54 protein-coding genes, 3 pseudogenes and 1 riboswitch (1 of these 58 only partly in view) are annotated in these 56,891 nt (G+C 63.6%); of the genes and pseudogenes, 25 read left to right on the top strand and 32 right to left on the bottom strand.

The genetic code is table 11. The annotated features are described in order from the left end of the window. The 5 genes from B4383_RS05770 to B4383_RS05750 all read right to left on the bottom strand — a co-directional run. Window positions 1-198, bottom strand: the start of a protein-coding gene (locus tag B4383_RS05770) for a YhgE/Pip domain-containing protein (RefSeq protein ID WP_078289894.1). 1,749 nt of this gene lie to the left of the window's left edge; only the first 198 of its 1,947 coding nucleotides appear in the window; its start codon is at window positions 196-198; its stop codon lies off the left edge, out of view. A gap of 2 nt (window positions 199-200) precedes the next feature. Beyond that, window positions 201-941: a hypothetical protein gene (locus B4383_RS05765; protein WP_078289896.1), complete on the bottom strand. Its 741-nt coding sequence runs from the start codon at window positions 939-941 to the stop codon at window positions 201-203. A gap of 91 nt (window positions 942-1,032) precedes the next feature. After that, window positions 1,033-1,707: a nitroreductase family protein gene (locus B4383_RS05760; protein WP_078289898.1), complete on the bottom strand. Its 675-nt coding sequence runs from the start codon at window positions 1,705-1,707 to the stop codon at window positions 1,033-1,035. 13 nt (window positions 1,708-1,720) lie between these two features. Beyond that, entirely contained in the window at window positions 1,721-2,089 is a 369-nt protein-coding gene (locus tag B4383_RS05755; protein WP_286144044.1) for an ATPase, read from the bottom strand. Window positions 2,090-2,115: 26 nt separating this feature from the next. Further along, a complete protein-coding gene (locus B4383_RS05750; RefSeq protein WP_078289901.1) occupies window positions 2,116-2,961 on the bottom strand; it encodes a patatin-like phospholipase family protein in 846 nt (281 codons plus the stop codon). A gap of 155 nt (window positions 2,962-3,116) precedes the next feature. Here B4383_RS05750 and B4383_RS05745 point away from each other — a divergent pair, with 155 nt between their 5' ends. Together B4383_RS05745 and B4383_RS05740 are read left to right on the top strand one after the other, a co-directional pair. Continuing rightward, window positions 3,117-4,172, top strand: coding sequence for an NAD(P)-dependent oxidoreductase (locus B4383_RS05745; RefSeq protein ID WP_286144043.1), 1,056 nt, complete (start codon window positions 3,117-3,119; stop codon window positions 4,170-4,172). Between the two features lie 21 nt (window positions 4,173-4,193). Then, entirely contained in the window at window positions 4,194-4,817 is a 624-nt protein-coding gene (locus B4383_RS05740) for an MBL fold metallo-hydrolase (protein ID WP_078289903.1), read from the top strand. Here the strand turns inward: B4383_RS05740 and B4383_RS05735 are convergent. Beyond that, window positions 4,814-5,773: a DJ-1/PfpI family protein gene (locus tag B4383_RS05735; RefSeq protein WP_078290002.1), complete on the bottom strand. Its 960-nt coding sequence runs from the start codon at window positions 5,771-5,773 to the stop codon at window positions 4,814-4,816. The genes B4383_RS05740 and B4383_RS05735 overlap by 4 nt on opposite strands. Window positions 5,774-5,909: 136 nt before the next feature. Between B4383_RS05735 and B4383_RS05730 the strand changes: the two genes are divergently transcribed. Next, window positions 5,910-6,545: an HD domain-containing protein gene (locus B4383_RS05730; protein WP_078289905.1), complete on the top strand. Its 636-nt coding sequence runs from the start codon at window positions 5,910-5,912 to the stop codon at window positions 6,543-6,545. A gap of 10 nt (window positions 6,546-6,555) precedes the next feature. Here B4383_RS05730 and B4383_RS05725 read toward each other — a convergent pair whose 3' ends face one another. The 7 genes from B4383_RS05725 to B4383_RS05695 form a co-directional block, all read right to left on the bottom strand. Next, entirely contained in the window at window positions 6,556-7,893 is a 1,338-nt protein-coding gene (locus B4383_RS05725) for an HNH endonuclease signature motif containing protein (protein WP_078289908.1), read from the bottom strand. 92 nt (window positions 7,894-7,985) lie between these two features. Continuing rightward, window positions 7,986-9,929, bottom strand: coding sequence for a thiamine pyrophosphate-binding protein (locus B4383_RS05720; RefSeq protein ID WP_078289910.1), 1,944 nt, complete (start codon window positions 9,927-9,929; stop codon window positions 7,986-7,988). Beyond that, window positions 9,926-11,554, bottom strand: coding sequence for a glutamate synthase-related protein (locus B4383_RS05715; protein WP_078290003.1), 1,629 nt, complete (start codon window positions 11,552-11,554; stop codon window positions 9,926-9,928). Before B4383_RS05715 ends, B4383_RS05720 begins: the two co-directional genes overlap by 4 nt. A gap of 68 nt (window positions 11,555-11,622) precedes the next feature. Then, window positions 11,623-14,415: an AAA family ATPase gene (locus B4383_RS05710; RefSeq protein WP_078289912.1), complete on the bottom strand. Its 2,793-nt coding sequence runs from the start codon at window positions 14,413-14,415 to the stop codon at window positions 11,623-11,625. Between the two features lie 49 nt (window positions 14,416-14,464). Continuing rightward, the gene (gene poxB / locus B4383_RS05705) at window positions 14,465-16,204 is read right to left on the bottom strand and encodes a ubiquinone-dependent pyruvate dehydrogenase (protein WP_078289914.1); all 1,740 of its coding nucleotides are present in this window, start codon (window positions 16,202-16,204) and stop codon (window positions 14,465-14,467) included. A 27-nt stretch (window positions 16,205-16,231) separates the two neighbouring features. Then, window positions 16,232-17,167, bottom strand: a complete 936-nt coding sequence (locus tag B4383_RS05700) for a patatin-like phospholipase family protein (protein WP_078289916.1) — start codon at window positions 17,165-17,167, stop codon at window positions 16,232-16,234. Between the two features lie 56 nt (window positions 17,168-17,223). Continuing rightward, complete coding sequence (locus tag B4383_RS05695) at window positions 17,224-17,991, bottom strand: SDR family NAD(P)-dependent oxidoreductase (protein WP_078289918.1); 768 nt, start codon at window positions 17,989-17,991, stop codon at window positions 17,224-17,226. Between the two features lie 88 nt (window positions 17,992-18,079). Between B4383_RS05695 and B4383_RS05690 the strand changes: the two genes are divergently transcribed. Both B4383_RS05690 and B4383_RS05685 read left to right on the top strand, forming a co-directional pair. Further along, on the top strand, window positions 18,080-18,688 hold the full coding sequence (locus tag B4383_RS05690) for a TetR/AcrR family transcriptional regulator (RefSeq protein ID WP_078289920.1): 609 nt from the start codon (window positions 18,080-18,082) through the stop codon (window positions 18,686-18,688). 47 nt (window positions 18,689-18,735) lie between these two features. Next, entirely contained in the window at window positions 18,736-19,167 is a 432-nt protein-coding gene (locus B4383_RS05685; protein WP_078289922.1) for a pyridoxamine 5'-phosphate oxidase family protein, read from the top strand. A 29-nt stretch (window positions 19,168-19,196) separates the two neighbouring features. Here the strand turns inward: B4383_RS05685 and B4383_RS05680 are convergent, their stop codons facing one another. Genes B4383_RS05680 through B4383_RS05670 form a run of 3 tightly spaced genes read right to left on the bottom strand, consistent with a single transcriptional unit; the run spans window position 19,197 to window position 22,710 of the window. Then, complete coding sequence (locus B4383_RS05680) at window positions 19,197-19,466, bottom strand: metal-sensitive transcriptional regulator (protein WP_078289925.1); 270 nt, start codon at window positions 19,464-19,466, stop codon at window positions 19,197-19,199. Window positions 19,467-19,498: 32 nt separating this feature from the next. Then, window positions 19,499-22,282, bottom strand: a complete 2,784-nt coding sequence (locus B4383_RS05675) for an RND family transporter (protein ID WP_176126487.1) — start codon at window positions 22,280-22,282, stop codon at window positions 19,499-19,501. Between the two features lie 29 nt (window positions 22,283-22,311). Further along, on the bottom strand, window positions 22,312-22,710 hold the full coding sequence (locus B4383_RS05670; RefSeq protein WP_286144049.1) for an MmpS family transport accessory protein: 399 nt from the start codon (window positions 22,708-22,710) through the stop codon (window positions 22,312-22,314). Window positions 22,711-23,038: 328 nt separating this feature from the next. On the opposite strand from B4383_RS05670, the gene B4383_RS05665 reads away from it, so the two are divergent. Beyond that, window positions 23,039-23,659: a hypothetical protein gene (locus B4383_RS05665; protein ID WP_078289931.1), complete on the top strand. Its 621-nt coding sequence runs from the start codon at window positions 23,039-23,041 to the stop codon at window positions 23,657-23,659. A gap of 181 nt (window positions 23,660-23,840) precedes the next feature. Further along, the gene (locus B4383_RS05660) at window positions 23,841-25,019 is read left to right on the top strand and encodes an FAD/NAD(P)-binding oxidoreductase (protein ID WP_078289933.1); all 1,179 of its coding nucleotides are present in this window, start codon (window positions 23,841-23,843) and stop codon (window positions 25,017-25,019) included. A 1-nt stretch (window position 25,020) separates the two neighbouring features. Here B4383_RS05660 and B4383_RS05655 read toward each other — a convergent pair whose 3' ends face one another. Together B4383_RS05655 and B4383_RS05650 are read right to left on the bottom strand one after the other, a co-directional pair. Further along, window positions 25,021-25,854 carry a glycoside hydrolase family 16 protein gene (locus B4383_RS05655; RefSeq protein WP_078289935.1) on the bottom strand — a complete coding sequence of 278 codons (834 nt, stop codon included), beginning with the start codon at window positions 25,852-25,854 and terminating at the stop codon, window positions 25,021-25,023. 56 nt (window positions 25,855-25,910) lie between these two features. Then, the gene (locus tag B4383_RS05650) at window positions 25,911-27,071 is read right to left on the bottom strand and encodes an FAD-binding oxidoreductase (protein ID WP_078289936.1); all 1,161 of its coding nucleotides are present in this window, start codon (window positions 27,069-27,071) and stop codon (window positions 25,911-25,913) included. 74 nt (window positions 27,072-27,145) lie between these two features. Here B4383_RS05650 and B4383_RS05645 point away from each other — a divergent pair, with 74 nt between their 5' ends. Beyond that, entirely contained in the window at window positions 27,146-28,396 is a 1,251-nt protein-coding gene (locus B4383_RS05645) for a M20 family metallopeptidase (protein WP_078289937.1), read from the top strand. Here B4383_RS05645 and B4383_RS05640 read toward each other — a convergent pair. The 5 genes from B4383_RS05640 to B4383_RS05620 all read right to left on the bottom strand — a co-directional run bounded on the left by B4383_RS05640 (window position 28,386) and on the right by B4383_RS05620 (window position 33,337). Beyond that, window positions 28,386-29,198, bottom strand: a complete 813-nt coding sequence (locus B4383_RS05640; protein WP_078290004.1) for a CoA ester lyase — start codon at window positions 29,196-29,198, stop codon at window positions 28,386-28,388. The two genes, B4383_RS05645 and B4383_RS05640, sit on opposite strands and share 11 nt — an antisense overlap. Window positions 29,199-29,232: 34 nt before the next feature. Beyond that, on the bottom strand, window positions 29,233-29,883 hold the full coding sequence (locus tag B4383_RS05635; RefSeq protein ID WP_078289938.1) for a thioredoxin domain-containing protein: 651 nt from the start codon (window positions 29,881-29,883) through the stop codon (window positions 29,233-29,235). Between the two features lie 22 nt (window positions 29,884-29,905). After that, entirely contained in the window at window positions 29,906-30,397 is a 492-nt protein-coding gene (locus tag B4383_RS05630; RefSeq protein WP_078289939.1) for a DNA starvation/stationary phase protection protein, read from the bottom strand. Window positions 30,398-30,449: 52 nt separating this feature from the next. Further along, window positions 30,450-32,336, bottom strand: coding sequence for a KUP/HAK/KT family potassium transporter (locus tag B4383_RS05625; protein ID WP_286144048.1), 1,887 nt, complete (start codon window positions 32,334-32,336; stop codon window positions 30,450-30,452). A 125-nt stretch (window positions 32,337-32,461) separates the two neighbouring features. Further along, the gene (locus B4383_RS05620; protein WP_078289941.1) at window positions 32,462-33,337 is read right to left on the bottom strand and encodes a sigma-70 family RNA polymerase sigma factor; all 876 of its coding nucleotides are present in this window, start codon (window positions 33,335-33,337) and stop codon (window positions 32,462-32,464) included. A 75-nt stretch (window positions 33,338-33,412) separates the two neighbouring features. Between B4383_RS05620 and B4383_RS05615 the strand changes: the two genes are divergently transcribed. Beyond that, window positions 33,413-33,784: a DoxX family protein gene (locus tag B4383_RS05615; protein WP_078289942.1), complete on the top strand. Its 372-nt coding sequence runs from the start codon at window positions 33,413-33,415 to the stop codon at window positions 33,782-33,784. 20 nt (window positions 33,785-33,804) lie between these two features. On the opposite strand, the gene B4383_RS05610 is transcribed toward B4383_RS05615, so the two are convergent. Continuing rightward, window positions 33,805-34,659: a LysR substrate-binding domain-containing protein gene (locus tag B4383_RS05610; protein WP_078289943.1), complete on the bottom strand. Its 855-nt coding sequence runs from the start codon at window positions 34,657-34,659 to the stop codon at window positions 33,805-33,807. A gap of 72 nt (window positions 34,660-34,731) precedes the next feature. On the opposite strand from B4383_RS05610, the gene B4383_RS05605 reads away from it, so the two are divergent. From B4383_RS05605 to B4383_RS05595, 3 genes are all read left to right on the top strand, one after another. Next, on the top strand, window positions 34,732-35,739 hold the full coding sequence (locus B4383_RS05605) for a bile acid:sodium symporter family protein (protein WP_078289944.1): 1,008 nt from the start codon (window positions 34,732-34,734) through the stop codon (window positions 35,737-35,739). A gap of 81 nt (window positions 35,740-35,820) precedes the next feature. Continuing rightward, a complete protein-coding gene (nei2, locus tag B4383_RS05600; RefSeq protein WP_078289945.1) occupies window positions 35,821-36,585 on the top strand; it encodes an endonuclease VIII Nei2 in 765 nt (254 codons plus the stop codon). Between the two features lie 66 nt (window positions 36,586-36,651). Then, the gene (locus B4383_RS05595; protein ID WP_078289946.1) at window positions 36,652-37,347 is read left to right on the top strand and encodes a restriction endonuclease; all 696 of its coding nucleotides are present in this window, start codon (window positions 36,652-36,654) and stop codon (window positions 37,345-37,347) included. Here the strand turns inward: B4383_RS05595 and B4383_RS05590 are convergent. From B4383_RS05590 to B4383_RS05580, 3 genes are read right to left on the bottom strand one after another with little or no spacing between them, the layout of a single operon-like run. After that, window positions 37,268-37,924 (bottom strand): DUF3159 domain-containing protein, encoded by a 657-nt coding sequence (locus B4383_RS05590; RefSeq protein ID WP_078289947.1) that lies wholly within the window; start codon window positions 37,922-37,924, stop codon window positions 37,268-37,270. The two genes, B4383_RS05595 and B4383_RS05590, sit on opposite strands and share 80 nt — an antisense overlap. Continuing rightward, window positions 37,921-39,798 (bottom strand): S9 family peptidase, encoded by a 1,878-nt coding sequence (locus B4383_RS05585; RefSeq protein WP_078289948.1) that lies wholly within the window; start codon window positions 39,796-39,798, stop codon window positions 37,921-37,923. The genes B4383_RS05590 and B4383_RS05585 overlap by 4 nt, the downstream gene beginning before the upstream one ends. 47 nt (window positions 39,799-39,845) lie before the next feature. Further along, window positions 39,846-41,099: a sodium:proton exchanger gene (locus tag B4383_RS05580; protein WP_078289949.1), complete on the bottom strand. Its 1,254-nt coding sequence runs from the start codon at window positions 41,097-41,099 to the stop codon at window positions 39,846-39,848. 226 nt (window positions 41,100-41,325) lie between these two features. On the opposite strand from B4383_RS05580, the gene B4383_RS05575 reads away from it, so the two are divergent. Further along, window positions 41,326-42,084, top strand: coding sequence for a MerR family transcriptional regulator (locus tag B4383_RS05575; RefSeq protein WP_078289950.1), 759 nt, complete (start codon window positions 41,326-41,328; stop codon window positions 42,082-42,084). Window positions 42,085-42,100: 16 nt separating this feature from the next. On the opposite strand, the gene B4383_RS05570 is transcribed toward B4383_RS05575, so the two are convergent. From B4383_RS05570 to B4383_RS05565, 3 genes are read right to left on the bottom strand one after another with little or no spacing between them, the layout of a single operon-like run. Further along, window positions 42,101-42,301: a lipase chaperone gene (locus B4383_RS05570; protein ID WP_078289951.1), complete on the bottom strand. Its 201-nt coding sequence runs from the start codon at window positions 42,299-42,301 to the stop codon at window positions 42,101-42,103. Window positions 42,302-42,330: 29 nt separating this feature from the next. Next, a complete protein-coding gene (locus B4383_RS26175; RefSeq protein ID WP_139360557.1) occupies window positions 42,331-42,486 on the bottom strand; it encodes a DUF6131 family protein in 156 nt (51 codons plus the stop codon). A 54-nt stretch (window positions 42,487-42,540) separates the two neighbouring features. After that, window positions 42,541-43,977, bottom strand: coding sequence for an NAD(P)/FAD-dependent oxidoreductase (locus B4383_RS05565; protein WP_078289952.1), 1,437 nt, complete (start codon window positions 43,975-43,977; stop codon window positions 42,541-42,543). A 200-nt stretch (window positions 43,978-44,177) separates the two neighbouring features. Here B4383_RS05565 and B4383_RS05560 point away from each other — a divergent pair, with 200 nt between their 5' ends. Further along, entirely contained in the window at window positions 44,178-44,378 is a 201-nt protein-coding gene (locus tag B4383_RS05560; RefSeq protein WP_078289953.1) for a three-helix bundle dimerization domain-containing protein, read from the top strand. A 5-nt stretch (window positions 44,379-44,383) separates the two neighbouring features. On the opposite strand, the gene B4383_RS05555 is transcribed toward B4383_RS05560, so the two are convergent. Further along, the gene (locus B4383_RS05555) at window positions 44,384-45,061 is read right to left on the bottom strand and encodes a TrkA family potassium uptake protein (protein ID WP_078290006.1); all 678 of its coding nucleotides are present in this window, start codon (window positions 45,059-45,061) and stop codon (window positions 44,384-44,386) included. 60 nt (window positions 45,062-45,121) lie between these two features. Between B4383_RS05555 and B4383_RS05550 the strand changes: the two genes are divergently transcribed. The 6 genes and pseudogenes from B4383_RS05550 (at window position 45,122) to car (ending at window position 53,348) form a co-directional block, all read left to right on the top strand. Next, window positions 45,122-46,618 carry a potassium/proton antiporter gene (locus B4383_RS05550; protein WP_078290005.1) on the top strand — a complete coding sequence of 499 codons (1,497 nt, stop codon included), beginning with the start codon at window positions 45,122-45,124 and terminating at the stop codon, window positions 46,616-46,618. An 81-nt stretch (window positions 46,619-46,699) separates the two neighbouring features. Further along, a riboswitch (M-box (ykoK) riboswitch) is annotated at window positions 46,700-46,868 on the top strand. Between the two features lie 303 nt (window positions 46,869-47,171). Beyond that, a pseudogene (locus tag B4383_RS05545) lies at window positions 47,172-48,337 on the top strand (divalent metal cation transporter). 4 nt (window positions 48,338-48,341) lie between these two features. Then, a complete protein-coding gene (locus B4383_RS05540; protein WP_078289954.1) occupies window positions 48,342-48,614 on the top strand; it encodes a WhiB family transcriptional regulator in 273 nt (90 codons plus the stop codon). A 303-nt stretch (window positions 48,615-48,917) separates the two neighbouring features. Continuing rightward, window positions 48,918-49,313, top strand: a complete 396-nt coding sequence (locus B4383_RS26585; protein ID WP_078290007.1) for a pyridoxamine 5'-phosphate oxidase family protein — start codon at window positions 48,918-48,920, stop codon at window positions 49,311-49,313. Window positions 49,314-49,322: 9 nt separating this feature from the next. Next, window positions 49,323-49,481 (top strand): glutaredoxin domain-containing protein, encoded by a 159-nt coding sequence (locus B4383_RS27020; RefSeq protein WP_286144042.1) that lies wholly within the window; start codon window positions 49,323-49,325, stop codon window positions 49,479-49,481. Window positions 49,482-49,790: 309 nt separating this feature from the next. Further along, entirely contained in the window at window positions 49,791-53,348 is a 3,558-nt protein-coding gene (car, locus tag B4383_RS05520; protein ID WP_078289955.1) for a carboxylic acid reductase, read from the top strand. Here car and B4383_RS27015 read toward each other — a convergent pair. Continuing rightward, the gene (locus B4383_RS27015; protein WP_286144041.1) at window positions 53,345-53,503 is read right to left on the bottom strand and encodes a hypothetical protein; all 159 of its coding nucleotides are present in this window, start codon (window positions 53,501-53,503) and stop codon (window positions 53,345-53,347) included. The genes car and B4383_RS27015 overlap by 4 nt on opposite strands. Between B4383_RS27015 and B4383_RS27010 the strand changes: the two are divergent. The 5 genes and pseudogenes from B4383_RS27010 to B4383_RS26580 all read left to right on the top strand — a co-directional run. Further along, window positions 53,432-53,640 (top strand): annotated as a pseudogene (locus B4383_RS27010) (helix-turn-helix domain-containing protein); the annotation flags it as partial. The gene B4383_RS27015 and the pseudogene B4383_RS27010 sit on opposite strands and share 72 nt — an antisense overlap. Further along, a pseudogene (locus B4383_RS27005) lies at window positions 53,634-53,813 on the top strand (VOC family protein); the annotation flags it as partial. The pseudogenes B4383_RS27010 and B4383_RS27005, both read left to right, overlap by 7 nt. A gap of 84 nt (window positions 53,814-53,897) precedes the next feature. Continuing rightward, on the top strand, window positions 53,898-55,166 hold the full coding sequence (locus tag B4383_RS05510; RefSeq protein WP_078289956.1) for a lipase family protein: 1,269 nt from the start codon (window positions 53,898-53,900) through the stop codon (window positions 55,164-55,166). Window positions 55,167-55,242: 76 nt separating this feature from the next. After that, window positions 55,243-56,580 (top strand): hypothetical protein, encoded by a 1,338-nt coding sequence (locus B4383_RS05505; RefSeq protein WP_078289957.1) that lies wholly within the window; start codon window positions 55,243-55,245, stop codon window positions 56,578-56,580. Between the two features lie 131 nt (window positions 56,581-56,711). Further along, window positions 56,712-56,852, top strand: a complete 141-nt coding sequence (locus B4383_RS26580; protein WP_176126477.1) for a hypothetical protein — start codon at window positions 56,712-56,714, stop codon at window positions 56,850-56,852. The last annotated feature ends 39 nt before the right edge of the window (window positions 56,853-56,891 follow it).

The raw sequence follows: 56,891 nt of genomic DNA, 5'->3' as shown, positions 1-56,891 counted from the left end.
GGAGACGGTGGCGCCCTTGTCGGCGTTGACGAGTGCCACGGGCATCTTGTTGACGTGGCCGAAGGGGTCCCAGTACGCCCACAGATACAGCGCGCCGTACACCAGCGGCAGCAGCATGAGGACGACGATCGCGGCGCGGGTCATTCGGCTGCGGCCGAAACGCTTTATTTCTGAACCGTATGCGAGTCCAGCGAGCATGGTTAGTCCCTCCCGGTGAGGATGCGGTGATCGTGCAAGTCGTGGACGGGTGCATCGTTGCCCAGGGGGTTGGTCACCCCGACAACGACGGTGCGGTTCTCGGCGATCAAACCGAGCCGCTCGACGGCCGTGGCGCGGCGCGAGTTGTCACGGACCTGCTCCAGGTCACCGACAACCAGAATGGGCCGGTCCGAGAGCAGCGCCAGCGTGATGCGTAAGAGGAACAGGTCGAGATCGGACAGTTCGACGATGAACGTGCTCGCGGATGGCGGCGGGAGTTCACCGAACACCTCGGCCAATGTGTCGCGGCCGGTATCGACGGGGACCCGCGAGAACCACGGTGCCAGCCAGCGGACCTGCTCGGCGAGAACGGTCTGGACCGTCACAGTCTCTTCCAGCTCGTCGATATCAGCGAAGGCGGCGATGGCGCAGTGCCGGCGGATCGCACGCGGATCGCTGTCGCCCATCACGGTGACGGTGCCGTGGCTGGGCTTGAGCCGTCCGGCCAGCGCCAGCAGCAGCGTGTGCTGCCCGGGTCCGCCGGGCATCTGGATGGCGTGAAACCCCGAGGTGAGTTCCAGGTCGATGCCGGAGAAAAGCGGTCCGTGTTCGCCGTCCACCCCCAGCCCGGTCGCAGTGATCAGCGCCGGAGCAGTCTCCTGGCGAGCGTCGTCTCCGGGCTCCTCGGGTATGGCGGTATCCGGTTCGTCCGGTGTGGTGTCCGGTTCGTCCTGTGCGTTCACGGGCGGCTCGTTTCAGATCGCAGACTGGCACGTCCATTCGATCAAACGTCGTCGTGAGTGACGCCCACGGGTTCCCCCCGGGGCGCAAACCTCAGTCGGTTCCGGGGAGGTAGGGGTCCCCGTCGAAGCGTTCGCGAGTGACGAACTCGTCGACGGTATTGCGTCGTAGCTTCCTCAACTGCTTTGCGGGCTTGCCGATGGGTAGGACGGCGGCCACCGCATATGTATTGGGAATGCCCAGCAGCTCACGTACTTTCGGCTCCTGCGCCACGGCCATGGTGGTCAGGGTGCCACCGAAGCCCTCCGCTCGGGCAGCCAGCAGGATGTTCCACACCAGCGGATAGATCGACGCTCCGCTGATGACGCCGATGCGATCCAGCCCCTGATCCGTTGCCGCGACCAGTCTCAGGTCCACGCACACGACCAGCACCACCGACGCGGTGCGCAGTGGTGCGAAAACAGACTCGGGAACCGTGGTCGCGGCGATGGTTTCCGGGGCAACGTGGGTGGGGCCGACCGGATTCCACGGTGACTCACCGGCCGCGATTTGTGCGAAGTAGCGGCGCGCACCCGGCGCCGTCGCCTCGATCAGACCCGCACGCGTAGAGGGTTCCCTGATCACGATGATGTGACCGGCCTGCCGATTGCCTCCGCTGGGCGCGAATCGGGCGTTATCGAGAATGCGGTCTAACACGTTGTCAGGCAGCGGTTCCCCGGTGAACTCACGTGCCGCGAACGTGGTGCGCATGACGTCGTAGAGCTCCATGGAGTCACTCTAGTCAGCTCCCGGGGCGAGCCAACCGTCGCTTGATCTCGTTCTGGAAAGACACCAGGACGCTGCGTACCGCTGACTCGGTGACGGTGACCGGTGTGAGTACCGACTCGGCGAGCCCGACGATCCGCTCGATGCGCGTCATGACGTTCTCCATTCGCTCGACGACGATCATCATGCGGGGCGTGAGCTCGCCGATGACGCCAAGCGTGTCGTTCATGTCGATGAGAACAGCGGACATGTCGGTCAGCACGGTGTCGAGTTGCTCGACGGTGACATCCGCGTTGAGCGCGGCGCGGGCCAGCTTCTGAATCCGCTCGCGTCCAGTACGGGAGGCAGCCGGGCTGCCCTTCTCGGGGGTGTCGTCGAGCACCACGCGGCAAGTATTACAGCTTGGTCCGCTTAGTCGTGGTGATGTTCCAGCAGATCCGCCTGATTGATCTTGAACGGCGGCATGAGCAGCCATCTGAGGGTCTGTTGACGTGCGCGGGCGATGAGTTCACCCGAATGCGAGAAGTCGATCGGTGAGATACGGACCGGACAGAGTGGCGGCACCACCCGCAGCGCGACGGTCCGCTCGAAGCGGGCGACGTCTACGGCCAGGCGTTGGTTGATGGCCAGTGTGGTGGCGTGCAGCGCCATGGCCAGCGCCCCTTTCGGAGCTTCGCGAAGAGCGCAGGCGTATCCGGTGGGCAGCACCCAGATCTCGTCAGCACCCAACGAAACGGCATGGGAGAGTGGGGTGTTGTTCACCACGCCACCATCGATGAAGACCCGTCCATCGATGGTTACCGGTGGCAGCACGGCTGGCACCGCGGCGCTGGCAGCGATCGCATCGATCGGATCGCCGCTAGACAGCAGAACGTCCTTGCCGGTGAGCACGTCGGTCGCCACGACGTGCAGCGGAATGGGAGCGTCTTCAAGCTTGCGAAACTCCAAGTGTTCCTTCAAGAGACGACGCAGACCCGAATCAGAAACCAGGCTGCGCCGACGACCGACGAAGCCGAGGAACCCGGTGTACAGATTGGTGGGGAAGACGTCGCTACGGGAGAGCGACCGCCAGAGGTCAGCGAGCGCGTTCATGCCGTCCATGTCGGATCGTGCGGCCAGCCAACCGCCGTTCAGCGCACCTACCGACGTTCCGACGATCAGGTCGGGGACGATGCCCGCCTCGGTCAAGGCCAGCAGCATGCCGACTTGGATCGACCCGAGGCTGGCGCCACCGGACAACACAAACGCCGTTGTCATAGCGCAACACTAGCGATCTGCCGGAGCACGAGGCCGCCACCTAACCATTCTGGACAGGTGTCTGGTTTTCGGTAATAGTGGATGAAGTCCGATCGGTACACGGCCCCGGCTACAGGCAGTTCAGTACCTGGACACTTGTCTATGTGGAGGGTGATGTGACAAGCGATCGTGTTCTGGTGACCGGAGCGTTCGGCCTGGTGGGGGCCGCTGTGGTGGATGCCCTCGCGGCGCGGGGTTGTGCGGTCGTCGCGACGGACCTGCACACCCCGGCGAACCTTCAGAGTGCCCAGCGTGTTCCGGCCGGGGTCGAGGTGCGGTGGGCGGACCTCACGTCCGCCGCCGAGGTCGCCTCGCTGGTCGAGTCCACAGCGCCCGGCGCGATTGTGCACCTGGCGGCGCTGATCCCACCGTTCTGCTACACGAATCGGAGGGTGGCACAGGCGGTCAACGTCGACGCGACGAGTTTCCTGCTGTCGGCGGCCGCGAACCTGGCGTCACCGCCGCGGTTCGTCCTGGCCTCCAGCGTTGCCGTGTATGGGGCCCGGAATCCCCATCGTGACAAGGGATTACTCACAGCGGACACACCGGTCAACCCCAGTGACCTCTACGGCGCCCATAAGGTCGCGGCGGAGAATCTGGTGCGGTCTTCGGGCCTGGACTGGGTGGTTCTCCGTCTTGGCGGGGTACTGACGGCGGCTCCTCGCTGGAGTATCGACCCCAATCTGCTGCGATTCGAGGCGGTGCTTCCCACGGACGGCCGGATCCAGACCGTCGATGTGCGCGACATCGCGCACGCCTTTTGTGCCGCGATATCGACGAGCCACGTGCGCGAGGTCTTCCTGATCGGTGGCGACAGTTCTCATCGCACCACCCAGTCGGCCGTGGCGTCGGAAACGGCCGCCGCCATGGGGCTCGCCGGCGGCATTCCGGCCGGACGTCTGGGCGATCCCGACGAGGATCGCAGCTGGTTCGTCACCGATTGGATGGACACGGAGCGTTCCCAGCAGGTTCTGGGCTTCCAGCGACACTCACTACCTGCGATGCACGCCGAGACCAGTGCCGCGGTGGGGTGGAGGCGTGGGCCGATACGGCTGGCAGCGCCCATCGTGCGTGCCGTACTCAAAACCCAGTCGCCGTACCGCGGGATGGGCGGACAATTCGCCGATCCGTGGCGCGCGATCGAACGGTGCTGGGGTGATCCGCGATACTGAGATGATGCGAAAGGTCGATGGATGAGCGGAATTGAACGGGTCGTCACTCGCGGAACCTTCGAGCTCGACGGCGGAAGCTGGGAAGTCGACAACAACATCTGGATCGTCGGTGACGGCGATGATGTGGTGGTCTTCGACGCCGCTCATTCGGCGGAACGGATCATCGACGCGGTCGCCGGACGCAACGTTGTCGCGGTGGTGTGCACCCACGGCCACAACGACCACATCACCGTCGCCCCGGAGCTGAGCCACGCCCTTGACGCCCCGGTGCTGCTGCATCCGGCCGATGACATGTTATGGCGAATGACGCACCCGGACAAAGAGTTCCGTGACATCGAAGACGATATGGTAGTGCCGGTCGCCGGCCTGGAACTGCACGCTCTGCACACACCGGGCCATTCCCCGGGCTCGGTGTGCTGGTACGCGCCTGAACTGCGAGCGGTGTTCTCGGGAGACACCTTGTTCCAGGGCGGACCGGGTGCCACCGGGCGGTCGTTCTCCGATTTCCCGACAATTCTGCAGTCCATTTCGGGACGACTCGGCCCGCTTCCCGCGGACACAGTGGTTTACACCGGTCACGGCGATACGACCACCATGGGCGATGAGATCGTGCACTACGACGATTGGGTGGCGCGCGGCCACTAGCGCGCCGCGGTATGGAAGCGGTCCCGGTAGGACTTCGGTGAGACTCCCAACTCACTGACGAACACCCGCCGCAGCGTCTCGGCGCTCCCGAAGCCCGCGATTCGAGCCGCCTGCGCAACGGTGTTTCCCGCATCGAGGGCGCCACGGGCCGCATCGATTCGGACGAGTTCCACGTATCTGGCTGGCGTAGTGCCCAATTCGGTATGAAAGAGCCGTGTGAGCTGGCGGGTGCTCAGCGCCGCTCGTGCGGCCAGCTTCTGGACACTGTGATCGTCGGCGGGGTCGGCGGCGATCGCATCGGTTGCCGGACGCAGCGCCGAGCCCGCGGGTGGCGCCGACTCCACGAAGACCGAGAACTGAGACTGTCCGCCCGCGCGCTTGAGATAGACGACCAGCGACCGGGCCACCTCGCGCACAATGTCGGCTCCGTAGTCATCCTCGACGAGCGCCAGCGCCAAGTCGATCCCCGCAGACACCCCGGCCGAGGTGAAAACGTTTGCGTCCCTGACGAAGATCGCATCGGGCTCGACGGTGATGTTCGGGAATGCGCGTTGCAGCAGGCCAGTGTGGCGCCAATGTGTGGTGGCGCGACGATGGTCGAGCACGCCCGCCTGGGCCAGCAGGAAGGCACCTGTACAGATGGATGCGATGCGCCGGCAGCGTGCGGGTATGCGGGCCAGCGCGTCCACAAGTGCTGGGTCCAGCGGGCGCCCGATCAACACGTCGCCGCCCGCCACGAGCACGGTATCCGTGGACTCGATGGAGTCGATCGTCCCGGTCACCGAAAATGGCGAGCCGATGGATGTCGCCACGTCCTTGCCGTCCACCGAAGCCACCATCAACCGGTAGTTTGCACCGAATCGGTTGGCCTCGGCGAACACCTCGGCGGGCCCGGCCAGATCGAGCAGCTTCATACCGTCGAACACGACGATAGTGATGAGCCGTGCGTCGGACATGACCTCAGGATCGCAGATGCGCACCCGCCCACGTGTCCGGATCTGTGGGATCGACGACTGCTCTGCACCTCTCGCCGGCGAGCTATGTGGCCAGAGACTCGTAGCTGACCGAGTTCCACCAGACAAAGGACATGCCATGACCGAGATTGCCGGAGTCGAGATCCCCGACACGCCACTGGCGCGCGAGATCACGGAGTACATCCGCGACACCGAGGACGACCTGTTATTTCACCACTCTCGCCGGGTCTATCTGTTCGGTGCGTTGCAGGGTCAGCGTCTCGGCGTGAAACCCGATCTGGAGCTGCTGTACGCCGGTGCGATGTTCCATGACATCGGCCTCACCGAGGGTTTCCGGGACTCACAGCTGCGATTCGAGGTCGACGGTGCCAATGCCGCCCGCGACTTTCTGACCGAACGCGGAGTAAGCGCGGAGGACGCCCAGAATGTGTGGCTCGCGATCGCGCTGCACACCACGCCCGGGGTCACTGAGTTCCTCAGCCCGGAGGTGGCTTTGGTAACCGCTGGGGTGGAAACCGATGTGGTTGGCATTGAGCGGGATGCGTTGTCTGCCAAAGATTTGGACGCCGTGACGGCGGTGCACCCGCGGCCCGATTTCAAGAACAGGATTCTGAACGCCTTCTTCGAGGGCAATCGGCACCGGCCGCGCAGCACGTTCGGCAACATGAACGCCGACGTGCTCGCGTGTTTCGACCCGTCATTCGTGCGGGACGATCTGGTGGAGTTGATCCGGGCGAACAGCTGGCCGGAGTAGCCCACGGCGCCTAGAAGGGTGGCGGGTCGTGGGCGGCGAGTGCGGCCAGGGCCGCTTCGCGTCGTAATCGTTGTTGGAGGTTGAGGCTTCGTTCCGAATGGCGCCGACGGTCGCGTTCCTGTTTTCGGGTGCGCTGGCGGGTAAGGGTGGGGAAGATGAACCAGCTGGCGGGAGTGGTGACATAGGTGTGCCCCGTCGGCGCCTTCCACAGCACGGTGCCGTCGGGTTCTTGGATCTCGGTCCAGCCGCCGAAGGTCTTCAGCAGATGATGCTTGCGGCACAACGCCTTCAGATTGGCGCCGGTGGTGGGACCACCCGCCGCCCACGGCACGGTGTGGTCGGTATCCGTCCGGTCGGCTGCTGCCTCGCAGCCTGGGAATCGGCACAGCTGGTCGCGGGATCGCACGAACGCCACAAGCCCGCTGGAGGGACGGTATCCGGTGCTGTGGGAGTCAGTGAGCGCGCGAGTGCAGGCGCCGGCGGCCGCGGCGCGGGCCTGCTCGGCGACGAGCACCCCGAAGCCAGGGACATGGGCAGGTACATCGTCCTGACCGTTGAGGGTGGATTGATTGACGACCACGTTGACGACGACCGCGATATCGGGGACATTGCGTCCAGTGCAGTCGGGACGTCCGCAGGTGCAACGCATCTGATCAAGACCGCGTGTCAACGCGCCGACCGCGTCGGCACGGCGCTGGGCCTTGGTGCGTGGATCTGCCGGGCACACGGTGTTGGCCAAGAAATCGAGACGCTTGTCCAGGGCCACGGCGTGCGTGGCCTGCAGGGTGCCCCAGATTTCGGCGACCGGCTCGCCGTTACCTAGCGGGCGGATTTCTATATGGCGGCCCTCGCTCGCGGATCTGTTGCGCCGCACGGCGTCCTGATCGAAGCGAAGCACCAACGCATCGAGTGCAGCGGTGATGCGCTTGTGGGACCAGCGTGCCCAGCGCGGCAGGGCCTCGACGATGGCCGTGTCCACCTGCGTCACCACCGCGTCGTTCTCGACGAGTTCGGTGCGGTTGACGATGAGCGCGACAGTCCGAAAGTCAAGGTCGCCGGCGGCGAAGCGTTCAGCGACTGCTCGGAGACGGTGCCGCAGAACCTGGGCGTAACGCATCTGGCTGGACGCCAAGGCCTGGGTAATGCCCTGAGCCGCCGCAATTTCGGCGGCAACCCTGTCCCAACGATCTAATGGGTGACGATCACGCTCGTCTGGCTTGTCGAGGTCAGCGTGCCGGTCGACAAGCACGCCGATCGCGCCCAGTCGCCGGGCGCACGCCTGCGCCTCGGCGCGCTGTGCCGACGTGATCACATCGATCAGATCTGCGTCGGGCAATGAATCGAACACGTGTTTGAGTCTAGTGGAATCCGCTGTGCCGCACTGTGCACTGGACCGTTGTTGTGGATAAAACAAGGATTGTGGATAACCCAGGAGGGCCTCTAGTGCGACCGTGGGTCCGTCAGGATCTCAACCAGGGCAGGCCCAGGATGGCCGAGCGCCTCGGTGATCGCCGAATTCAGCTCGGCCGCATCGCTAACGCGCCTGCCATACGCTCCACAGTCGCGAGCGAACTCCGCGAAAGACGGATTGTGCAGCGAGGTTTGCCACACGGCGTATTCGGAGCTGCGTTGTTCCTCGCTGATCTTGGCCAGCTCGCCGTTGTTGAGCAGGATATGGGTGATGTTCATGTCGTACTTCACGGCAGTGGTGAAGTCGGCGAGGTATTGGCCGAAGCCGCCGTCACCGGTCACCGCGACGATGGGCCGATCCGGGGCCGCTGCCCAGGCGCCCATGGCGGCGGGAAAACCGAAGCCGATAGAGCCGAGGTATCCCGACATGAGCACCGCCTGTGCGGTGGGCTCGAAGTAGCGGCCGAACGAGTACGCGTGATTGCCCACATCGACTGTCAGTACCGCATTTTCGGGCACCAAACCGTTGAGCGCATGGAAGACGGCGGCAGCAGGTACCCGTCCATGGGCGGGGGCGGCGGCCCGGCGAACCTTTTCCGTGCGCCATACCGACCAGCGTTGCGCCAGCTCGGGGCGTTGGTCGACTAGCGACGGGTTTGTCCGGAGCCCATCGGACAGGGCCGCGGCCGTCACACCAACGTCACCGAGCACGGGTGCCGTGACCGGCCGAAAGCGGCCGAGCGCCAGTGGGTCGGTGTCGACCTGAATGGTCGGCTTGTAGGGCGAGATACCAGTGTGATTCGAGAACGATGCGCCGAATACCAAGAGCAGATCGGTCTTGTTCATCATCCAGGACGCAACCGGCGTACCCGAGCGGCCGAGCACCCCGCCGGCGAGCGGATGACGGTCGGAGACCTGCCCCTTGGCCTTGAAGGTGGTGAGGATCGGGGCGCTCAGCCGCTCGGCCAGCGCGGTGATGGCTGCCATATCGAATTTCGCACCGGCGCCAACCACGATCACTGGGCGCGTGGCCGATTCGATGAGGCGCAGCGCCGCGTCGAGCGCCGCCGTCGGTGGGCCCACCCGCAGATCCGGCATGCGGCCCTGCGGCCCGGCAGCCGGTTTGTCGGGCGCGGGGAGCACCTGAACCTCGTCGGGGAGCACGAGATGGCCGACACCGCGCTCCAAGATGGCGTGCTTGAGCGCCATGGTCATCAGCTCGGCGTGGTCGGAGCCCGCCCGCACCATTGCCGAATATACGGATACGTCGGCGAAGGCCGCCAGCAGATCGATGTCCTGGAAGGCGCCCTTACCGGCCACCGATGAATCCACGTTGCCCGAGATGGCGAGCACTGGTGCGCGATCGGCCTTCGCGTCGTACAGCCCCGTCAACAGATTCGTCGAACCTGGGCCGGCGATACCGAAACACGCGGCGGGGCGTCCGGTCAGCTTCCCGTAAGCCGAGGCGGCGAAGGCTGCCGCGCCCTCGTGCCTGATGCCGAAGTACCGCAATTTGCCGTCGCCTTCGGCCCGGTGCATCGCCTCGGCGACACCGAGATTCGAGTGTCCGACCATGCCGAAGACCGTGTCCACACCCCAGTTGGTCATGGTCTCAATCAGCACGTCGCTGACCGTGCGGACATGAGGAGCCGGCGGCGGAGTGCCCACGTACACGCCGTCCTCGCGCACGTCCACGGGATAGGCCAGCACATCGAAGTCCGGTCCACCGGCTGCCTCGCCGGTGAACGGGTCGAAGTCGAATCCATGCCAGGGACAACGAATCTTGTCGTTCTCCAAGGTGCCCTGGCCCAGCGGACCGCCCTGGTGGGGGCAGCGGTTGTCGATGGCACCGAAACGGCCGTGCAGTTTGGTCAAGGCCACGGACTTCAGGCCCACCGGGCAGACCGTCACCTCGCCCTCAACCAACGCATCCTGATCAGCCGCCTTGTGCCAGAACAGTTCCTGTTTGCTCACAGTGGTATCGCTCCTGCGTAGGGGACTGCGCTGAGGTATGCGAAGTCGCGGTCGAATGTGACGAGATCGTCGAGCTCCAGGTCGGCGAGACGGCGATGATCGCACGCCCTGGCCAGTATCGTCATCAGCTCGACGGTGGACTGCAGGAATCGCCGCAATCGCACGGCGGCAAGGTCGATGGGCAGACGATCACGCAGCGCTGGATTCTGGGTGGCGATGCCGACAGGGCAGGTGTTGGTGTTGCAGGCGCGCATGCCGACACAGCCGATGGCTTGCAGTGCGGCGTTGGACAAGCCGATGGCGTCGGCGCCCAGCGCCAGCGCCTTGACCATGTCGGCCGGGGTGCGGATGCCGCCGGTCACCGCCAATGTCACCTCCCGCGCACCGGAGCGATCGAGATGTCTACGCGCGCGGGCCAGAGCCGGAATGGTCGGTACCGAGATGTTGTCGCGGAAGAGAATTGGTGCAGCGCCGGTACCACCTCCGCGACCGTCGAGAATGATGTAGTCGACGCCGATGGTGAGCGCCGCGTCGATATCGTGTTCGATGTGCTGTGCGCTCATCTTGTAGCCGACCGGGATTCCCCCCGATAACTCACGCACCTCGTTCGCGAAGTCGCGGAACTGGTCCAGGGATGTCCAATCGGGGAAGCGAGCCGGTGAGATCGCGGGAGTGCCCGGTGCGAGACCACGGACCTCGGCGATCTTCCCGACGACCTTGTTACCGGGCAGATGCCCGCCGGTGCCGGTCTTGGCACCCTGGCCGCCCTTGAAATGAAAGGCCTGCACCTTCTTGACGTGCTCGAAGCTCCATCCGAATCTGGCCGAGGCCAGCTCGTAGAAGTATCGCGAATTGTGTTGCTGTTCTTCGGGGAGCATGCCTCCTTCACCCGAGCAGATGCCCGTTCCGGCGAGATCGGCGCCTGCGGCCAGCGCGATCTTGGCCTCTTGCGAGAGAGCCCCGAAGCTCATATCACTGACAAACAGGGGGATGTCGAGGGTCAGTGGGCGCCGTGCGCCCGGACCGATCACAGTTCGGGTGTCGACGAGTTCGTCGTCCAGCAGGGGCAGACGAGCCAGCTGGCCGGTCACCAGCTGAATCGAATCCCACGAGGGCAGCTTGTCTCGCGGTACCCCCATCGCCGCCATCGCCCCGTGATGCCCGACCCTGTCGAGCCCGTGCGCGGCGAGCTCGTGGATCTGGGTGACGAAGGGTTCCTCCGCGGTATCAGAGGGTTTGATCCACGCGCCCTGATAGCCGTCGTCCTCGTACGACACCGGATGTACCTTCGCGAATGCCGACACAGCCGATTCATCGACGTACACAGTGCCGTTGGAGACCCAGGCGGGAAATTTCGTCAGTGCGACCGAAGGATTGACCGGTGAGATACCGCTGTCCACCTCGTAACGCCAGCCGTGGACCCCGCAGACCAGGAGGTCACCTTCGAGGTGGCCGTCGGCCATCAGGGCACCGCGGTGTGCGCAGCGCCCGTACAGCGCCGAAACATCCTCGTCCTGACGGATCAGAACGATGTCGACGCCGCTCACTCGGGTGGCGTAGGGCGCCCCCTCGGGGAGTGCCGACAACTCTGCCACCTGCAGTGCCGCCGTGGGCAGGGTAGTCATGAGTGAACTATGCGTCACCAGCGACATACGCGCATCAGTCACATGACTGGCGCGGCACGCGGGTCCAGCTACGTGATCAGGTCGCGCAGCTCGTGCCGTCGGCTGATCCCAAGCTTGGGGTAAACGTGATACAGGTGAGAAGCGATGGTACGAGGCGAGAGATTGAGCTGATCGCCGATCTGGCGGTTGGTCATGCCGGACGCAGCGAGCCTGACAATCTGCTGCTCTTGCGCGGTCAGCGATCCGAAGCCCGCCGTGGTCCGGGCAGATTTCGAGACGACGCCCGCGGCGCGCAGTTCAGCACGGGCGAGTGCCGCCAGTGCCTCGGCGCCATGGCGCTCGAAAACGGTCAGAGCTGTCGTTAGGAGTGGACGTGCCTCAGCGGGACGGCGCGCCCGGCGCAGCCACTCTCCGTAGTGCAGCCGGGCGCGAGCGCCTTCGATCGGCCACTGATCTCCGGTGGAATCGTCTACCGCGAGCCGAAAGTAGTTCTCCGCATTTGCGGTCGAGGACACCAGCGCCATAGCCTGATGATGTAGGAGCCGGATCCGCGTGGGTGACTCGGAGCCTAGTTGCGCTCCGATGGCGTCGATCAACGGCCGAACTTCCTCGGTACGGCCGCTGCGCGCCGCCGCCCAGGCCAATTCGGCCACCCCGCGGTGCGATACGACGAAGTGCATGGGCGTCCCGTCGGAATGAAACTGTGCGCGCAAATGCTGATACGCGCCGTCGAAGTCGTTGTGGAGGGTCGCCGTCCACCCCCGTACGCGCGCCAGCGCCGCGCGAGTCGCTCCTGACTTCGTGCCCAACGAGGACATGTCGATATCTCGCAACGTCGCTGTCGCTGCAGTGACGTCACCTCGATACGCGAGTAGCTGCGCACGACACACAGCTGTCTCGCTGCGCAGCAGTGCAAGATCGTGGAGCTCATACAGGTCCGCGGTAGAGGCAAGGAGTTCGTCGAGTTGACTCCAGCGGCCTGTGTCCAGGAGTGCCCAGGCGAGGGGGGCTAGCGCATAGGTGAAGCCGCGCATGCCTCCACTGCCTTTGAGTGATTCCACCGCCTCTGAGAGATGGCGAACGGCGAGGTCGGAGTCGTCGGTGGCGGCAGCCATCAGGCCCACGACGAGATGCCGAAAGGGCTCCAGGATCGGCGCCTGCGGCGTGAGCCAGCATCGGTCGAAGTATGTCGGCCTGAGGTGTCCGGCAGAGGCGGTGTCGGCGTACATACCGATGTAGGTGCGCTGCAGGGTGGTAGCACCCTCCGGGAACGTGAAGAATTCGGCTTCCGTCTCCTCCTGCTCGGTGTCGTCGAAGGGCAGGCGGGGAAGCCACTTCTGGAGCGCTTCGCGGTGCGCGATATCCCCGGAGTAGTACGAGGCCGAGGCGCCTAGATGAGCCAGCGTGAGGGCCAGTCGACCCTCCGGAGGTGTTGCTCCCTCCATGCAGCGGCGAACCAATTCGAAGGCCTCGGTCGCCTGTGCTGACTGCAGCCGGATGGAACCGCGGGTGAGGGAGGCGTAACCGAGGATATCGGGTTGATTGGTTAACTGAGACGCCTTGTCGCAGAGGACTAGTGCCCAAGCGGTATCGCCGCCGAAGTTCGCGGCGGCCGCTGCCCGGGCGTACCGGCGCGCACCGTCGTCAGCTAGTGGACTCAACTCTGCGGCACGCTGCAGCGCACGTGTGACCTCCAGGTAGCCTCCACGCTCCTGGGCCAGCTGCGCAGACTGCTCCAGTGCGGATGCGATGGCCTCATCTGGCCCGCCCGCTGCTGCAGCCAGATGCCAGGCACGGCAAGCATTGTCGAGTAACCGGGATCGGCCGAAGGCGAGATGAGCATCGCGTTGTTCGGTCAGGGTTGAGTCGGTATAGGCGAGAGTCCGAAGCAGCGGATGGCAGAACTTGATCAACCTATCCGGGGTGATACTCACCAGCCCTGCTTTTTCGGCATCGTTCCAGACGGATACGTCGGAACCGTAGCCGGCGACGTCGGTGACGATGTCAACGGTTTCGTATCGCGAACCAGAGGCACTGTATAACAACAGTTTTCGGGTGATCGCGTCGAGCGCCGCCAGCTCTATGGAGAAGATGGAATGCGCACCGCGGTATCCGGCCATGTTGTTTCCGCGGAACACCGTGGCGCCGGAAAGACCGTAGAAGCGTGCCCCCTCAATCAGCGCCAGCGGATTTCCGTCCGCCCATCGGATGATCTCACCGCGAACGCCACGCTCGGGGGTCGGCGCCAGTGTGTCGAGGAGGTCACTCGCCTCACGATCGCTCAGAGCCGGCACGTCGATGACGGAGATGACGGAGTCGAGGCCCGGGAGACCATCGCGGTGTCGAGCAGTCATGATGACCGACACCGGAGTGTGGATGAGCCTGCGGGACAAGGAGGTCAGCACTTCACGTGAATCGCGGTCGAGAAGGTCGACATCATCGAGCGCGAGGAGGAGCGGGCGGTCACGGGCGACGGATTTCAGTAGCGCAACGAGCGCATGCCGGATGACGGCAGGACCGCGCGGTGAGGGTGTGCTATTGATCCCCAGAATGTCGTTGAGGGTGTCCCGCAGCAGCCTGGGCAGCGCGTTGACGTGCTCGTTCAAAGGGCAGATGAGCTCGGCCAGGGACGTAAAGGCATGCAGTAGATCGGGCTGGCTCCCGGCGGCGAACAGCACCTGGACTCCGGCGCTCACGGCAGCCGTGGTGGCATCCCTGAGCAGTGCTGACTTCCCAATCCCGGCCTCTCCGAGCAGGAGCAATACGTTGGGCGGGTTGTCCGTCGTGGTCGCGACGCGTCTGACCACGTCGCGTAGGTTGTCGCGACCGACGAACGAAGGAGGGAAAGGAGGAGCGGTCATGGCGTTTGCGATGGTAGCGCCAGGACCGCCGGGCAGCGGTGGTTGAGACTTACCGGCGGCGCAGGCGCGCGCCGAGGTTCGTCTTGGCCAGGTCGATGAGCTCGTCGCCGCGCCCCGACAGCAGCGTCCTCGTCGCCCACAAGGAGAAGCCTGCCACCTGTGCGGCGGTGATGGTCGGTGGGATCGAGAGCTCCTGGCGGGCGGTGACTACCTCGACGAGGGCCGGGCCGTCGTGACTGAAGGCCTCCGACAGCGCCGCATCGAGCTGATCGGGGCGTTCCACGCGGACGCCGTGAATCCCGAGTGCCCTTGCGACGTCGGCAAAGACCGGGTTGTCCAGGGCGGTCCCGTAGTTGACGATCCCGGCGGCCTTCATTTCCAGCTCCACGAAGCTGAGCGGGCCATTGTTGAACACCACCATCTTGATGGGCAGCTGCGACTGGGTGAGCGTGATGAGATCTCCCAGCATCATCGCCAGCCCGCCGTCACCGGAGAGGGTGACGATCTGGCGGCCTCGGTGTGATGCCTGAGCCCCGATTCCCTGGGGAACGGCGTTGGCCATGCTGCCGTGGTTGAACGAACCGAGCAGGCGCCGTCGGCCATTCATGGACAGGTAGCGCGCGGCCCAGATGACGGGTGTGCCAACATCGGCGATGAAGACCGCGTCCTCGTCTGCCAGCTCGTCGATTCTGCGTGCGACAAGTTCCGGTCGCACGGGCATCTGATTGCGATCGTCCGCGGCCAACCGGTCGAGCTGAGCACGCGTGCGCGTGTAGTTTTCTCTCGCGCGCTCTAGGTGCTTGCCATCGGAATGCGGAAGGAGTGTCGAATTTAGCTGTTGCAAAGTGTCTTTCACCGACCCGACGAGTGGGACATCCACCCGGACACGACGGCCGATATGTTCACCGCGGATATCGACCTGAACGACGGTGGCCTTCGGCGGATAGAACTGTCGATACGGGAAATCCGTCCCGAGCATCAGCAGAACCTTGGTGTCCTCGAGTGCGTCGTACCCGGAACGAAATCCCAACAGGCCCGTCATACCGACGTCGAACGGGTTGTCGTACTCGACGAATTCCTTGCCGCGCAACGTGTGCACGATCGGTGCCTGGAGAATACGAGCAGCTTCCAGCAGCTCGGCATGCGCGCCCTCACAGCCGGCCCCGGCGAGGATGGTGACCGCGTTGGATCCGTTCAGCACGCGTACGGCTCGCTCTAGGGACACTGGGTCTGGCAGGCGGGTCCCGATGCCCGCGACGATCGGCCCGGAGGGCGGCGCCACATCTGTCTTGGCGCTGAGGATGTCTCCTGGGATTGTCAGGACGGCCACCCCTCTCTGGTCCAGCGCCGCGCGGATGGCGGTGTCCAAGACGTACGGCAGCTGTTCGACGCTGCTCACCAGCTCGCTGTACACGCTGCATTCGGCGAACAGATTCTGCGGATGGGTTTCCTGGAAGTAGCCGCTGCCGATTTCGGCGCTGGGGATGTGCGAGGCGATCGCGAGGACGGGGACTCGACTGCGGTGGGCATCAAAGAGACCGTTGATGAGATGCAGATTGCCCGGGCCGCAGCTGGCAGCACACACCGCGAGGGTGCCCGTCAGCGCCGCCTCCGCCCCCGCGGCGAATGCCGCCGCCTCCTCGTGGCGCACATGGACCCACTCCACGGTGCCGTCGCGGCGCAGAGCCTCGGTAAAGCCATTCAACGAGTCGCCGGGCAGGCCGTAAATGCGTTGAACACCGGCGGCTTTCACGGTATCGACGATGAGTTGCGAGACGGTACGGGCCATGCTGCCCTCCAAGGGGGATGTCGGCGGCTAGTTGGTGTTCGCGTATGCGTCGAGAGCCTCAGCGGCGCAACGGCGCCCGACCTCGATTACTTCGGTGGCACGATGGAAGTCGAGACTGCGACTGACACTTCGGGGTACCTCGATGAGGACATCCGGTGGGTGCGCCGCGAGTTGCATGCGGGCAAGGGCCGACTGCATGACCTCGATGGTCCGGTTCATCACTTCGAAGCTTGTCAGCTTGGCGGCGGGATCTGGTTGGCCCGCTGCTTCGGTGCCGTCGGTCTCGAACAGCGCCGAAGTGCTGCGCAGCAGCCGGTTCAACCACTCTGTGGTCACGCGCGGCTCACGAGGCTCGGGGTCAAGGGGCGGCGCCGGAGTGCGCGACTCCTCGCCTCCGCTGAGGCTTACCGCTACCCGCAGCTCGGCGTGCACCCCGGCCAGCGGTGCAACTGCCATCAGGTCGAGGACACCGCCGTCTGCCAGCACGCGGCCGTCGAGTACATGCGGAGAAATCATCCCGGGGATCGCGATAGATGCGCGGATAGCGGAGGCCAATGATCCGCGCTGTAGCCACACCGACTTGCCGGCTATCAAGTCGGTCGCGACCGCGGTGAACGGGATCGGCAGGTCTTCGATCGCGACATCGCCGAGTAGTTCGCGCACCACGTCCAGAATCTTCTCGGCGCGGAAGAAGCCGGGGCTGGTCCACGTCGGGTCCAACAGCCGCAGTACCGCGCGCTGGGTCAGCGATGTTGCCCACGAGGTGAATCCGTCGAGTGCCCCGGCTGCCTCCAGGCCGCCCACTAACGCACCCATCGAGGATCCCGAGATGCCGGAGATCTCGAAGCCGCGCTCCCGCAACTCCTGGATCACACCGATATGCGCATACCCCCGGGCCCCACCGGCGCCCAGCGCCAGCGCGATCTTGGTGCCGGGTGCGCCGGTACTCGCCTCGTCAGTCATCCACTCAATCTTGGCAAGAGCGCCGCCAGGTATCCAGGTGAGGTGTGCGACACCCGTTACGGGCGAGCGTGAGGATCGGAGGCGTTGAGCGTCGCGACGACTTCGTCGTAGTCACCGCGCGCTTCGCCGTAGCGCAGGAACTTCACCCGTTCTACCTGGATTTCGGTGGCGTCGGGCTGGGTCTCCAGCAGGGTGACCACTTCATCGATGAAGTCCTTCAGGGGCATCGCGAAGTCGCTCTCTTGCTGCCCCGGCATGAGGTCTGTGCGAACCGCGGGTGGCTGGAGTTCCTTGACTGTCACCCGGGTGTCCGCGAGCTGCAGCCGGATCGACTCACTGAGCATGTGGATGGCGGCCTTAGAGGCGTTGTAGCTGGGTGTGACCTTCAGTGGTGCGAACCCCAACCCGGACGAGACCGTGATGATGGTGGCTTCAGGCTGTGCCTGTAGGTGCTCGATGAAGTTGGCGATCAAGCGAATCGGGCCCAGCACGTTCGTGGTGACAATCTCCTCGGCCGACTGAAGGAATGACTCGGGGTGATGCCAGTCCTCGACGCGCATGATCCCTGCCATCGCGATGAGGACGTTCACGGTCGGATGGTCGGTGAGTATCTGGTGGGCGGCGGCGTGAATGCTCTCCGGATCGGCGATATCGATCTGCACAGTCGAGATGCCTGGGTGTTCAGCACGGATGCGCTCGAGTAGCTCGGTGCGGCGCCCGCCGACTATCACGGTATTGCCCTTGGTCTGCAAGGCCAGGGCGAGTTCCAGGCCGATCCCGCTGGTGGCTCCGGGAATGAACACCGTGTTGTCCGTGATCTTCATCGGGAGGCCCTCCTGTTGATTATGTGTACATACCGTACATATATGTAATGTACGGTATGTACACATAATTGGCAAGGAGTTGGACGCGATGGCGATTGCGGCAGGGGACGAGGTGAAGCGGCCGCGCCGGGGCCGGCGGCCGGCTGACCAGGTGCGCGACGAAGTGCTTCAGGCCGCGGGCGACCTGCTGTTCGCCGAGGGGATGAGCGGATTCACCATCGACAAGGTCGCTGCCCTCTCCGGTGCGAGCAAGATGACTATCTACAAGTGGTGGCCGTCCAAGGGGGCTCTCGCGCTCGACGGCTACTTCCGCCAGGTCGAACCGGAGTTGGGGTTCCCGGACACCGGGGACATCGAGCACGACCTCCGCACGCAGCTGCATGCGTTCCTGGGCGTCATTCGTGACACGATTGGGGGCGGGATCATCGGTGAACTCATCGGTCAGGCCCAAGTGGATCCGGAGCTCAAAGCGGCCTTTCTGCAAAGGTATTCGGGGCCGCGTCGTGCCCTCGCGGTAACAACGCTACGTCGGGCGCAGGAACGTGGCCAGCTTGGTGCGAAGGTGGATCCGGAGGTAGTCGTGGACCAGCTGTGGGGCGCTTGTTACCACCGGCTACTGATACCTGATCAGCCGCTGACAAGGGATTTCGTCGATGCCCTGCTCACCAATTTATTTCAGGGGATCAAATCCAGATGAATCTAGGTACGGGAATAAGCCCGACAGATCCTGGGGTTTGACGCGATATGCCACGTCAGTTCACTGAAGCAGAACGCCAGGAGTTTCTCGCGGCCAAACACATTGCCGTGCTGTCGGTTGCGGCCGACAAGGGACGCCCGCCGGCCAGCGTGCCTATCTGGTACGGCTACACGCCCGGCGGGAACATCCAGATCAACACCAGTGCGGGCAATCGCAAGGCACGCCTGATCGAGCAGGCCGGCGCGGTCACGCTGACGGTGCAGCACGAAGAGCCGCCGTATCAGTACGTCATTGTCGAGGGCACGGTTGTCGAAACGGAGCGGCCGGCCTCGGCAGAGGTACGGGAAGCCATTGCCATCCGCTATCTCGGCGAGGAGGCCGGTCGGGAGTTCGCGCGCGGATACGACGAGGCCAACACCGTGCTGTTCGTCGTTCGTCCTGATCGTTGGTTTACCGCGGACTTCTCGGGCGAGCTCTGAACTTGGGCCTGTCGGGCCGGGGTACCGCACTAGGCCAGGGCGAGGAACAGTTTTTCGAGCTCAGCCTCGGTCATGGGTGCGGTGTCTCCGTTGCGATCGGCGGCGATGCATTCCCGCAGACCGGTGGCGACGATCTTGAATCCGGCGCGGTCGAGCGCTCGTGACACGGCGGCCAGCTGGGTCACGACGTCTTTGCAGTCGCGCCCGTTTTCGATCATGTTGATTACCCCGTTCAGCTGGCCCTGTGCTCGGCGCAGTCTGCTGAGGATGGCAGTGATGCTGTCTTGATCGTCGATCATGTCTCTACCTTTCAAGGGCCTAGCTACCAGCACTATACCCTCCTGGGTATAGGGCGCCTGCGGACTTTCAACGGCCACCAGAACCATGGGCCGAGCAGCCCAGCGATGGACGGGGTCATCAATGAGCGCACGATGAGTGTGTCGAACAGTAGGCCCAAACCGATCGTGCTTCCGGCTTGGCCGATCGAGCTCAAATCGCTTGCAGCCATGGACATCATGGTGAACGCGAATACGAGTCCCGCGGATGTCACGACTCCGCCGGTTTCTCCCATTGAGCGGATGATGCCGGTCTTTAGTCCTGCGCCAATCTCTTCCTGGAAGCGCGATACGAGCAGCAGGTTGTAGTCGGATCCGACGGCCAACAGGATGATCAGGCCGAAGACTGGTGCGATCCAATTGAGCTCAAGACCGAAAATGTGTTGCCACACCAACACCGAGAGCCCGAATGCGGCGCCGAGTGACAGCAGCACTGTGCCGACGATGACCAGCGAGGCGATCAGTGCCCGGGTGATGAGCATCATCACGGCGAAGATCAGTGTCAGGGCGGCTATTCCGACGATCAGGAGGTCGTAGTGCGAACCTGACTGGATGTCGCGATAGATCGCCGCGGTACCGGTGAGGTAGAACGTGGCGTCGGTCAGGGCGGTTCCCTTGACAGCTTGATGGGCGGCTTCCAACTCGGAGGTGACTGAGGAGATTCCGGCTGGAGTGGCCGGGTCCTTGTCATGGGTGATGATGAAACGCGCGGCCGTGCCGTCGGGGGACAGGAACAGCTTCAGGCCGCGCTGAAAATCGGGATTTTGAAACGCTTCTGGTGGTAAGTAGAAGTAGTCGCCGCTTCGGGATGCGTCGAAGGCTTGGCCCATCGCGCTAGCTGTGTCGGTCATCTGAGCCATCTGTGTCACCAGGTTGGCGAAGCTGCTGTGCATGGTCAGCAGAGTTCCCTGCATGGACTTGGCCACGGCGATGATCGGTGGGAACTGCGCGGTCATCTGGGGAATGATCGCGTTGGCGTTTCCGATGTCCGCGGTCAGTGCGCGCATCTTGTCACTGAACGTGTCGATGCCGTCCATTGCGTCGAACACCGAACGTATGGCCGAGCATGCAGGGATATCGAAACAGTGCTGCTCCCAATAAAGATAGTTGCGCAGGGGCCGTATCACGTCGTCGAATTCGGCCAGATGGTCCCGAATTTCGTTCAGCGTTGCCTCCGCGTCTGTCATATCTGCGGTCATGTGGTGGGTCGCGTTGCTCATCTGGCCCAGCAGGGATTGCATGCGCTGCATGGATCCGATCATGGAGCCGAGATCCTCACTCATGGTGAGCATGTCAGCCGTACGGTCCCTCATGAATTGAAGGTTCTGCTGGATGGGAATCGACTGAGCGCTGATCTGAAACGGTATGGAGGTGTGCTCGATCGGTCCCCCTAAGGGGCGGGTGATGCTTTGCACCATTGCGATTCCGGGTGAGCGGAATACATCCTTGGCGATCTTGTCCAGGATGAGCATGTCTCCGCTATTGCGCATGTCGTGATCGCTTTCGACCACCAGGATGTCGGGATTCATTGTGGCAGCGCTAAAATGGCGTTCGGCAGCGGCGTATCCTATGTTCGACGGCAGGTCGGCCGGTATGTAGAACCGGTCGTTGTAGCTCACCTTCATGGTTGGCATGATGGCGATACCGATGAGCGCTATGGCCAGTGAGGCGGCAAACACCGCGCCTGGCCAGCGCACCGTGGCGGTGCCGATACGCCGCCAGCGCCGAACCTTCACAGCGCGCTTGGGATCAAGCAGCCCAAAGCGGCTGGCTATGACAACAACAGCGGGTGCGGCCGTGAGCGCACCCGCCACGACCACAAGCAGTCCCAGTGCGGACGGGATACCGAGTGCTTTGAAATACGACAGGCGTGCCAAGTGCAGGCACAGGGTCGCCCCGGCGATGGTCAATCCAGAGCCCAGGATTATGTGGAATGTACCCCGAAACATGGTGTAATACGCTGTTTCTCGGTCCTGGCCGGCTTGACGTGCTTCCTGATAGCGGCCAATGAGAAAGATGGCGTAATCGGTCCCCGCGGCGATCGCCAATGACGACAACATGGCCACCACGAATGTCGAGAATCCCAGTAGATCGTAGTTTCCGAGAATCGCGACAAGGCCTCTGGCAGTGCCCATCTCGACGCCGACCATGACCAGAACCAGCAGCATCGTGCTGATCGATCGATACGTGATGAGAAGCATGATCATGATGACCGCGCCCGTCACGCCCATCATGATGAGCATGCTCTTATCAGCGGCCTCGTTCATGTCTGTGGTCAACGCTGCCGGACCGGTGACATACACCGCCAGGCCTGCGGGCGGCGCTGAACGGTCCACGATCTTGCGGACCGCGTCGACGGACTTGTTTCCCAGCGTGCTGCCTTGGTCACCGGCAAGATTCAGCTGGACATACGCGGCTTTGCCGTCGCGGCTCTGCGCACCGGCAGCAGTCAGCGGGTCGCCCCATACGTTCTGCACGTGCTGCACATGCTCGGTGTCGGCCTGCAGCGCATGCACCAAGGTGTCGTAATAGTGGTGTGCCGATTCGCCGAGCGGGTTGTCGCCCTCCATCACGATCATCGCGATGCTGTCGGAGTCGGATTCGTGATATTTCTGGCCGATGTGTTTAGCCGCGATCATTGCCGGCGCGTCATGCGGCGACATCGTCACCGCATGATCTCGTGCCACCGATTCAATCGGCGGCACCAGCACATTCACTGCCACCGTCAGTAGCAGCCACCCCAGCAGGATCGGCACCGCGAATCGGCGCACGAACCGCATGAAGGCCGGGCGTTTTCCGTGGTCGGTGTTCATGCGGCTTTCACCAGACATGAGGTTTGGGCGTTGTGACCGTCTGTCGTCTGCTCATCTTCGATGTGGCCGTTCACGGTGATTCGACACCCTATGGTGGCGCTATTTCCTTGTGCCACAACACTGGCGATGACAGCCGGTACCGTAGTTTCGATGGTGTACGTCCACGGCAAACCGACGAAAGGCACCTGTCGCGGCGTAGCGTTCTCATCCAGGTAATTCACCGCACCCGTGGTGCCGCTGGGACCGTAGATCTCGTATCGCACCTGCTTGATCGTGGAGGACACGAGTGGTTCTGCGCTGCTGCCGGTGGCCGAAAAGATCGGTTCGGAGCCGAACGCGCCACGCAGGTGGTTCACGGCGACCGCGCCGAGTCCAACCGCGCACGCAACGACCATCGCGACCCACGCCCGCTTCAACGCGCTAACTATTGCTGTGCGCACTCTCTGGCCACCTTTCTGCTGTTGCTCAATCGTTTTGGATCATGATCTGTGTCCTGTTGACCTGTGCCGTATGACTGCAGGTCGCACGCGAGCCCGATTGTGGGGCCGGGTCTCATTTAATAAATACCATACCCCCTCCGGTATATTCCTAAAGTCCCGTCCTGGGATCCGGTGAGGGGAATATACCGTGGGGGGTATGGTATAAACGATGCCAGAACGAACCAACGGGCCGTCGCCGTGGTCCGCGTTGTCGATCTTGTTTCACAGTGATGGGAGATGCCGCATGTCCACAGATGGCAGTGCCGCACACAGCGGTAGGTTCGACGTGAGGATCTGGCTCGACCCGGTATGCCCGTTTTCGTGGAACACCGCGCGTTGGCTGGATGCGGTCGCGGGCCAGTCCGGTATCTCGGTCGACTGGCAGCTGATGAATCTGGCCGTCTTGAATGAGGGCAAGGAGCTGGCGCCCGCACAGCAAGCACGGATGAATGACTCGCGGCAGGTGGGGAGGCTGATGGCCGGCATTCATCGCGAGTTGGGCCAGCAGGGTTTGCATACAGCGTATTTCGCCTTCGGTGCACTGTATTTCGACGAGTCGGTACCTGTCGGTGCCGGTCTGGTCGATCGGGTACTGGGGGCGGTCGCGCCCCTGTCGACATCAAGCGATTCGCTGTCGGACATCTCGCTGGACGCACTGGTCCGTTCCTCTCACGAGGCGGGGCAGCGGGCGTTGGGAGATGTTGGCGGCAGCCCGCTATTGCAGGTCGAGAGCCGTACATTCTTCGGCCCCGTCTTGACGGCCTTGCCGGAGCACCGCACTGCGCAAGCGCTGTTTGACGCGGTCACCTCGCTTTCGCGGGTGCCGGAGTTCACGCAGCTGCAGCGTCCGCGCCCGGCGCATTAAGGCCGCTCATGTGCCATGCAGTGACGTGCTCCGTCTGTTCAAAGACCACGTGGTCTGGCTGTGGTCTCCACATTCAATCCGTGAAAAACAAAGTCCCCGAGGATCAATGGTGTGGCGGGCACGGCACACCACCGTCTGCTCCTGTGCACAGGGGCCTGTTCAGGAAGAGGGAGCGTAGAACATGAAGAAGGTCGTCATCCTGGGTGCCGGAATCGGCGGTCTGAGCGTGATCAACGAACTGCGCCGGTCTCACGTACCGGTCGGTGACCTCGATATCACCATCGTGGACGAGGACTTCACTCACTTTTTGGGATTTACCTTGCCGTGGGTCATGCGAGGCTGGCGCGATGCGGCAAGTGTGCCCATTCGGCCCAGTTCCGAGGCATTGTCGGGGATAACCACCGTGACGGGCTCCGTCGCCCGAATCGATCCCAACGCGCGCACCGTAACCTTGTCCGACTCGTCAACGCTGGACTTTGACGCGCTCGTCATCGCCACGGGTGCGCGCAATGCTCTCGACAAGATTCCGGGCTTGACGGAAGCGGCCGCCCGAGGCGACGCGGTGCACTACTACGGCGTTGCCGCAGCCGGTGATGCCCGGCGCGCGCTCGAAAACTTCTCGGGAAGCAAGCTCGTCTTCCTGGTGACGTCACAGCCCTATCGCTGTCCAGTGGCCCCCTATGAGGGAGCCCTACTGGCCTCGGACTTCTTGAATGACAAGGGCATACGGTCGGATGTCGATATCAGCGTGTACACCCCAGAGAAGCACCCGATGCCTTCGGCTGGTCCCTATGCGGGGCCGCAGCTGGTACAGCTGCTCACGGACAACGAGATCACCTTCCATGGTGAGCGCACCACAGAACGCGTCGACCCCGACAGGAAGGTTGTCGTGTTCAAGGATGGTGCCACAGTGAGTTTCGACTTGTTGGTGTTCGTTCCGCCGCATGAGCCGTCAGTCACCATAAACGGACCGGAATGGATCGGCGTCGATACACAGACCATGCAAACCTCGTACGAGGGCATCTGGGCGATCGGTGACGTCGTGTCGGTGACATCGCCGTCCGGCAGGCCTCTGCCGAAGGCTGCCATCTTCGCTAAGAATGGTGCGAAAGCCGCTGCCCAGAACGTACTTCACTATCTTGACAGGTCCGACCGGACTGCAGAGCTCTCGGGACTAGGGTACTGCTACCTCGATACCGGTCAGCATCGTGCGGCACAGGGTAAAGGTGACTTCTTCACATTGCCACACCCGACGATCACACTCACCGAACCGTCCGCTGGTCAGCATCACGACAAACAGGACGAAGAAGCTGAATGGCGCGACATGTGGGAGTCACACGACGTGCGCATCGGCAGCTGAGCTACCAGACGCGTATCCAGTCGACGAGCATCTCAGCGGGGTAGGTGCCGCCGCGGGGATCGCCGCCACCGGATCCGGCCACGGCCAGGTTCAGCACGGGAAATGCCTTGTGTCCGGGATTGTTGAACGGCCAGTCCGCGAGGGAGTTCGCGGCGACCTCGAAATACGGTGCCGCTCCGTCCGTGTAGTCCTTCCAGAACCGAATGCCCTTGTCGTCCCACTGGGTGCGCCAGGTGTGCCACGCGTTGTCGAGGGACAGGTTGTGAGTCTTCCATTCTGAGCCGTTTGCCTTGGCGTGCACGGTGGTTGCGGCCGGCCAGCTGCCATTGCCGTACCACTCGACGATGTCGATCTCACCGTCCTGGTCACTGCCGAGCCAGAACGCGGGCCACGCGCCCGGGGTCAGGCAGTTGAACTTAATACGGGCTTCCCAGGTGTAGCCGACACCGAGTTCGGTCGTGCTGTAGATCTTGCCGCCGTAGTACGTGTTGCCTTCTTTTACGGCCTTGATGACCAGGTTCGAGTTGCCGTCGAGAAAGACGTTCTTGCGATCGTCTCGATACTGGCCGACATTTTCGGGGAGCTCCCAAAAGGTCGGGTCCTTCATGGACTCGCGAGCCTTTGAGATCGCCCACTTGGATCTATCGGGCGCCGACCCGGCTGGTCCGTCAAACTCGTCGACGAAGACATACTTGCCGGTCGGAGGGGCCGCGGGCGGGCGGCCGGGTGGGTTCTGTGGTGACGGTTCCGCCCACGCTTCCGGCATGGAAACCGCTGCTGCCAACATGCCAAGCCCTGAGAACGCCATCATGCGGCGTCGATCCATGTTCACCATCGTGGCCGACGATAACAGGGTTCACCCGAAGTGGTCCGGGAGCGCGGGCGAGGCAGCTAGGGACGGGCACGCAGTGAATCGCGATCAGGTCTCAGCATCGCGGAGGTCAGACCCCGCACGGCTAGCGCCTCGGGGAGGGGATTGCCGGTGGCGAATGCGGCCCCCACTCGAGCAAGGGCGGGGGCCATCTGGATGCCGTAGCCGCCCTGGGCGGCGTACCAGAAGAAGCCCTCGACATCCGGGTCTTCGCCCACGACGGGAGTGCGGTCGGAGGTGAAGGACCGCAGTCCCGCCCAGGCCGAGTTCACACTCCGAATGCCGAGAGTGGTCGCCTTATTGATCATCCCGATCGCCCGGGCCATCTCGAGTTCGTCCGGGCGCGGGTCTCCGGGTGACTGAAGCGTCTCGTCGGCGGGCGAACAGAGGAATTGGGTGCCATCGGGCTTGAAATAGAAACTCTCGGAGACATCCAGGGTCATGGGAAGCGAGCCGGTGGGATTCGCCTGCGATGCGGATACCATGAACGCGGTGCGTCGAAGTGGCTGGATTCCCACCGGACGAGCGCCCATGGCGCGCGCGAGTTCATCGCACCACGCCCCGGCGGCGTTCACGACGGTCGCCGCCTCAAAGGCCCGTCCGGAGGAATCCCGCAGGACCCACCTGCCCTGATGGCGGCTGCCGCTCACGATGGGAGCCGACTTGACGATGATTCCGCCGCGCCGGCGGAATCCGCGTACATATCCCTGATGCAGCCCATGGACGTCGAGCTCCATCGGCGTGCGGTCGACCGCCGCCAATCGGATGTGCCCCGGGCGCAGGTAGGGGTTGATCTGCTCGGCGACCGCGCCGTCCACCAGCTCCGTGTGACAACCCTGCCGGGAGGCTTCCCGATGCCCTTCCCGAAGTGTGTCCGCGTGCGCTTCATCGGCGATGATCAACAGCGGCAAGGAGGTTGCGAGTGGAGCCTCGAAACCCTCACGGGGATCGGTGAAGAAATCGCGGCTGGCCGCTGTCAACATTCGGATGACGGGATTCCCGTAGTTCTCGATGAAGGTCGCGGCGGACCGTCCGGTCGTGTGGAACGCGAGGGTCGATTCGCGTTCCAGTAATGCGACGGTTCGGTGCTCGGCCAGTTCGTAGGCAATCGATGCGCCCGACATCCCACCTCCGACGACGATGGCGTCGACGGAGAGTTCGGTGTCGATGGATTGGCTCACGTATCCGAGGGTAGGTCGTGACGATCGCCGTATTGTCGAACTGAGTCGCAGAAGCACACAGAGTGGGAGGCCACATGGCGATTACGCTGCCCGACAACTGGGCTGAGAACTTGGGGAACTTGGCCGACTTCTACCGAGACCTGCATCAGCATCCGGAATTGTCGTTCCAGGAACACCGCACCGCGGGAAAGATCCAGGAGATCATCGCGCCGCTCGGGCTGGAGGTGACGGCGGGTGTCGGTGGCACCGGAGTTGTTGCGGTACTTCGCAACGGAACCGGCCCGGTGGTGTGGCTGCGAGCCGACTTCGACGCGCTCCCGGTACAGGAGCAGACCGGCCTCCCCTATGCCAGCACCGAGCGTGCCACCAATCCTGATGGCAGGGAGGTTCCTGTCATGCATGCGTGTGGACACGATATGCACGTCACGGCGCTGGTGGGCGCCCTCCGGCTGCTCAACGAGCTCAAGAAGCAATGGTCGGGAACGGTGGTCGCGGTCTTTCAGCCCGCCGAAGAAGTGGGCGGCGGCGCGAAGGCGATGATCGCCGACGGCATCCTCGATCGGTTCCCCAGGCCCGAGGTCGTTCTCGGTCAGCACGTCGGCCCGCTGCCTGCGGGGATGATCGCATACAAGACGGGCACGGCGCTGGCGGCCTCGGATTCCCTCAAGATGCAGCTGTTCGGCCGGGGCGGGCATGGCTCGCAACCGGAATCGACAATCGATCCGGTGGTGATGGCCTCGAATGTGGTGCAGCGGCTGCAGACCATCGTGTCGCGCGAGCTGTCTCCGTTCGAGCCCGCGGTGGTCACCGTCGGATACCTGCACGCCGGGGCGAAGGACAACATCATCCCCGACGACGCCGAACTCGGCATCAACGTCCGCACCTTCAACGAGGACGTCCGCACAAAGACGTTGGCCTCCATCACACGGATCGCGCAGGCCGAGTCGACGGCCTCGGGTGCCGACAAGGAACCGGCGGTGACCTCGATGCACTCATTCCCGGTCACCGTCGTCGACACCGCTGCGATGCAGGCGATCGCCGCGGTGTTCCGTGAGCACTTCGGTGCCGACCGGGTGATCGAGTCTCCGAATCCGCTGGCAGGCAGTGAGGATGTCGGATTCTTCGGGACTGCCGCCGGTGTCCCCACCGCATTCTGGTTTTGGGGCGGGTACACGCAGCAGCGTTTTGAAGATGCCGCGGCGGCCGGAAAACCGGTCCCGTCCAACCATTCCCCGGAGTTCGCGCCGGTCCTGGAACCCACGCTCAGCACCGGGATCGAGGCGCTCACCGTGGCGGCGCTGTCACGGCTTACCGCTAGGACGTGATCAGGCCGAGCATCCGTGCTCGCTCCAGGATGATTCGGGCGCGGTTCAGTCGAGGCAGATCGCTGCCGTCCTTGGGCTTTCCGCCGTGACTATTGAACTGTTCGACGAAGTCTCGCGCCCAGGACACGTCCTCATCGGAAGGGCTCAGCCCCTTGTTGATGGTGTCGGCATCCGCCGAGTGGAGTGCCAGCTTTCCCGTCATACCCATCTGGCGAGTCAGCGCGACCCCCTCAGCCAACTGGTCCGGGTCACGAGTCGGCCCGTCGATCGGCCCTGGGATGTGTGCGGCACGCGAAGCAACTACGAGCTGAGAGCGGCTGTACGCCAAGGCCAATGGGTCTTGCTCGACGCCGATATCGAGCGTGTAGTCGTTGACGCCAAAGGCGATGCGAAAACAGGGGCGAGCGGCCGCGATGTCGTGCACGCGGGACATACCGCGCGCGGTTTCGATCAGCGCGATCACCGGAGCTTCGCCACCGAGGCGGTTTGCGGTGTCCCACATGTGGTTTCCACCCTCGGTCTTGGCGAGTACCACGCCTTTCAGGCCGCGGGCGTCGGCGAGAGTCCGGCAGTCGGCCGACCAAAACTCGCTTGATGCGTCGTTGACGCGTACCCAAGCCTGCCCGCCGGAGTTGAGGTATTCCATCACGCGTTCGCGTGCCGGTTCCTTCTCGTTTGGTGCGACGGCGTCTTCCAGGTCCAGGATCACCTCGTCGGCATTGGTGGACGCGACGGCGGCGTTGAGGTCAGGCTCGCGGGAAGGGCTCACCAGAAGCCACGAGCGCGAAACCTTCGAGTTCACGGACACGGTGCCAGTATCTCGCAGAGTTACGCCGCTACCGCGGTGTTCTGCTCAGCCAGTCCGATTCGCCGTCGACGGGCTGGTTGTCGATCACGACCATAGGCACACCGGATTTGGGGAAGGCCCGCAGCAGCGGAAGGTTGTTCGCCGCGATGACGCGCGGGTCAAAGGGCACCGGCAGGCCGACCCGGATGAGGTCCTGCGCACTCTGGGGAGCGCCGACGCCGTTCGCCAGCTCCGCCAGCTGGTCATTACTGAGGTCCGTGTCCCCTTCTTCCTCGGGCTGCTGATCCTTCGCGTAGAACCGCTGGATGAAGCGCCAGGTCGTATCACTCGACCGTGACTGATCGGCCACGACGAACGCCGCATAGATCGCGCGGCTGTCGTAAGTGCCGCTGGCCGAGTACTTGTCGAGGAAGTCCACGAACCTGAGGTTGATGTGCAGCTTGCCCGATTCGATGCGCCGCCCGATCTCGTCGCCCTGGCTTTGAACCATCTTTCCGCTGTAGGGGCACAGCGGATCCAAGTACAGGTCGATCTGCCCGGGAGCCGCCGGATCACCGAGGGAGAGCACATCTCCGGCGGGTGAGGCATCGGCCGCGCGAGCCAGTCCGGGGTTGGGGCCCCAGAGCAGCACCGCGCTGAGTAGACCAATGATCGTCGCGAAGCGTTTCACAGCATGCATCGGTCCATCATCGCGTAAGCAGCTACACCTTCCGATTCTCGGACTTGATCAGCCAGGCCAGCTTTTCCAGACCGGCGATCAGCTGATGCAGGATGTCGGCGGTGGTCGGGTCTTCGTCGTCCACCGAATCGTGTACTGCGCGCAGCGTCTTCACCGTGGCGTAGATGCGGGTGGTGATCAGGTCGACCACATCGCCGGTGCTGCGTTCGTAGGGCGGGAATTCCGGCAGCGTCGTGCTGGCCGCCACCGTGTCCGAACGGCCATCGGGCAAGGCGTCGAGTGCACGCATCCGCTCGGCGACGGTGTCGCTGGACTCGCGGGCGAAGTCGACGAGCTCGTCGAGCTGCAGGTGCAGGTCGCGGAAGTTACTTCCCACGACGTTCCAGTGCGCCTGCTTGCCCTGCAGGTGAAGCTCGATCAGGTCAACCAGGACTTGTTGCAAGTGGCCGGTCAGTTCTGCAGACGGTTGGAAGTTTGTGACATCGGATTCGGGTGTACGGGCTGAAGTACTCATGCTTAATACAATCCCACCTAATCTGGATCTATTCCAGATTAGGTGGGAAACGTCATACGTCGATGCGCGAGCCCATGATGACCGTGCGGTCTCTGGGCAGTCCGAAGTACTCGGCGGCGTCCGCGGTGATATGCGATGTGGCGAGGAACAGCTGCTTGCGCCATCGAGCCATCGTCGGCTCCGTGCCCCTGCCAAGTTCTAGTTTCGAGAGGAAGTACGTGGCCTCGTCGATCGGGATGGCTTGTCCCTCGGTCTGCGCGGGGTCGAGTAGTCCCAGTGCGTGGGGGACGTTCGGGGTCTCCATGTATCCGAAGCGTGCCGTGACGTGAATGATCCCGTCTTCGGCGTATCCGAGATTGTCGATGGTCGTCCGCTCGGCGTCTTCCACGCGGGGAATCGGCGATGTCTCGATCGACAGGATGACGACGTGCTCATGGAGCACATGGTTGTGTTCGACGTTGGCACGCATCGCGAGCGGCGTGGTGTCCTTGCTCCGGTTGAGGAACACCGCGGTTCCGGGCACGCGCACCACATGCGTGGTGTCCCCATTGAGTTGGTCGACGAACGCGCGCAGTGGGCCTTCGGCCTGTTCCCGGGCGGGCGTCACGATGGTGCGGCCGCGCTCCCATGTCGTCATCACCGTGAACGCCGTCAGTGCGATCAACAGCGGCAGCCACGCCCCATGAACCAGCTTGGTCATGTTCGCCGCCAGGAACAGCACGTCGATGGTCAGCAGTGCACCCGCGCCGAGCAGCAGCAGCCAGAGCGGGGTGTTCCAGCGGATGCGGGCGACATAAAAGAACAGCGTGGTGGTGATCGTGATGGTGCCGGTCACCGCCATGCCGAACGCGTAGGCCAGCGCGGCCGAGGTCTGGAACGCGAAGACCAGCGTCAGCACGGAGACCATCAGTACCCAATTGATCCACGGCACGTAGATCTGGCCGATCGTTGATTCCGAAGTGTGGGCAATCCGCAACCGTGGCAGGTAACCGAGCTGAACTGCTTGCGATGCCACCGAATACGCACCGGTGATCACGGCCTGTGAGGCGATCACCGTGGCGGCGGTGGCGAGCAGCACGATCGGCAAGCGTGCCCATTCGGGCGTCAACAAGAAGAACGGCGCGCTGACGGCGGATTGATCGCCCAGGATCAGGGCACCCTGACCGAAGTAGCTCAGCGTCAGCGCGGGCAGCGCCAGACCGAGCCACCCATAGGTGATGGCCTTGCGCCCGAAGTGGCCCATATCGGCGTACAACGCCTCGGCGCCCGTCACCGAGAGCACCACTGCCGCGAGTGCGAAGAACGCGATGTGAAAATGCCCGACCATGAAACCGATTGCGTAGGTGGGTGAGAGCGCCCTGAGGATCTCCGGATGCGCGGCGATACCGGTGATCCCGCAGGCGCCGATCGCCAGGAACCATAGGATCATCACCGGCCCGAAGAACCGCCCGATGAGGGCGGTGCCATGGCGTTGTACGGCGAACAAGGCGACGATGATCACCGCGGTGATGGGGACGATCCACGCCTCCAGATCCGGCTGAATGACCTTCACACCCTCGATTGCCGAGAGCACGGAGATAGCAGGGGTGATCATGCTGTCTCCGAAAAACAGCGCGGCGCCAAAGAGTCCGCCGCCGGCCAGCGCCAGGGCTCCGCGACGCCCTTGCTTACCGCCCCAACGCGTCAGCAGCGTGATGAGCGCCATGATGCCGCCCTCGCCCTCATTGTCGGCGCGCATCACCAGCGTGACGTACGTGAACGTCACGATCGCCATTACCGACCAGAAGATCAACGACACGATGCCGTACACGTTGTCCGTGCTTACCGGCACGGGGTGCGGGTCAGCCGGATTGAAGACCGTCTGAATGGTGTAGATCGGGCTCGTCCCGATATCGCCGAACACCACTCCGAGCGCGCCGACGACGACCGCAAGGCGCACGGTGCTCGACGCAGTGGCCGGGCTGTGTGGTGACGCGGTCGCAGAGTCGTGTTGCACGGTGTGGTTCTCGTTTCTGCCTCGCCCACCGTGCCGTCCGGTGTGGCTGGTGATGTGGCAGCCAGATATTAGCTCGATCGCGAGCCGCTGGCCCTCTGGTAGGCAGCGGTCAGTTCGGCGCCACGGCTCGAGTACGGGGCGATGTCTATCCGAGTGACCAGTCCGTTATGGGTGTCCATCCGGACAACCGCGAAGGGATGGCCGCCCGGTGCGATGACCGCGCCCGGCTGCCCGTCGATAAGAAGCGACACCGCCACGGCGATGCGATCGATGAACGTGCGCGTCTCCTCGGCGACGGCTCGGGCGCCCCGCACGAGTGTCGCTGCGCCAGTGGGGATGAGTGCGCGGTCAACGCTGCGGACCACCTCGGGTGCCATCAAGGTGATCAGGCGCTCGATGTCGCCACCACGGGCCGCCGACAGGAAGGCGTCGACGATCTCCAGCTGGTTCTCGACATCGCTGGCACTCGCGGGGTCAGCGATGTCGAGCCGCAATCGCGCCCTACTGGCGAGCTTCTTCGCGGAGACGACGGTCGTATCGAGTACCTCGGCGACGTCCTCGAACGGCACGGCGAACAGGTCGTGCAGGACATAGGCCACACGCTGCTTGGGGGACAATTCGCCGAGCACCACGAGCATCGCACGTGAAACCTGCTCACGCCGTAGGAAGTCCTCATCAGCGGCCAGGCTCGTACCAGGGATGTGATCGGCAGTCAGTGAAATCTCGCCGCGGCGTTCGCGTGCTCTCAGCTGATCGAGGCAGAGCCGGGCGGTGACGGTGGTAAGCCACCCGTCGAGATTTTCCACCTGATTCACGTCGGCGGACTGCGCCCGGATCCAGGCGGCTTGCACCGCGTCTTCTGCGTCGTGGTGTGAGCCCAGGATCCGGTGGGCCACGGACAGTAGTCGGGGCCGCGCGGACTCGAATTCTTCGATGAGATCCACGAGAGAGGTCACCTTTCCGTCATGTCGGTCGTCAAGAGAGTGAGGTCAACGAAACCGACTAGATGGGAGGCACATATGAGCGTACAGATGCTTGACGTTGGACTGTTGGTGACGACGGTTCTGTGCGTCATCGTCAACGGATTCGAGGTGGCGGCCAAGGCGCTCAAGGCACAGTTCGTGGTGCAGAACTCCGTGGAGGTGGGATTGGCACCGCGATGGATTCCCTATCTCGCGGTCGTCGAGGGTGCTGGGGTGGTCGGTCTGATCATCGGTCTTGCCGGGGTGCGTCCAATCGGCCTCGCCGCGGCAATGGGGTTGGTGGCGTTCTTCATCGGCGCGGTGGCCGCGCACATCCGCAGCAACGTGCTGCACAACGTCGCGTTTCCGGCCGTGTTCCTGGCGCTTGCGGCGGGATCCGTGGCCTACTTCGCGCTAACGACTGGTTAGGTCGACCGAGGGTCTCGAGTTCACCGGTGCAGTCGGTGCGTACTGGCGATGATCGCGTCGCAGAGTGCCTGCTCGGGTTCGGACAGCACACTGCGCCGCCGCAGCAGCACGAACTCCAGCTCGCCAAGGTCGGGCAGGCTCTCATCGCTGACTCTGGTAAGACCTTCAGGCAAAAGGGATTCCGCGTGTGCGATCACGCCCATACCCGCGAGGGTCGCCGCCCGCAGGCCCAGTTGGCTGTCGCTGACGCATGCGATGCGCCAGGTCCGGCCCTCCCGCTCGAGTGCGCGCAACGCGGCGTGCCGAGTCAGGCTCGGCGGGGGATAGGTCACTATGGGTACCGGGTCACGCACGTCCTGGGTGTTGGGCCGCCCTGCCCACACCAGCCTGTCGCGCCACAGCAACTCGCCGTGCTTCTCTCCCGGCAGGCGCTTGGCCACCATCAGGTCCAGCTCGCCCGCGGTCATGCGAGTCTTGAGGTATTCACTCAGTCCGACGACGAGTTCCAGATCCACACCCGGATGCGAGTCCTGGAACTCGACAAGCACATCGGGCAGCTCGCGGGCCACTAGGTCGTCGGAGGCGCCGAGCCGGATGAGTCCGGTCAGTTCCGAACTCGCGAAGTAGCGGTCGGCCTGGGTGTGGGCGTCCAGGATCGAGCGCGCGAACCCGACCATCGCGGCGCCGTCGGCGGTCAATGCCAGATTGCGGGTATCGCGGCGGAACAGCTCTCGGCCGGTGGACTGTTCCAGCCGCGCGATATGTCCGCTCACCGTGGATTGGCGTAGCCCGAGAATGCGGCCCGCCGCGGTGAACCCGCCCGCACGCTCGACCGTCAGAAAAGTGCGAAGCAGCTCGGGATCCAGCATTGCCATCACGATACGCGTTCAGAGATATCACTTCTATCAACTTTCACAATCAGTTCCTGTACTCGTACGGTGTCCTGTGTGACTTGGCTGGCCAAACTTCGCATTGACGGCTTCTTGCTGGGGCTGTTCGCTGCCATGGGGATTGGGCTGCTACTCCCGGCCCGCGGCGGTGCTGCCGATGTTCTCGAGTGGGCGACCAAGATCGCCATCGCGGTGCTGTTCTTCCTCTACGGGACTCGGCTGGAACCGCGCGAGGCACTTGAGGGTCTGAAGCACTGGAAACTGCACACCACGGTGCTGGCCGCCACCTATATGCTCTTCCCGTTACTGGGGCTGGCGATGCGGCTGCTGGTGCCGTCGGTGCTGACCGACGACCTTTACACGGGCGTGCTCTATCTGTGCCTGCTGCCGTCGACGGTGCAATCTTCGATTGCATTCACGTCCATCGCCCGCGGCAATGTCGGTGCTGCGGTGGTGAGCGCCTCGCTGTCGAATATGTTGGGCGTCTTCATGACTCCCTTCCTGGTGATGCTTCTCATGCAGACCACCGGGGAGGCGACTGTCTCGCCCACCGCGATACTGGAGATCGTGGTGCAGCTTCTGCTGCCTTTTGTCGCTGGCCAGTTGTTGCGGCCCAAGCTGTATCGGATTCTGTCCCACGCCACGCTCACCAAAGTTGTTGACCGTGGCTCGGTTTACCTAGTGGTCTATGCGGCGTTCAGCGCCGGGATGGTCGAGCACGTCTGGCAGGGCCTGCAGATCTCTCGGCTGTTGGCAGTCGTCGCGGTCAGCATCGTGCTGCTAGCGGTGGTGTTGGGTGTCACGGCGTGTGCGGCGCGGCTGTTGCGGTTCGACCGGGCAGACAGAATCGTCGTCATCTTCTGTGGATCCAAGAAGAGTTTGGCGACCGGATTGCCGATGGCCACCGTGCTGTTCGCGGGACACCCCGTGGGCCTGATTGTGCTGCCGCTGATGATCTTCCACCAGATCCAACTGATTACCTGCGCGGCGCTGGCCGGGCGGTGGGGGCGTGCCGAGAGTTCAGATGCGGCGACCGTCGGAGGCGAGACCGTCTCTGCTACCTGACCTTTGCGTATCGGTGGGCTCGCTGTCGCTTCGGTGCGGTGTTGGATAGCCTGTGACGGCTAGCGCGAGGAGGGCGGTGGAATGCCAGAAGGCGACACGGCGTTCCGGACGGCGCAACGCCTGGCCGATGTGCTGACCGGCCGGGTGCTCACTGGCTGCGATATCCGTGTTCCACGTTTCGCAACCGTCGATATGAGCGGGGAACGCGTTGACAGCGTGCTTGCACGCGGAAAACATCTCTTCATTCGCGTCGGCTGGGCCAGCATTCACTCGCATCTGAAAATGGATGGCAGCTGGCGGATCATGTCCGCTCAGGGGCCCGTATCCACGTGGGACCATCGAATCAGAGCGGTATTGACGACAGACGACTCGGTGGCTCTCGGGATCAGCTTGGGTGTTCTGGATGTGGTCAAGCGGGAGCGAGAAAACGACATCGTGGGTCATCTAGGCCCGGATCTTCTTGGTGCAGCTTGGGATCCGGCGATCGCGTTGGAGCGATTGATGGCGCGGTCAGATGACGAGCTGGGTGCGACGCTTCTCGACCAGAGGGTCATGGCGGGCATTGGCAACGTGTATTGCAACGAACTGTGTTTTCTGGCCGGGTTGCTGCCCACAACGCCGGTGAGAGGCCTCGTTGATCCCGAGCGTTTCGTGGAGCGTGCGCACGGGCTGTTGCATGCGAACAAGGACAGCCACCGCAGGACAACGACCGGTGACCCGCGGCCCGGCCATGAGCTGTGGGTTTACGGCCGACATGGAAGGCCGTGCCGCCGTTGCGGAACCCGGATCTCACGCGATCGGGCCCTGCCGCGCGTGGCGTATTGGTGCCCTGGTTGCCAGCGGTGAGGTGACACCGTGTACCTGGGCGTCCGTAACGCGCAGGTGTCGGAGGGCTGGCTTAAAGTTCATTGAATGATGCTGCGGCGGTGGAGGCGTAAGGCGGTTCAGGCAAGGCGCCGCCTGTCGCGCGCATTGGTCGCGGTGATCGTTGTGGTGTTGGCTGGGCCCATCGTGGCGCTGATTGTTTGGCCCGGCGTCCTGGTGTACCGGAACACGGGGGACCCAGCGCTCGCCGCGTTGGCGCAGGTGGCGTATCTGGCATCGCCCTACGCCGTGTATCTGATCTTGCGGAGTGCGGGATGGGTCCTGCGAGGGTTGGGCGATGCGATGACCCGGCGCCGATATGAGGCCAGGCTGCTTAGGTATGCCACGCTGTCGGGGCTTTCCGAGATCGACGAGATGTCTGGCCTCGATTTCGAGACGTTCGTCGCGGCCCGCATGTATAGCGCCGGATGGCATATCGAGACCACCGCCGCGTCCAGCGATTACGGCGTTGACCTGATAGCCACGAATCGGCGCGATGTTGTCGCCGTCCAGTGCAAGCGTTATTCAAAGACCGTGGGTGTCAGGGCAGTTCAAGAGGTCGTCGCGGGTGCGCGGCACTACGATTGCACCCGCGCCATGGTGGTCAGCAACCAGGATTTCACCCGGCAGGCTCAGACGCTGGCCGCGACCAGCAAGTGTGAACTCATCGGTCGTGATCGCCTTCCGCGCTGGCTGAATCAGGGCGAGGTAGCCGCCTTTTCGAACGCCGCACCGCCCAGATGACCACCAGCAGCGCCATACCGAAGAGTGGGTAGCCCATCGCGATACGGGCGAAGGCCAGCCAGCCCACTGAGTCCTGCGTATACAACCATTCCTGCACAACGAATCTGGACGCGAACACCGTCGCTAGGGCCAGGGTCGCCACCGCGTAGCCAAACCGCGACGGTTTGTCTTGGCGCCAGCGCTGCCCGGTGCCGGTGACGCCATGCCAGAGCACTCCCGCAAGCGGCCAGCCCACCAGCACCGAGGCCAGGAAGACCGTTGCGGCGATGAGATTGGTCCAAATACCCATCAGGAAAAAGCCTTTGGCCGAACCGATCTGATAAGCGATGGCCGCAGAGATGGCAACCCCGAATAGCCCGGAGATCGCGGGTTGCAGCGGCTGGTTGCGTAACCACCGCCAAGCGGCAACCGCCGCTGCCGTCGCGATGGATATCCAGATCGCTCCGGCTAAACCAAAAGAACTGTTGCCCAAGGCAAACGTCACACTGGGTAGACCGGCGTAGATGAGACCGGACAGACCACCTGCCTGTTCGAGGAGGGTCTGCTTGCGTTCGGACAGCTCGGAAACCTCGGTCACCGCACCTGCCGCCCACCCAGATGCCGGGCCAGGAATAGTTCCGTCGCACGGAACAGGTCGATCTGGTTCTCCGGGTTCAGGAAACCGTGTCCCTCATCGGCCTTGACCATGTACTCGACCTCGACACCACGAGCACGCAGAGCTGCCACAATGTTGTCGGATTCGGCCTGGACCACGCGAACATCATTGGCGCCCTGTGCAACTAAGAGCGGGGTGCGGATCTGATCCACCCGGCTGATGGGCGATCGGGCGAGCATATCGGCCTCCTGCTCCGGCACGGCGGGATCGCCGACGTACCGGTACCAGTTGTTGGTCAGGTTCGGTCGCACAAATGGCGGAAGGGTCCGCATGAAGTTCGCGAGATCCGAGATGCCCACGTAGTCGATGGCGGCTGCGAAGACATCGGGGGTGAAGGTGACCCCAACCAGTGCGGAGTACCCGCCGTACGAGCCGCCGAAGATCGCGACCCGGCTCGGATCCGCATAGCCCTGCTTGACTGCCCAGTCGACGGCGTCGATCAGATCGTCGTGCATCCTGCCCGCGAACTCGCCGATGGCCGCCTTCGTGAAGGCCTTGCCATAGCCGGTGGATCCGCGGAAGTTGACCTGCAGCACCGCGTATCCACGGTTGGCCAGGAACTGCACGGACGGGTCGAATCCCCAGCTGTCACGGTGCCACGGACCACCGTGGACCACCAGCACCAGGGGGAGTCCCGCGGGTTCCATCCCAACGGGCAGGGTCAGGTAGGAGTGCAGATTCAAACCATCGCGCGAGGCGATCGTCACTGGCGTCATGGGCGCCAGGTCCGCCGGAGCCAGGTGCGGGTACGGCCGGAACAGTTGCCGGCTTTCGCCCTTTTCGTGGTCGTAGAAATAGGTGAGTCCGGGCTCCCGGTCATGCGTAAAACTGACCACCCAGCGTTGGCCGCTCTCATCGGACGAAATTTCCGCGAGGTCTCCGTCCGAGAGTTCCTGGAGCCCTTCCAACACCGGAGCGAAATCCGGATCGAGGACCCGGATTTCCTGCCGCTCGCCGAGATACCGGACAGCCAGCAGCTCGCCAGTCTTTCGATGCCGGATCAGCGACGGCGCCAGGCCCAGGGCAGCGGAAAGGTCGAAGGCCGGATGGCTGTCGACGACCGACTCCTCACCGGTGGCCAGGTCGAGCCGGACCAGGCGGGTGCGATCGGTGTCACGGCTAGAACCCATCCACAGCCCGGTACCGTCCGGTGTCATCTGGGTCGGGTGCATACCCACCGGGTAGTCCGCGCCGTTGTATACGACGAGAGATGCCAGCGCCCCGGACTCGTAGCGGGAGAACTCGATATCTCCTTCAGGTGTCAGCGATTGCGTGAAGACCTCGTGATGAGGGCCGCAGAACCAGGCGATGACGTCGCCGGGGTTCTCGGCGAGCATGGTCAGCTCGCCGGATGCGATGTCGAGCTCGTAGAGGTCGATGTGGTCGATTCGGCGGTGGTTCAGCTGGATGAACAACTTGCCGGGGCGGCCGTATGGCTGCTCCAGGCCCAGCAGTCGCACGCCGGGATATGGAGTCAGATCGATGGCCGGTGCGTCGGTGTCGTCCAAGTCGACCCGGTACAGATGCCAGTTCTCGTCACCACCAGAGTCCTGCACGTACAGCAGCCAGCGCGGGTCGTCGACCCAGAGAAATCCCGTGACGCTCCGGGTTTCGTCGCGGGTGACGCACTGCGCGTCGGCGGGGTTGTTGCCATCGGTGGCTTGCACCCATACGTTGAGACGATTCTTCCGCGGCGCTAGGTACGCGATCTTGGTTCCGTCCGGCGAGATCGACGCGGACGTGCGAACCGGCGGATCGAAGAACTCCTCGACGGTGATGAGCTTGGGCAGCGCCATTGTGTTCCTCTCGGTGTGTCGAAGTAACACCAGGAGAAACTATGCCGCTACGGCACAGTCAACTGTCGTGTGGCTGACCTGCTGAACGGCGCTCGAATTGTCGCGATGAGGTGCTGGCGGTTGACGACCAAACCGGCGATCGCCAAGACGCCGTACACACCGCACAGGATGAGCCGGCCGTGGGTTGAGGTGATGGGGAACTGGATCACGAACAGTGCCAGGAGTGCCCACGCGGTGCCGCGGTGGAACCGCAGGGCGAGGATCAGGGCCACGCCCATCATGGTTTGCGTTGCGGTCAGCAGGGTTTCTTCGACCTGACGGGCATCGAGTACCAGGGAGTACCCGCCGCCGCCCGCGAGATGGGCGATAGGCAGTGAACCGATCAGGAGTGTCCACTGGTTGACCTTTGACGAGATCAACGTCGCGATGGCCGCGGTTCCCTTGCCGCGGGCGGCGAAAATCGCGGCGATGATGAACTCGGGTGCTTCCGAGGCCAGCGGTGCGAGCCACTGCACCAGAAGGAACTGATCGATACCCAATTGTGTTCCGGCGCTTACCAGGCTGTTGGCGAAGGGCTCGGCGCACAACAGGATGATCGATGCGGCGAGTATGAACATCGTGACGACGGTGCTGCGGCGCATGTGCTTGGGCAGCATGCCAATGGCCGCAGCCGTGCCCACCAGATCCGGTTCCTCGGCTTCGCCGCGGCCGATCGTAAACAGGTAGAACCCGAACCATGCCAGCAGCGCAACGCCCAGCACGAGGTGAATCTGCCCGCTCGCCGGAATCACGAATGCCGCCACCCCGGCCACGAGTAGGAAGCCAAGCTCGATGCGGTTAGAGGGCGCCAATGACAGCAGGTTGGTGGAGCGTCCGGATGTCTTGCGGGCCACCGCGAGTGCGATGAGAACGACGACGGGCCAGCCCAGTCCCATCAACAACCTGTTCGAGCCGGTCATGTTTGCGGCGGCGTACTGGCTGTACTCGGGGACCTGGCCGGAGATGTAGGCGTAGTAGAGATCGACGGCATACTCGGGCAGCACCGCGATCAAGGCCAGCACTGCGATCGCCAGGCCACCGGAGACGTCAATCTGCGCGGCCTCTGCCGCCCACGCCAAGACAAAACTGGCGGCCACTACCGCTGCGCCGTAGATCACGAGAGCTACTACCGGATTGGGATGCAATCCGCCGATTCGCGTGATGAGCGCGGGTGCCATGAACAGCGCCGTGATGAACACCGACCGGAGGAGCTGGCGACGCAATCCACCAAGCATCGCGGGCGCACTAGCGGTGGTCTGCACGGAACCAAGTTAGCACCGACAGGCACGCTCAGCAACAGATCGATATCCCTGCATGATGCTCATCAAACTCGAAAATTACCAGCTAGTAGACACCGTTATGAAGTTTTCGGTAACCCTAATGTCAATGTGTGGCAAACCGGATGGCTCACGTTGCCGGGTCGTTGCTGATGAGGCGAGGGTTTCGCGTGTTGACCATGCCGTAGCGGCATAGTGTCGAGTGGCGGGTATGTCCGTGGATACAGAAGGAGTGACGGTGGGCTGGAGCACGCGGGAGCTTGCCGAACTCGCCGGCATCAGCCTGCGTGCGGTGCGCCACTACCACGACGTCGGCTTGCTGGCTGAGCCCGAACGCCGCTCCAACGGCTACAAGAGTTATGGCGTCGCGCATCTGGTTCGGGTCCTGCAGATCAAACGCCTCACAGGGCTGGGTCTTTCCCTGAAGCAGATCGCGGAGATGGATGAGGCCAACGAAGACCCGGGCCAGGCACTGCGCGCGCTCGATGCGGAGCTGGCCGGCACTATCGACCGGCTGCAGCGAGTACGCGACGAGCTCGGACAGATATTGGCGAGTGAGGTAGCGGCCGACATGCCGCCCGAATTCGGCTCCGCGGCAGTCAATATGGAACTCTCCGATACCGACCGTTCGCTCGCATTCGTGATGTCCAGAGTGCTCGGTCCGGTGGGGTTGCAGGCATTTATCGGGGTGCTCCTGGATCAGCAAGACCGCGACCTCGATCATGAGCTGGAAAACCTGGCGGCCGACGCTGACGAGCAGATGCGTGCCGACCTCGCCGAGCGGATGTCCTTACACACCCGGAAGTTGTATGCCGATCATCCAGGGATGCTCACCTCGACCGCGGACGCTCCGCGCGGTCAACAGTTCGCCGAGCGCACCGTGGCCCGGGCACTGTTGGATCTGTTCAATCCGGCGCAGCTCGATGTGCTTGTTCGAGTGGGTGCCGCGATCCGATCGGAGCCGGGCTAAGAGTCCGGCCCGGCAATCAGGTACTTGGTTGTGGGATGTTGCATTGGCTGACTGTCGGATTGAGTCCCGCGTAATTGAGGGGACCGGCAAGCACAGTCAGCGCGATTGTTCCCGCGCTGGCACAGGTTTGTGGGCTGTTGGTGAAGTATCCGCGTTGGGCGACGGCGATTGCCCCCACGATCAACCACACCGCCACCAGTATTCCGGCATATCGCATGGCGTTCTCCTGCTCTTTCAACCGGTGAGTCAGTAGTAGTGGCGGCGGCCACCGACGGCGTGTCCCGTGCGGCCTGCGACCATCAGGACCAGGCCGATGACGATGAGTACAACTCCGCCGGTCCATAGCCACCCGATGTCGAGGATGAAGCCGGCGGCCAACAGGATGGCTCCGAGGACGATCATGGCCCTCACCTCGTTCAGTGCTGGATTCTCAGGCTCGATGTTTTGTTTACGATGTTAACGATACGCCGTCGGCCCTCGTTGGGGGAGGTGTTTGAGCGCAGCATTCGCGGCGTGCACACCGCACATGCCGTGCGCGCCAGGGCCTGGCGGTGTCGCGGCGGAACAGATGAACATCCCCGGCGTGCCAAGGCTGTAGGGGCTCAGTCCGACGCGAGGACCGAACACCAGCTGCCGGATGTCCTTGGCGCCCGTCATGATGTCCCCGCCCACGTAGTTGGCGTTGTACACCGACATCTCCGTCGTCGAGCGCACCGCCGTGCCAACGATCCGCTCGCGGAAACCGGGCGCGAATCGTTCGATCTGACGGATGATCGCCTCAGTGGCATCTCCGGCGTAACCGAAAGGCACGTGTGCATAGGTCCAGAGCGGGTGGATAGTGCCGGCCGAGCGCTGCGGATCGGCCAGATATTGCTGACCGGCAAGGACAAAGGGGCGCTCCGGCATGATGCCGGCATGGATCTGCCGTTCGGTGGAGGCCACCTCGGCGTACGTGCCGCCGAGATGGACGGTACCGGCGCGGCGGGCAGCTGGTGTGGCCCACGGAACCCCTCCGTCGACCGCGAAGTCGACCTTGAAGGCGCCGGAGCCGTGCCGGAACCTGGTGAACGCGCGGGTGACTCTTGCGGGCAACCGATCACCGAGAATCTTTGCGACAGAGCCCGGTTCAAGATCGAACAGTGTCAGATCGGCGTCGGGCAATTGCGCGGCGTCGTCGATGCGAACCCCCGTGCACACCTCTCCACCCAGCTCGGCAAGGGTCGCGGTCATGGCCCGGACGAGAGAACCGGTGCCGCCGGAGACGACTGGCCAGCCGTATCGGTGTCCGGCCGTCATGATTCCGAGGCCGACCGCAGCTGTCATGGGATAGTGCAAGGGCCGGAAGGCATGTGCGGCGACCCCGCCGTACAGGGCGCGGGCCGACTCGGTGCGGAGCAGGCGCGCGATGGTGGAAGCGGGCAGCGCAGCCGGCAGTCCGAATCGCGCCATCTGAATGGGGTGGTGGGGCGCACGCAGCAGCGGCGCCGTGATGTCCTCCACGAGGGTCTCGAAATGCCGCGAGGGATAACCGAACAGCGCACGCCAACGGTTGCCATCACGCCCCATCAACGTGGCCGTGTCATCCACCGACCGGTACAGGACGCCCGCAGAGCCGTCGTCGAGCGGATGAACGCAGTCGATCTCGGGCAAGAGCCAGCGCACACCGTGGCGAGCCAGATCCAGACTGGTCAAGAAGGAAGAACCGATGGCCATCGGGTGGCTGGCCGCGCAGTGGTCATGGATGAGTCCCGGTTCGAGCATCTCCGAGGAACGGCATCCGCCCCCGGGTTCATCAGTGGCCTCCAACACAGTGACAGAGATCCCTGCGCGGGCGAGGGTAATTGCTGCGGCAAGTCCGTTGGGGCCACTGCCGACGATGGTCGCGACGCTCATCGGATCACCAGGCTGCGGTCAGGGCTGCCACGAAATATGCAGGTAATCAACGAATTACAGTCGACCTGCACCGTGACATCCACCTCCGTCGGGTCCGTCACCAAAGTCTACAAACCCAGCTGCTGCATGCTTGGCTGGCCGTCTTTGGTGTCGGTCAGGGCAGTTGACGAAACTGTAAACGTAGTGCAAATTTTGTCCCTGTGGCGGTACTCAGTGAGCGGGCAGGGATAGGCGACCTTGTGGAACAGCTGCATGGTCGACATCCGAATCTGCCCCGCGACATCGTGGAGGCGGTGGTGCGTGCAGAACACTCCCGCTTCGACAACAGTCCACTGCGTGACTACGTTCCGCTGTTGGTCGAGCGGCGTGCGCGCGAGGAACTGGCCCTGCTCAGCGTGTAGCCGATCTACCGGTCGGGTGTCACTTCGGCTCCATGGATCGCCGCGCGAATCGCGTGCTCAACGTCGCTGTTCGCGATGAAGAGCATCTCGTCCCCGGCCTCCAAGACATCCTCGGGCCTGGGTAGCACGACGGCTCCGTTCCGGATCACGGTGACCAGTGCGGTGTTCGGCGGCAGTTCCAGGTCTGCCACACGTTGTCCAACTAGGGGATTATCCTCCGGCAGAGTCAGTTTCGTCAGACCCGCACTTCCCTCGCGCAACCCCATGAGACGTACCAGGTGACCGATGTCGATCGCGCCCTCGATACCGGCCACCATGGCGCCGGGTGTGGAGACCGCCACATCGATACCCCAGGCCTGACCGAACAGTCCCTGGTTGCGAATGTCGTTGATGCGGGCGACGACCCTGGGCACGCCGAACTCGGTCTTGGCCAGCAGGCCCACGACGAGATTGGCCTTGTCGTCACCGGTAGCGGCGACCACGACATCACACGTCTCGATCCCCGCATCTTCCAGGGTGTCGAGCTCGCATGCGTCGGCGTTGAGCCAATCCGCCCCGGGCACGGCCTGCGGCTCGAAGTTACTGCGCTCGCGTTCGATTAACAGGATTTTGTGGCCATAGTCGAGTAGCTCGCGCGCCACGGACCGGCCGACCTTGCCCGCGCCCGCAATCGCGACTCGCATCTTCCGTTCCACCACCCCGCTATCGTGCCCTATGAATCGGAGTCGATCGACGGGAACGAAGTGAGCCTGCACCAGCTGTACCTGGCTTTGCTCATTGGCGGGCTCGTGCTGCTCGCGAGCATTGTCGGCACCCGGGTGGCCACGCGTATCGGATTCCCGAGCCTTTTGTTCTTCCTCTTGGTCGGGGTCGTGCTCGGGGAGGACGGGCTGGGCCTTGAGTTCGACAACGTCGAGCTGGCTCGGAACGTGTGCACCGCGGCGCTTGCCGTGATCCTGGTCGAGGGCGGTTTGACCACACGGTTCGCCGATATTCGCAAGGTGCTCGCGCCGGCCGGTGCGATGGCCACTGCCGGTGTCCTCATCAGCACAGTGGTGACCGCGGTCGGCGCGCATGTCCTGTTGCGTATGGATTGGCAGCTGGCGTTGTTGTTGGGCGCCATCGTGTCCTCCACCGATGCCGCGGCGGTGTTCTCGGTGCTGCGGGTGCTGCCGTTGCCGCGCCGGGTCGCCGGACTGCTGGAGGCGGAATCCGGATTCAATGACGCCCCCGCCGTGATTCTCGTCCTGATGTTCAGCGTCGTGCCCTTCGTGTTCGAGCCGAAAAGCGCCGTGATTGAGATCGTCTACGAGCTGCTGGCGGGTTCGGCGATCGGTCTGTTGTCCGGTTTCCTGGGGGCCATGGCGCTGCGCCGGGTTGCCTTGCCGGCGTCGGGCCTGTATCCGATTGCGACATTCGGTATCGGGTTGGTTGCTTTCGCGGCCTCCGGCAGCGTGCACGCCAGCGGTTTCATCGCTGCCTATCTGGCCGCGGTGGTGCTGGCCAATTCCGGTCTGCCGCACCGGTCTGCCACCCGATCGTTCGCCGAGGGTCTCGGCTGGCTGGCGCAGATAGGCCTTTTCGTCTTGCTCGGCTTGCTGGTCAATCCCAGCGAGCTGATGGATGACTTGGTTCCCGCGATCGTTATCGGGCTCGTGCTATTGCTGGTGGCCCGGCCGCTGTCGGTGGTGGGATCGCTTGCCGGATTCAGTATCCCGTGGCGCGAGCAGGCCTTTCTGTCCTGGGCCGGACTGCGTGGTGCGGTCCCCGTCGTACTTGCCACTTTCCCGATCGTGGAGGGTGTGCCCGACAGTTACCGCTTGCTCAATATCGTTTTCGTTTTGGTGGTGGTCTTCACCCTTATCCAGGGACCGAGCCTGCGGCCCGTCGCGCACCTTCTGGGATTGATCACGCGGGAGACGACTCGTGAAATCCAGGTCGAGGCAGCACCTTTGGATGTGCTGGATGCGGAGCTGCTGACGATGAAGGTGCAACCGGGATCCCGGCTGCGCAACGTCACCATCCTCGAACTACGACTGCCCGACCCGGCAGTCGTCACCCTGATCATCAGGCAGGGCAATACCTTCGTCCCGCTGCCCGACACCCGGATCGAGTCGGACGACGAACTGATGATCGTCACGACCAGTAAGACCCGGGCACTGACCGAGTCGCGCCTGCGCGCGGTCAGTAGGCGCGGCAAGCTCGCCTACTGGTTCGACGAGTACGGGGATGTCGGCTGATCCGCTGAATACTGTCAAGAGGCCGTCAGGAATTGGGGTTGCGTTGATGCGCAGCACCAATCGGGCATGCAGTACCGATCGTTAGCACCTCGCTAGGCGAGGCTCCTGCACGAACACAGGCCACTGATCCGACGACGTCGAGAGACGCCCAGGGTTGGGACAGATCTCCCCGGCTTAAGGGGTGATCCGAAGTGGCTTCCCGTTGGGATCACGTCGTGCAGTGCCGAAGCTCTGACGAGAGAGGTGGTCCGCCCGTTCGATGGCGGGTGGTTACTCGTCTTGTCTGAGTGCGCTTGACGTGCGCTGACACAAACAATTGCGGCGCAGCCGCCCTGGCAGCGAGGAGGTGAGGGACGACATGCAGTCCGGCGATAGTCCGTATCCCAGTCCGGATCGACAACCTGGCTTAGGCCAGCACGTACATGTGTTCTCAGCCTTCCGCTGCGACGCCGCTCACGCCTGACCCGTCGCGAAACCTATTGCATCGTGCTCGATTTGGTGTGCGCGGAAGCGTCCGCGGTGGACCGAACCCTGAGAAAGGGCGGCATCTGCAATGGCATTCTTCAACGGCGTTTCCCGCCGATACGACAGCGACGGACACGCTCCGGCAGGCGCCGTCATGGACAGCGCGCACGTCGGAGACATCGTCGGTGCCCTGGGCGCCATCGGGCAGCACGAGAGCACCGAGGGTCGCAGCAGGCGGCAGCGATTCCGGATGTTGTTGGCCGTCTTGGTCCCTGGCCTGATCGTGATGGTCGGTGACAACGACGCGGGAGGAGTGGCCACCTACGCTCAGGCCGGTCAGAACTATGGCATGGCGCTGATGTGGACGCTGGCGCTGCTGATTCCCGTGCTCTACGCCAATCAGGAGATGGTGGTGCGGCTCGGCGCGGTTGCCGGGGTAGGACATGCGCGGCTCATCTTCACTCGATTCGGACGGTTCTGGGGCGCCTTCAGCGTCGGCGACCTGTTCGTGGTGAATGCGCTGACGATCGTCACCGAGTTTATTGGGGGCCGCCGCATTTGGCCTGGCGGGCACCGACGCCGTGGGAAACTTCACCGACGCCGGTGCCGTCGCGAGGCTGCTCCACGAGCACGTGTGTCCCGCGGTTGGTGCACTGTTCGCCATCCTGTTGTTGGATGCGTCGCTCATTGGCGCCAATGAGGTGGGGTTGGCGACCACCTATGCGCTGGGCGACACCTTCGGTAAGCGTCACTCGCTGCACTGGAAGCTGACCGAGGCGCCCACCTTTTACCTGGGCTACGGCGTGCTGCTGCCCTCGGCGACGGTGTTCCTGGTGCTGCTGTGCAATGACAAGGCAGTCCTGGGACCATGGATTAACACCGCTCTGCAGAATCTGATTGCCGGAGTGATTGTTTGGTCGCTAGTGCTGTTGTCGTTGACCGCGGCAACCTTCCTCCCCGATCTCAGCACCCAACAGCTCAAGACGTTCTTTGTCGCTGGAGCGATTGTCGGTGTGCTCGGCGGGCTGGATCCCTAGCAGGTGCAGGATCTGGAATCCTCGCCGCGGGATCGTGCGCTGCGGCGGCAGATCATGCGGCAAGAACGTGAAACCTGGCGCACGCCCCGCGCTTGACACCCTGGAACGGCCGGCGTGGTCGCCGCTGCGCACCGCGGGAATGATCGCCCTCCGCGGCTACCTGGCGGTGGCGGTGGTGCTGGTTGGCGTCAAGGTCGCACAGACCGTCGTCGGGTAGCGATATGAAGTGGCTTGAGTGGGCGCGTTGCCGTGGCATGCCGACCGATCGGTTCTTCCCGCCGGATCACGAGCGGGGGAGGGCTCGGACCCTGCGGGAGGCCCGTGCCAAACAGATCTGTCAGCACTGCCCAGTGGGGGAGCCGTGCGGTAGGTATGCCGTCGCGGCGGGCGAATCGTTCGGGGTGTGGGGGGCTACCACACCACGGGAAAGGCGTGACCGGAGCGGGGTGCCACCGAGGAAGCGGGCACTAGACGTAGTTAGGCAAAGCGAATAATATAGTTTGGTGAGCCGAAACAAGCCAATGAGCCGAGATGTCCTGAGTGCGTCGTGGTTCGAGACGGTGGCGATAGCGCAAGCGATCGCCTCGGGTGACAAGGTTTCCGCGGCGCACATCCTGCGGACCAGCCGTCGCCGGCTCATGGTTTCCGAGGGTCTGTTGCACCTGCTCTCGGTGCTGATGCGGGCGGCTCCGGCCGGTGCTACGAGTCGGTTGCTCGATACCGCCCGGGCCTGCGTGCCGCCGCCCCCGATACCGAATCTCGTTCCAGTACAACTATTCCAGGAGGTCGCGTACACAATGCCCACGCTCACCGATGAGATGAAGCGGATGCTCGGTTCTCAACTGGCGATCCTGGCGACGGTGACAGACGGCACCACCCCCAACATCGGGCCCAAGCGCTCGCTGCGGGTGCGTGATGAACGGTCTCTGATCTTCAATGAGAACACCGGGGGTCAGACACTGGCCAATATCCAGGCCGGATCAAAGGTTTCCGTCGCGGTGATTGACCGCGAGGCGCTGGACGGGTACCGGTTCGTCGGTTCGGCCCACGTCCACGATTCGGGGCCGGCATTCGATGACGCCGTTGCCTTCGCGGAGGAACGGGACCTGAAGTATCCGCGCTGCGCGGTCGTCATCGCGATCGAGGGCATCTACACGCTCAAGCCGGGCATCACTGCGGGCAAGCCCGTGTAGACAGGGATCATGACGAAGCCCTTCCCGGCGTCTGACGAGGTTGTTCTGTACTGGCGACCGGGCTGTCCGTTCTGTATCAAGCTCCGGACGCAGCTGCGCTTCAGTCGGCTGCGCTACACCGAGGTCAACATCTGGGAATCCCCCGAGGCGGCCGCTTACGTGCGTTAGGTCGCCGACGGCAACGAGACGGTGCCGACCGTCAACGTCGCGGGGCATCCGTTAGTGAACCCCTCGCGACAGGAGCTGTTGGCGGCCGCCCGCGAACACGCACCGCAGGCGCTGCGGCAGTGACGCTCCTCACCCTGAGATGACACCTGAACCCGGCATCCCGGGGTCAGACCAGCGCGAATGTCCACTCTCCGGGACGTGAAGAAAACGGACCCACAGGGAATAGTTAGCTTAGGTATGTACTTTTACTGGGTGGGCAATGTTGCCCTCGCACTTGTTACTTAACGCCGATCTCCGAGGTATCTAGGCATGACTGAAACGATCTTGACACCTGCCGCCACGACGACGCCTGATCTCGCGGAACAACAGGAACTCGAACGACGCGTCGCGCAGGTCGTGTCCAACGACCCCCAGCTGCAGGGGCTCTTCCCTGACGACGCAGTGACCGATGCGGTCAACGAACCCGGTCTGCCGCTGGTCGAGGTGATCCGGCGACTCCTGGAGGGCTACGGAGATCGCCCGGCGCTCGGGCACCGCGCCGTTGAGCTGGTGACCGACGACAACGGCGTGACAAGCCTCGCGCTGAAGCCCGAGTACGTCACCACCTCCTATCGCGAGTTGTGGAACCGGGCCGAGGCCATCGCCGCCGCCTGGTATGCGCAGGGAATCCGTGATGGTGACTTTGTCGCTCAGCTGGGCTTTACCAGCACGGACTTCGCCTCGCTGGACGTCGCGGGGCTTCGTCTCGGCACCGTGTCGGTGCCCTTGCAGACCGGCGCGTCTGTGCAACAGCGCAACGCGATCCTTGAGGAAACCCAGCCCACCGTCTTCGCCGCCAGCATTGAGTACCTCGACGCCGCGGTGGAGTCGCTACTGGCGGCGCCGTCTGTGCGCCTGTTGTCGGTCTTCGACTACCACCCGGAGCTGGACGGCCACCGCGAGGCGCTGCGCGCCGTGCGCGCCCGACTCGAAGAGGCCGGTCGGCCGATCACCGTCGATCCGCTCGGCGACGCGATCGCGCGCGGGCGAGAGCTGCCCGCGGCACCACAGCCCAGCGAAGATCCCGACGCATTGCGTCTGCTCATCTACACCTCCGGCAGCACCGGCACCCCCAAGGGCGCGATGTACCCGCAATGGCTGGTGGCCAACCTGTGGCAGAAGAAGTGGCTCAGCAGCACGGTCATTCCGGGCGTGGGCGTCAACTTCATGCCCATGAGCCACCTGGCGGGCCGCCTCACGCTGATGGGCACGCTCTCCGGGGGCGGCACGGCGTACTACATCGCTTCCAGTGACCTGTCGACATTCTTCGAGGACATCGCGCTGATCCGTCCCACCGAGGTGTTGTTCGTGCCGCGCGTGGTGGAGATGGTCTTCCAGCGTTACCAGGCCGAGTTGGATCGCTCGCTTGCCCCCGGTGAAAGTAATGCGGACATCGCCGAGCAGATCAAGGTGCGCATTCGCGAAGAGGATTTCGGTGGGCGCGTGCTCAGTGCCGGATCCGGTTCTGCGCCGTTGTCTCCCGAGATGAACGACTTCATGGAATCGCTGCTGCAGGTAGCGATGCTCGACGGCTATGGCTCGACGGAGGCCGGGGCAGTATGGCGCGACGGCATCTTGCAGCGTCCCCCGGTCACCGAATACAAGCTGGTGGATGTTCCTGAACTCGGTTATTTCACAACGGATTCCCCGCATCCCAGGGGCGAGCTGCGCATCAAGTCGGACACCATGTTCCCCGGCTACTACAAGCGCCCGGAAACCACCGCCGACGTCTTCGACGAGGACGGCTATTACCTGACTGGCGACGTGGTCGCCGAGTTGGGACCGGACCACCTTAAGTATCTTGACCGTGTCAAGAACGTGCTCAAGCTCGCTCAGGGTGAATTTGTCGCGGTGTCTAAGCTGGAGGCCGCGTACACCGGCAGCCCGCTGGTTCGGCAGATCTTCGTGTACGGCAACAGTGAGCGTTCTTTCCTGTTGGCAGTCGTAGTGCCCACTCCGGAAGCCCTTGAACGGTATGCGGATTCGCCAAATGCGCTCAAACCGCTGATCCAGGATTCGCTGCAGCAGGTCGCCAAGGGCGCGGAACTGCAGTCCTACGAGATCCCCCGGGACTTCATCGTCGAGACGGTGCCGTTCACCGTTGAATCCGGGCTGCTGTCGGATGCGCGCAAGCTGCTGCGTCCGAAGCTAAAGGAGCACTACGGCGAACGGCTGGAGGCGCTGTATACCGAACTGGCCGAAAGCCAGAACGAGCGGTTGCGTGAGCTGGCGCGGGAGGCGGCCAGCCGTCCGGTCCTGGACACCGTGACCGACGCCGCGGCGGCATTGCTGGGGGCATCGTCTTCCGACCTGGCCCCCGATGTCCGGTTCATCGACCTCGGCGGGGACTCGCTTTCGGCGTTGTCGTACTCCGAGCTGCTGCGCGACATCTTCGAGGTAGACGTTCCGGTTGGCGTGATCAACAGCGTCGCCAACGATCTCGCCGCGATCGCCCGGCACATTGAGGCACAACGGACCGGCACCGCGACGCAGCCGACGTTCGCGTCGGTCCATGGCAGGGGCGCGACGGTGATCAATGCCGCCGAGCTCACCCTCGACAAGTTCATCGACGAGTCGTTACTGAAGGCGGCCAAGGATATTCAGCCGCCCACTACCGACGTTAAGACCGTGTTGGTAACCGGTGGTAACGGCTGGCTCGGACGCTGGTTGGTACTGGATTGGCTCGAACGACTGGTGCCCCGTGGCGGAAAGGTGTACGCGCTGATCCGCGGCTCCGATGCTGCGGCCGCCCGTGCACGGCTGGACGCCGTCTACGAATCGGGAGACCTCAAGCTGTCGGCCCACTACCGCCAGCTCGCGGAGCAGGGTCTCGAAGTGATCGCCGGTGATTTCGGAGACCAGGATCTGGGCCTGTCCCAGGATGTTTGGCAGAAGCTGGCCGGTGAGGTGGATCTGATCGTCCACTCGGGCGCGTTGGTGAACCACGTGCTGCCGTACAGCCAGCTATTTGGCCCCAATGTGGCCGGTACCGCCGAGATCATCAAACTGGCGATCTCCGAACGGCTCAAGCCGGTCACGTACCTGTCGACGGTCGGTATCGCCGATCAGATCCCGGTGACCCAGTTCGAGGAAGATTCCGATGTCCGGGTGATGTCGGCAGAGCGCCAGATCAACGACGGCTACGCCAATGGGTATGGGAATTCGAAGTGGGCGGGTGAGGTGCTCCTGCGGGAGGCCCACGATTTGGCCGGGCTGCCGGTGCGGGTGTTCCGCTCCGACATGATTCTCGCGCACAGCGACTACCACGGTCAGCTGAACGTCACCGACGTGTTCACCCGCACCATCCAGAGCCTGTTGCTCACCGGCGTCGCGCCGGCAAGTTTCTACGAACTGGATAGCGACGGCAACCGTCAGCGGGCTCACTACGATGGCGTCCCAGGTGATTTCACTGCTGCGTCTATCACCGCGATCGGTGGCGTGAACGTGACAGATGACTACCGCAGCTTCGATGTGTTCAATCCCCACCACGACGGCGTCTCGATGGACACTTTTGTGGATTGGCTCATCGAGGCCGGGTACAAGATCGCCCGGATCGACGATTACGGCCAATGGCTCACTCGGTTCGAGACAGCACTCAAGGGGCTGTCGGAGCAGCAGCGCCAGCAGTCCGTGCTGCCGCTGCTCAAGATGTACCAGAAGCCGCAGCCGGCAATTGACGGAAGTGCCCTCCCGACAGCCGAATTCAGCGGAGCTGTACGAGAGGCGAAGGTCGGCGGCTTGGGCCAGACACCGGGTGAGATCCCGCATGTCACCAAGGATCTGATCCTCAAGTACGCCGCCGATATCGGCCTGCTGGGCATGATCTAGTCGATAGAATCCCGCCTGAGACCCATGCAGGCAAGGAGCAGCGCCTGCGCGACCTCGCGCGTCTTCGCCGGGTACGCGACCGGATTGACCGCGAGTACGCGCAGCCGCTGAACGTCGAAGAGCTGGCCCGCGATGCGCACATGTCCTCGGGACATCTGAGCCGCCAGTTCAAGAGCGCTTGTGGGAGTCGCAGTACTCCTACCCCACGACACGGCGGATCGAGCGGGCCATGATGCTGCTGCGCCGCGCAGACATGAGTGTCACCGAGGTCTGTTTCGCGGTGGGGTGCTCGCCACCGACGACCTGGCCAGGATCTTCGAGCGAGTGCAGGCCATTGGCGCCGAGGTCATGCAGGAACCCGCCGATCAGCCCTGGGGCTCTCGAGACTGTGCCTTCCAGCTGACGGGCGAGCACCTCGCCGAGTACGTGGGCGCCCAGCGATACCGTACGTTCACGGATGGTTGACTCACCACTGCGTCTGTCGTGAAAGCCACTACGTCCGTTGTGAAAACGCGTTGTCTACGCTGTCCTGGAATCAGGAGGTTGCACATGGGAACGAAGCCCAAAGCTGTTCTCGGTGGAAGCGCACTGGCGGGCGTAGGTACGGCGGTGGCCGGGATCGTGGGCTCGGCCGTGGCCTTGCGCAGCCCCTCGGTGGTGCGACGGCTCAACAGTTGGGCCGCGCGCAGGTTGACCGATGAGCAGCGTGCTGATCGGCATGCAGCCATCTTGCCGACGCCCATCCCGGGGCCCAGCTTCTATGCCGACCCGGGTGACCTGAGTGACCGCGCCAACGGAGAGATCGTTCGAACACACCAGCTGCTGCCTCGTATTCCCCGGCCTGGAAGCACTATTCAGCGACTTATGGTCCGCTCCACGGATACCGCGGGGAATGCTGTGCCCGTGACTGCGACCCTGATCGAACCGAACCGCCCTTGGCGCGGCGCGGGCGCTCGTCCGGTGGTGGTACGCAACCAGCCGATCAACTCCCTGGGTCTCAAGGCAGCGCCCTCTTACCGGATCGAGCGAGGTCTGTACGTCGACGTGCCGCCGTTGGCGCCGTTGCTCCTGGCGCGAAATTATGCGGTGCTCATACCCGATCACGAGGGACCGCGGATGGCCTATTCGGCGGGCATCATGGCCGCGCATGCGGTACTGGACTCAGTACGCGGGATGCGCAGACTATGTCCAGATCTCATGGAATCCCCGATGGTGATGGATGGGTACAGCGGCGGTGCCATCGCGACGGTGTGGGCCGCGCAGGAGCAGCCGGCCTACGCGCCGGAACTGAGGTTCAGCGGTGCGGTCGCCGGCGGGACACCGACGGATTACGCCCTGCTGTATCGCAGTATGAACGGCGCCTTGGGATCTGGCCTATTTGCCGCGGCCACGATCGGGCAGGCGCGCGAGTACCCGAGCATGGTGGAGCTCTTTGGCGATTTTGCCTTCTACATGACGACTCTGATCAAGGACTTGCCGCAGCCGCCGTTGGCAGCGGCCGGGATTGCGCGTATCGATCTTGATGTATTGGCGGCCATTCCATCGCCTTTCGAGTCCGAGATCGCACAGGATGTGATCGCCGCCAACAAGCCGGGCGCCACCGCACCGACCATGCCGACCCTGCTGTACCACGGATCGCGTGACCGGTTCATCGGTGATCAGTTCGTTCCCGAACAAGGCGTCACCGCGCTCGTCGACAGCTGGCGATCGAAGGGAGCGACGGTAGATTACCTGCCCGTGCCTGGCGAACATCTGATCGCGGCCGGGTGGGCGATGCCCAGTGTTCTACGTTGGATGCGCAGCGCATTAGGGGCCTAGTGGTTCCCCGAATCAGGATGTGACTCAGGGTTTTCCCGGAGGCGGCGACACCCGCGGGACGGCTAGGCTCGCGGGCATGACGACCGATGTACCCGCGCTATCCGGCACCTCCGAAGAGGACGGCGCTGATACCCCGGCGCGGTGGACCCCGCTGCAGAAGATCGGATTCCGTCTGCTATTCACCATCGGTGGCGGGATTCTTCTGCTCTCGGTGTACGACAACCTCGGGCTTTACACCTTGTTTGAGCCGGTGCTATGGCTGACGGCGCAGATCGGCAGTTTCCTCATCCGCGGACGCGGTATCGAACTCACTGTGTCTTCCGGAAGCGACCTGTTGTGGTCGTGGTGCTACCACCTGGGCTGGATTGTGATCGCACTGGCGATCACCGCGATATGGACGGTGCTGGACGGTCGCCGGCCGAACTACCGGCGGCTGGCCGCGTCGCTGTGGGTTTTCGCACGGTTCGGTCTGGCGATGTCGATGATCACGTACGGCATCGCGAAGGCGATTCCCACGCAGATGGGGTTCATGGCTCTTCCTGATCGGCAGCTGCAATTAGCCGGTGACACAAGCTTGTTCAACACTTTGTGGGGCTTCATGGGTGCCTCGGAACCGTATTCGATAGCCACAGGGGCCGTGGAGCTGGTGTCCGGGTTGCTGCTGCTGTGGAACCGCACCTGGGTCTTGGGCGCCGTGGGGTCGGTGTTCGCCATGGCGCAGGTGTTCCTGCTCAACATGACGTATGACGTGCCGGTCAAGCAGGTCTCGGGAGAGCTGTTCTTGATTGCGGTCGCGGTCACCGCGCCATTGTGGCCAAGCCTTGTGCGGGTGGTCTTCAACCGCAGCACCACGCAGCCGGTGCGGCTATGGCCGGCGCTCGGCTCGGACCGGCGCTGGCTGCTCACGACGGGCATTGTGCTCAAATTCGGGGTGTCATCGGTCCTGACGGCACTCATCGTGTTGCAGTCGCTAGCGGTCTACTCCACATACAAAACACCCACCTCAAGTCTCGACGGTGCTTGGCACGCAACGTCATTCACCATCGACGGGCACGGGGCGACGCTGAACCAGACTGATCCCGAACCGTGGCCCAACGTGGCGATTTCCCATCGTGACACGGTGGCGGAGTTCAGCGTGATGAAGTTCGTTTCCCAGACACCCGACGGGCGCACCGCTGCGTGGCTGTTGGCGGTCAACGGCGACCGGCTGGAATTGCGTAAGCGTGAGTCCGGCCCGCCGCAACAGATACTTCACGCACAGCAGCCCAGCCCGGATCGGCTGGTCCTTACCGGCGTCGTGAATGGCAAGAGGATCGAGGGCACCTATGAACCCCGGTTCATGGAGCGCAGCAAGTCCGGATTTCGGTGGATTCAGCCGGAGATGGATCCGGATTCCGTAGACGCCGACGGATAGCAATCCGAAAGTTCCGGAACAGATGCCTATTTGGCGTCTCGTCGAGAGTCCTCCGTTGAAGGACATGTCGCCGTCAATCGGGCCGCGTTCCAGGCTCCCGTGTGGCCCGCCACGGCACTACGTTCTCTTGCATGTTATTTCGCGAACATGTTCGTGGGGGATGTGATTACGGCAAGGCCCCACATCTGTACACCGGTCAGGCCAGATCCGCCGCCGAACGGCTCGAGAACGGATTTCTGGACGAGCAGTCCATTCCCAAATTTGGTGTATAACAAGGTATTAGACGTTTCCAGACCGAGATTGCGGATTGT

The sequence above is a fragment of the Mycobacterium sp. D16R24 genome (assembly GCF_002013385.1).
Taxonomy (GTDB): Bacteria; Actinomycetota; Actinomycetes; order Mycobacteriales; family Mycobacteriaceae; genus Mycobacterium.
Note: the sequence above shows the minus strand (reverse complement) of the source record. Positions and strands in the feature narration are given on the sequence as shown.

Excerpts from the sequence above, each read along its gene's own strand:
- B4383_RS05680 (WP_078289925.1), bottom strand. The coding sequence starts at position 19,466 with ATGATCGACGATCAAGACAGCATCACTGCCATCCTCAGCAGACTGCGC.
- B4383_RS27015 (WP_286144041.1), bottom strand. The coding sequence starts at position 53,503 with ATGTCCCGAGGACATGTGCGCATCGCGGGCCAGCTCTTCGACGTTCAG.
- B4383_RS05750 (WP_078289901.1), bottom strand. The coding sequence starts at position 2,961 with ATGACAACGGCGTTTGTGTTGTCCGGTGGCGCCAGCCTCGGGTCGATC.
- B4383_RS05505 (WP_078289957.1), top strand. The coding sequence starts at position 55,243 with ATGACGACCGATGTACCCGCGCTATCCGGCACCTCCGAAGAGGACGGC.
- B4383_RS05635 (WP_078289938.1), bottom strand. The coding sequence starts at position 29,883 with ATGCATGCTGTGAAACGCTTCGCGACGATCATTGGTCTACTCAGCGCG.
- B4383_RS27020 (WP_286144042.1), top strand. The coding sequence starts at position 49,323 with ATGACGAAGCCCTTCCCGGCGTCTGACGAGGTTGTTCTGTACTGGCGA.
- B4383_RS05565 (WP_078289952.1), bottom strand. The coding sequence starts at position 43,977 with ATGAGCGTCGCGACCATCGTCGGCAGTGGCCCCAACGGACTTGCCGCA.
- B4383_RS05730 (WP_078289905.1), top strand. The coding sequence starts at position 5,910 with ATGACCGAGATTGCCGGAGTCGAGATCCCCGACACGCCACTGGCGCGC.
- B4383_RS05670 (WP_286144049.1), bottom strand. The coding sequence starts at position 22,710 with ATGGTCGTTGCGTGCGCGGTTGGACTCGGCGCGGTCGCCGTGAACCAC.
- B4383_RS05630 (WP_078289939.1), bottom strand. The coding sequence starts at position 30,397 with ATGAGTACTTCAGCCCGTACACCCGAATCCGATGTCACAAACTTCCAA.
- B4383_RS05615 (WP_078289942.1), top strand. The coding sequence starts at position 33,413 with ATGAGCGTACAGATGCTTGACGTTGGACTGTTGGTGACGACGGTTCTG.
- nei2 (WP_078289945.1), top strand. The coding sequence starts at position 35,821 with ATGCCAGAAGGCGACACGGCGTTCCGGACGGCGCAACGCCTGGCCGAT.
- B4383_RS05655 (WP_078289935.1), bottom strand. The coding sequence starts at position 25,854 with ATGGTGAACATGGATCGACGCCGCATGATGGCGTTCTCAGGGCTTGGC.
- B4383_RS05575 (WP_078289950.1), top strand. The coding sequence starts at position 41,326 with ATGTCCGTGGATACAGAAGGAGTGACGGTGGGCTGGAGCACGCGGGAG.
- B4383_RS05510 (WP_078289956.1), top strand. The coding sequence starts at position 53,898 with ATGGGAACGAAGCCCAAAGCTGTTCTCGGTGGAAGCGCACTGGCGGGC.
- poxB (WP_078289914.1), bottom strand. The coding sequence starts at position 16,204 with ATGGCCCGTACCGTCTCGCAACTCATCGTCGATACCGTGAAAGCCGCC.
- B4383_RS05710 (WP_078289912.1), bottom strand. The coding sequence starts at position 14,415 with ATGACCGCTCCTCCTTTCCCTCCTTCGTTCGTCGGTCGCGACAACCTA.
- B4383_RS05690 (WP_078289920.1), top strand. The coding sequence starts at position 18,080 with ATGGCGATTGCGGCAGGGGACGAGGTGAAGCGGCCGCGCCGGGGCCGG.
- B4383_RS05740 (WP_078289903.1), top strand. The coding sequence starts at position 4,194 with ATGAGCGGAATTGAACGGGTCGTCACTCGCGGAACCTTCGAGCTCGAC.
- B4383_RS26175 (WP_139360557.1), bottom strand. The coding sequence starts at position 42,486 with ATGATCGTCCTCGGAGCCATCCTGTTGGCCGCCGGCTTCATCCTCGAC.
- B4383_RS05660 (WP_078289933.1), top strand. The coding sequence starts at position 23,841 with ATGAAGAAGGTCGTCATCCTGGGTGCCGGAATCGGCGGTCTGAGCGTG.
- B4383_RS05610 (WP_078289943.1), bottom strand. The coding sequence starts at position 34,659 with ATGGCAATGCTGGATCCCGAGCTGCTTCGCACTTTTCTGACGGTCGAG.
- B4383_RS05675 (WP_176126487.1), bottom strand. The coding sequence starts at position 22,282 with ATGCGGTTCGTGCGCCGATTCGCGGTGCCGATCCTGCTGGGGTGGCTG.
- B4383_RS26580 (WP_176126477.1), top strand. The coding sequence starts at position 56,712 with ATGTTATTTCGCGAACATGTTCGTGGGGGATGTGATTACGGCAAGGCC.
- B4383_RS26585 (WP_078290007.1), top strand. The coding sequence starts at position 48,918 with ATGCCCACGCTCACCGATGAGATGAAGCGGATGCTCGGTTCTCAACTG.
- B4383_RS05555 (WP_078290006.1), bottom strand. The coding sequence starts at position 45,061 with ATGCGAGTCGCGATTGCGGGCGCGGGCAAGGTCGGCCGGTCCGTGGCG.
- B4383_RS05760 (WP_078289898.1), bottom strand. The coding sequence starts at position 1,707 with ATGGAGCTCTACGACGTCATGCGCACCACGTTCGCGGCACGTGAGTTC.
- B4383_RS05570 (WP_078289951.1), bottom strand. The coding sequence starts at position 42,301 with ATGCGATATGCCGGAATACTGGTGGCGGTGTGGTTGATCGTGGGGGCA.
- B4383_RS05595 (WP_078289946.1), top strand. The coding sequence starts at position 36,652 with ATGATGCTGCGGCGGTGGAGGCGTAAGGCGGTTCAGGCAAGGCGCCGC.
- B4383_RS05735 (WP_078290002.1), bottom strand. The coding sequence starts at position 5,773 with ATGTCCGACGCACGGCTCATCACTATCGTCGTGTTCGACGGTATGAAG.
- B4383_RS05665 (WP_078289931.1), top strand. The coding sequence starts at position 23,039 with ATGTCCACAGATGGCAGTGCCGCACACAGCGGTAGGTTCGACGTGAGG.
- B4383_RS05685 (WP_078289922.1), top strand. The coding sequence starts at position 18,736 with ATGCCACGTCAGTTCACTGAAGCAGAACGCCAGGAGTTTCTCGCGGCC.
- B4383_RS05645 (WP_078289937.1), top strand. The coding sequence starts at position 27,146 with ATGGCGATTACGCTGCCCGACAACTGGGCTGAGAACTTGGGGAACTTG.
- B4383_RS05715 (WP_078290003.1), bottom strand. The coding sequence starts at position 11,554 with ATGACTACCCTGCCCACGGCGGCACTGCAGGTGGCAGAGTTGTCGGCA.
- car (WP_078289955.1), top strand. The coding sequence starts at position 49,791 with ATGACTGAAACGATCTTGACACCTGCCGCCACGACGACGCCTGATCTC.
- B4383_RS05700 (WP_078289916.1), bottom strand. The coding sequence starts at position 17,167 with ATGACTGACGAGGCGAGTACCGGCGCACCCGGCACCAAGATCGCGCTG.
- B4383_RS05695 (WP_078289918.1), bottom strand. The coding sequence starts at position 17,991 with ATGAAGATCACGGACAACACGGTGTTCATTCCCGGAGCCACCAGCGGG.
- B4383_RS05540 (WP_078289954.1), top strand. The coding sequence starts at position 48,342 with ATGAAGTGGCTTGAGTGGGCGCGTTGCCGTGGCATGCCGACCGATCGG.
- B4383_RS05585 (WP_078289948.1), bottom strand. The coding sequence starts at position 39,798 with ATGGCGCTGCCCAAGCTCATCACCGTCGAGGAGTTCTTCGATCCGCCG.